At 30.0% G+C, this 57,671-nt stretch carries 40 protein-coding genes (2 of these 40 only partly in view); 11 read left to right on the top strand and 29 right to left on the bottom strand.

Annotated features, from left to right (window positions below):
- From QMG30_RS05710 to QMG30_RS05755, 10 genes are all read left to right on the top strand, one after another.
- Nucleotides 1-2,197, top strand: the 3' portion of a protein-coding gene (locus QMG30_RS05710) for a glycine rich domain-containing protein (RefSeq protein ID WP_281813161.1). The gene continues 5,480 nt to the left of window position 1, outside the view; 2,197 of the gene's 7,677 nt are visible here — the last part of the coding sequence; its start codon lies off the left edge, out of view; the stop codon is at nucleotides 2,195-2,197.
- 212 nt (nucleotides 2,198-2,409) lie between these two features.
- Nucleotides 2,410-3,939, top strand: a complete 1,530-nt coding sequence (locus QMG30_RS05715) for an S-layer homology domain-containing protein (protein ID WP_281813163.1) — start codon at nucleotides 2,410-2,412, stop codon at nucleotides 3,937-3,939.
- A 207-nt stretch (nucleotides 3,940-4,146) separates the two neighbouring features.
- Nucleotides 4,147-5,676: an S-layer homology domain-containing protein gene (locus QMG30_RS05720; RefSeq protein WP_281813165.1), complete on the top strand. Its 1,530-nt coding sequence runs from the start codon at nucleotides 4,147-4,149 to the stop codon at nucleotides 5,674-5,676.
- A gap of 89 nt (nucleotides 5,677-5,765) precedes the next feature.
- A complete protein-coding gene (locus tag QMG30_RS05725; RefSeq protein WP_281813168.1) occupies nucleotides 5,766-12,374 on the top strand; it encodes a glycine rich domain-containing protein in 6,609 nt (2,202 codons plus the stop codon).
- A 99-nt stretch (nucleotides 12,375-12,473) separates the two neighbouring features.
- Entirely contained in the window at nucleotides 12,474-13,424 is a 951-nt protein-coding gene (locus QMG30_RS05730) for a M23 family metallopeptidase (RefSeq protein ID WP_281813170.1), read from the top strand.
- Between the two features lie 28 nt (nucleotides 13,425-13,452).
- Nucleotides 13,453-14,091, top strand: a complete 639-nt coding sequence (locus QMG30_RS05735) for a hypothetical protein (RefSeq protein ID WP_281813172.1) — start codon at nucleotides 13,453-13,455, stop codon at nucleotides 14,089-14,091.
- Nucleotides 14,092-14,102: 11 nt separating this feature from the next.
- A complete protein-coding gene (locus tag QMG30_RS05740; protein WP_281813174.1) occupies nucleotides 14,103-14,387 on the top strand; it encodes a hypothetical protein in 285 nt (94 codons plus the stop codon).
- Nucleotides 14,388-14,389: 2 nt separating this feature from the next.
- Complete coding sequence (locus tag QMG30_RS05745) at nucleotides 14,390-14,743, top strand: hypothetical protein (protein WP_281813177.1); 354 nt, start codon at nucleotides 14,390-14,392, stop codon at nucleotides 14,741-14,743.
- A gap of 51 nt (nucleotides 14,744-14,794) precedes the next feature.
- Nucleotides 14,795-16,864, top strand: coding sequence for a hypothetical protein (locus tag QMG30_RS05750; protein WP_281813179.1), 2,070 nt, complete (start codon nucleotides 14,795-14,797; stop codon nucleotides 16,862-16,864).
- A gap of 91 nt (nucleotides 16,865-16,955) precedes the next feature.
- The gene (locus tag QMG30_RS05755) at nucleotides 16,956-17,465 is read left to right on the top strand and encodes a ferritin family protein (RefSeq protein ID WP_281813182.1); all 510 of its coding nucleotides are present in this window, start codon (nucleotides 16,956-16,958) and stop codon (nucleotides 17,463-17,465) included.
- 47 nt (nucleotides 17,466-17,512) lie between these two features.
- Here QMG30_RS05755 and QMG30_RS05760 read toward each other — a convergent pair whose 3' ends face one another.
- The 25 genes from QMG30_RS05760 to QMG30_RS05880 all read right to left on the bottom strand — a co-directional run bounded on the left by QMG30_RS05760 (nucleotide 17,513) and on the right by QMG30_RS05880 (nucleotide 43,599).
- On the bottom strand, nucleotides 17,513-17,692 hold the full coding sequence (locus QMG30_RS05760) for a PspC domain-containing protein (RefSeq protein ID WP_309298634.1): 180 nt from the start codon (nucleotides 17,690-17,692) through the stop codon (nucleotides 17,513-17,515).
- Between the two features lie 21 nt (nucleotides 17,693-17,713).
- The gene (locus tag QMG30_RS05765; protein WP_281813184.1) at nucleotides 17,714-18,421 is read right to left on the bottom strand and encodes an HAD family hydrolase; all 708 of its coding nucleotides are present in this window, start codon (nucleotides 18,419-18,421) and stop codon (nucleotides 17,714-17,716) included.
- A gap of 119 nt (nucleotides 18,422-18,540) precedes the next feature.
- A complete protein-coding gene (locus QMG30_RS05770) occupies nucleotides 18,541-19,749 on the bottom strand; it encodes an AI-2E family transporter (protein WP_281813186.1) in 1,209 nt (402 codons plus the stop codon).
- 127 nt (nucleotides 19,750-19,876) lie between these two features.
- The gene (locus tag QMG30_RS05775) at nucleotides 19,877-20,557 is read right to left on the bottom strand and encodes a response regulator transcription factor (protein WP_281813188.1); all 681 of its coding nucleotides are present in this window, start codon (nucleotides 20,555-20,557) and stop codon (nucleotides 19,877-19,879) included.
- Nucleotides 20,558-21,002: 445 nt separating this feature from the next.
- Nucleotides 21,003-21,965 (bottom strand): DUF4003 family protein, encoded by a 963-nt coding sequence (locus QMG30_RS05780; RefSeq protein ID WP_281813191.1) that lies wholly within the window; start codon nucleotides 21,963-21,965, stop codon nucleotides 21,003-21,005.
- A gap of 29 nt (nucleotides 21,966-21,994) precedes the next feature.
- Nucleotides 21,995-23,185 carry a class I SAM-dependent rRNA methyltransferase gene (locus tag QMG30_RS05785; protein ID WP_281813194.1) on the bottom strand — a complete coding sequence of 397 codons (1,191 nt, stop codon included), beginning with the start codon at nucleotides 23,183-23,185 and terminating at the stop codon, nucleotides 21,995-21,997.
- A gap of 219 nt (nucleotides 23,186-23,404) precedes the next feature.
- Nucleotides 23,405-24,439, bottom strand: coding sequence for a TRM11 family SAM-dependent methyltransferase (locus tag QMG30_RS05790; RefSeq protein WP_281813197.1), 1,035 nt, complete (start codon nucleotides 24,437-24,439; stop codon nucleotides 23,405-23,407).
- A gap of 162 nt (nucleotides 24,440-24,601) precedes the next feature.
- Nucleotides 24,602-25,327, bottom strand: coding sequence for a hypothetical protein (locus tag QMG30_RS05795; protein WP_281813200.1), 726 nt, complete (start codon nucleotides 25,325-25,327; stop codon nucleotides 24,602-24,604).
- The gene (locus tag QMG30_RS05800) at nucleotides 25,320-26,417 is read right to left on the bottom strand and encodes an AAA family ATPase (protein ID WP_281813203.1); all 1,098 of its coding nucleotides are present in this window, start codon (nucleotides 26,415-26,417) and stop codon (nucleotides 25,320-25,322) included. The genes QMG30_RS05795 and QMG30_RS05800 overlap by 8 nt, the downstream gene beginning before the upstream one ends.
- Nucleotides 26,418-26,568: 151 nt before the next feature.
- Nucleotides 26,569-28,071, bottom strand: coding sequence for a serine hydrolase domain-containing protein (locus QMG30_RS05805; RefSeq protein ID WP_281813206.1), 1,503 nt, complete (start codon nucleotides 28,069-28,071; stop codon nucleotides 26,569-26,571).
- A gap of 385 nt (nucleotides 28,072-28,456) precedes the next feature.
- Nucleotides 28,457-28,987, bottom strand: a complete 531-nt coding sequence (locus tag QMG30_RS05810; RefSeq protein WP_281813208.1) for an AAA family ATPase — start codon at nucleotides 28,985-28,987, stop codon at nucleotides 28,457-28,459.
- A gap of 130 nt (nucleotides 28,988-29,117) precedes the next feature.
- Nucleotides 29,118-29,669 (bottom strand): GNAT family N-acetyltransferase, encoded by a 552-nt coding sequence (locus QMG30_RS05815; protein ID WP_281813210.1) that lies wholly within the window; start codon nucleotides 29,667-29,669, stop codon nucleotides 29,118-29,120.
- A gap of 78 nt (nucleotides 29,670-29,747) precedes the next feature.
- Nucleotides 29,748-30,932 (bottom strand): helix-turn-helix domain-containing protein, encoded by a 1,185-nt coding sequence (locus tag QMG30_RS05820; RefSeq protein ID WP_281813212.1) that lies wholly within the window; start codon nucleotides 30,930-30,932, stop codon nucleotides 29,748-29,750.
- Between the two features lie 265 nt (nucleotides 30,933-31,197).
- On the bottom strand, nucleotides 31,198-31,410 hold the full coding sequence (locus QMG30_RS05825) for a hypothetical protein (protein WP_281813215.1): 213 nt from the start codon (nucleotides 31,408-31,410) through the stop codon (nucleotides 31,198-31,200).
- A gap of 130 nt (nucleotides 31,411-31,540) precedes the next feature.
- Nucleotides 31,541-32,107 (bottom strand): class I SAM-dependent methyltransferase, encoded by a 567-nt coding sequence (locus QMG30_RS05830; RefSeq protein ID WP_281813216.1) that lies wholly within the window; start codon nucleotides 32,105-32,107, stop codon nucleotides 31,541-31,543.
- Between the two features lie 189 nt (nucleotides 32,108-32,296).
- Nucleotides 32,297-32,902 (bottom strand): L-2-amino-thiazoline-4-carboxylic acid hydrolase, encoded by a 606-nt coding sequence (locus tag QMG30_RS05835; RefSeq protein WP_281813220.1) that lies wholly within the window; start codon nucleotides 32,900-32,902, stop codon nucleotides 32,297-32,299.
- Nucleotides 32,903-32,987: 85 nt separating this feature from the next.
- Nucleotides 32,988-33,722, bottom strand: a complete 735-nt coding sequence (locus QMG30_RS05840) for a helix-turn-helix transcriptional regulator (RefSeq protein WP_281813222.1) — start codon at nucleotides 33,720-33,722, stop codon at nucleotides 32,988-32,990.
- A 50-nt stretch (nucleotides 33,723-33,772) separates the two neighbouring features.
- On the bottom strand, nucleotides 33,773-34,252 hold the full coding sequence (gene rlmH, locus QMG30_RS05845; protein WP_281813224.1) for a 23S rRNA (pseudouridine(1915)-N(3))-methyltransferase RlmH: 480 nt from the start codon (nucleotides 34,250-34,252) through the stop codon (nucleotides 33,773-33,775).
- A gap of 88 nt (nucleotides 34,253-34,340) precedes the next feature.
- Nucleotides 34,341-35,630 (bottom strand): UDP-N-acetylglucosamine 1-carboxyvinyltransferase, encoded by a 1,290-nt coding sequence (murA, locus tag QMG30_RS05850; protein WP_281813226.1) that lies wholly within the window; start codon nucleotides 35,628-35,630, stop codon nucleotides 34,341-34,343.
- Between the two features lie 174 nt (nucleotides 35,631-35,804).
- Entirely contained in the window at nucleotides 35,805-36,707 is a 903-nt protein-coding gene (locus QMG30_RS05855) for a two-component system regulatory protein YycI (RefSeq protein ID WP_281813228.1), read from the bottom strand.
- 66 nt (nucleotides 36,708-36,773) lie between these two features.
- Nucleotides 36,774-38,159, bottom strand: coding sequence for a hypothetical protein (locus QMG30_RS05860; protein ID WP_281813230.1), 1,386 nt, complete (start codon nucleotides 38,157-38,159; stop codon nucleotides 36,774-36,776).
- A gap of 35 nt (nucleotides 38,160-38,194) precedes the next feature.
- The gene (locus QMG30_RS05865) at nucleotides 38,195-38,989 is read right to left on the bottom strand and encodes a hypothetical protein (protein ID WP_281813232.1); all 795 of its coding nucleotides are present in this window, start codon (nucleotides 38,987-38,989) and stop codon (nucleotides 38,195-38,197) included.
- A gap of 258 nt (nucleotides 38,990-39,247) precedes the next feature.
- Complete coding sequence (locus tag QMG30_RS05870) at nucleotides 39,248-40,999, bottom strand: ATP-binding protein (protein WP_281813235.1); 1,752 nt, start codon at nucleotides 40,997-40,999, stop codon at nucleotides 39,248-39,250.
- Nucleotides 41,000-41,024: 25 nt separating this feature from the next.
- The gene (locus QMG30_RS05875; RefSeq protein ID WP_281813237.1) at nucleotides 41,025-41,711 is read right to left on the bottom strand and encodes a response regulator; all 687 of its coding nucleotides are present in this window, start codon (nucleotides 41,709-41,711) and stop codon (nucleotides 41,025-41,027) included.
- Nucleotides 41,712-42,015: 304 nt separating this feature from the next.
- Nucleotides 42,016-43,599: a M23 family metallopeptidase gene (locus tag QMG30_RS05880; RefSeq protein WP_281813240.1), complete on the bottom strand. Its 1,584-nt coding sequence runs from the start codon at nucleotides 43,597-43,599 to the stop codon at nucleotides 42,016-42,018.
- A 570-nt stretch (nucleotides 43,600-44,169) separates the two neighbouring features.
- Between QMG30_RS05880 and QMG30_RS05885 the strand changes: the two genes are divergently transcribed.
- Complete coding sequence (locus QMG30_RS05885) at nucleotides 44,170-47,580, top strand: Ig-like domain-containing domain (protein ID WP_281813242.1); 3,411 nt, start codon at nucleotides 44,170-44,172, stop codon at nucleotides 47,578-47,580.
- 97 nt (nucleotides 47,581-47,677) lie between these two features.
- Here QMG30_RS05885 and QMG30_RS05890 read toward each other — a convergent pair whose 3' ends face one another.
- From QMG30_RS05890 to galT, 4 genes are all read right to left on the bottom strand, one after another.
- The gene (locus QMG30_RS05890) at nucleotides 47,678-49,957 is read right to left on the bottom strand and encodes an S-layer homology domain-containing protein (protein ID WP_281813244.1); all 2,280 of its coding nucleotides are present in this window, start codon (nucleotides 49,955-49,957) and stop codon (nucleotides 47,678-47,680) included.
- Between the two features lie 194 nt (nucleotides 49,958-50,151).
- Nucleotides 50,152-52,374, bottom strand: coding sequence for an S-layer homology domain-containing protein (locus QMG30_RS05895; RefSeq protein ID WP_281813247.1), 2,223 nt, complete (start codon nucleotides 52,372-52,374; stop codon nucleotides 50,152-50,154).
- 140 nt (nucleotides 52,375-52,514) lie between these two features.
- Nucleotides 52,515-57,263 carry a hypothetical protein gene (locus tag QMG30_RS05900; RefSeq protein ID WP_281813250.1) on the bottom strand — a complete coding sequence of 1,583 codons (4,749 nt, stop codon included), beginning with the start codon at nucleotides 57,261-57,263 and terminating at the stop codon, nucleotides 52,515-52,517.
- A gap of 377 nt (nucleotides 57,264-57,640) precedes the next feature.
- Nucleotides 57,641-57,671, bottom strand: the 3' portion of a protein-coding gene (gene galT, locus QMG30_RS05905) for a UDP-glucose--hexose-1-phosphate uridylyltransferase (RefSeq protein ID WP_281813252.1). 1,493 nt of this gene lie beyond the right edge of the window; the window shows 31 of its 1,524 coding nt (coding positions 1,494-1,524); its start codon lies beyond the right edge, outside the window; its stop codon occupies nucleotides 57,641-57,643.

Here is a 57,671-nt window from a genome sequence, read left to right on the forward strand (position 1 = left end):
ATCACACTCTAACATACTAGATTATGAAATTAATAATAAGAATGAATTGATTAATAAGCAAGTGATAAATCATGATGCAGGAGCAATAAGTACATATTCTAGAGGTGGATGGGATGGAAATAATAACATCTATTTCTTTAATAGAACTTCAAATAAATTATATGAGTATGACATATTGAATAAAAAACTAAAGTTCATTGTTACCTTAAAGAGTGGTAATTCTATAATGAATTCATCTTATACTGGCAGTGGTTTAGTAGTGGATAAAAAGAATAATGAAGTTTATGGTTGCTCAGGTGCAAATCAAAGTAATGGATTAATCGGTGTTTGGTCTTTATCTAATGGTGATTTCAAAGGAAAAATAACTGGAAATATGTTAGCGTCAAAAGGATTGCCAACAATAAAAGATAATACAGGTTCAATTCAATTAAATCCACTAAACAGAAATATAGCGTATTATTTTACTCGTAATCATAATAAAATTATCTCATTAGAAATAGTTTTAAAAAATAAAGCTGATTCATATATACCAGCACAAGGTATCCCTTGGATAAATGGACTCTCCCCCACTATTACATCCAGTGCTGTTATAGAAAACAACGTCTCTACTCCACCAAAAAATTGGTATGAACTCGTAGAGACCAAAAAACCGGCAAACCCCACCATTGAAATACCAGGATTAGGAGACAAAACTGCTGGAGATATGGTTGTATTAGGTAGAGATTTTGATGTTTATTTCCCTAACATAGGAAATTTCTATGATGATGGTAGTTTTGGTATTTCTCATACTACTACACATAGAGGTAAAGGTTTTGTTGATCATATGAATACTACCGAATGGACAAAGAAAAAACAAGTTAGTTTCAATTTTGATGTCATCTACAAAAATAAGATGTATACTGTAGGAGAATACATAGATTTAAATGTAAATCAAAATACTTATAATTTCAAAGTTCCTATTAGTAATTCAGAAGCCATCAGTGCTGAAGTTAATTTCAGAGTTCTTGCCAATAATGGTAGTATTATAGATAATAATAAGTCAGATACTAATAAAAAGAGAAGACCAAATTGTAGTGCATACCATTCAGCAATGAAACGATATAACATAGACGTTGTAGGAAGAATAGGAAATCTAGTTATGGAAGACACAACCGATTACCGATTCTCCAATTATTTCAAGAATCCTGTAACCCCTACAAAATGGTTCATTGACAATGTTGTTAAGAAAGTTGATATTGAATCACAAAACAATTATCTAGGAGCTAATGTTAATATCTTCGGAGATCCTATTGACTCAAGACATTACCTTAATACTTTTGGTTCTTTGGATTTCTTACAAAAGAGTCCAAAACAGTTCCCATTAAGTCCATCAGATAATAATATTCAAGCTCTTAAAAAACAACCAACAAGATTAGGTTATTATATGTTAATGGACATCGAGACTGTTGGTAACTATTATAATAATATGCAAATCATACCTTATTACTATAGTTTGAATCTAGATACAGGTAATATATCTCCTGTTGATGTTTATGCCAATGTACAAGGGTCATATCAACCAATAAATATATATAACAATGTAGTCCCTGATTGGAATACTGATTCGGTATATAAGAATTATATTTCACTAGATTGGTTAGATAATTCAGGAAGAAGAAATTATGGTGGCGAAGAGAAAACTATAACTGAATATATGAAATCAAGAATGAATAAAGTAACCGAAAATGGAGACGTAGTTCCTATTGATATTCCTAGAGACAATGATTATAAATATGGAATTACTCAGATATTACAATTAAAAGAAAGGAATAGAACATTTATAGGTACTACTACTGAGGATGGAGAAGATTTTAACCCAGGGAACAGGATACCTGAATATTATTATAACAAACAAGCACAAAGATGGCATTTTAGTGTAGGCGTTCCTTCATCAGCTGTATTTGTAGAAGCTGGAAAAGAGTTAACAAAAAATAATATGGATAAAGTCATGAACAATAAAACAGTCATATTAGCTGCACTAGATATAAAAGCCTCTGGAAATACTTATGTTTTAGAATATGAACACCCAGAAGGTAATAATACTATTGACATCGTAGGAAAGAAATACAATATATCTTCTATAAAACATAATGTCGTAGGTATATATTCTTCCGAAAAATCTTCTGCTGAAGATTTAGATACATCAGGTACTCATTAATAGATTATACCTATAACAAAAACATTTATTACTCCCCTACCCTTTTGGTAAGGGAGTATAATTTTCAAAAACATCCCAATGATAACTACTATAATTTATTTAATACTATATAATTGAATCAATATATATATTATGTTATATTATTTATATATCAAAATTATTAATAAAATGATATAAAATTACATTATTATTGATAAAGAGGCGAAAGTATTATGAAAAAATTAATATGTAGCATTATCATTATCACATTAATAGGACTATCAAACGGTTGTTCTCAATTGTCCGAAGACTATAATGATATTGGCATGGAATTATTAACTATGGAATTAAATGATGCCGATTTCTGGTGGTATCGCGACTTTGAACCTCCATGTGAATATTTCAAGTGGTACCAGACTTTGACAACTTATTTACCTAGTTTAGATCAATGGAGATTTACTGGAAATAAACAATACATATTTCCAATATCATATAATCAAATAGAATGTATAGATGAACAATTAGAATCACTGAAAGATATTGAAGGCTTAGTCAGTAGATCAGAAGAAGATATGTTCTACAAAAAAGGTAATACATTTTTGAAATACTTGAAAAATGACAATTTAATATCATCAGTTAATTCTGATCCTGATTCAAAATATGTAGCTACTCTCGATTTTGATATACCTCCTAAGTATGATGATATTATAGGAACTGATTTAGAGGCAAAATTATTTTTAGAGGAAGACGGTATTTCAAGTTATGAAGACTATGGTAGATATTCAGGTAATTATGTTAAATATGCTCTCGCTATAACCAAGAACAGAGATTACCTGGAAGAAAGAGATAGAAGTTGTTTTAAACCTTTAGCGAAACTATTATCAGATAAAGTTATATCTGATAAATATCCCGATACTATGTCTAGAACACTTAATAAAGATTCTATTGATAGAAATGAATATGTCGAAGCATTAACAACATATTTATATGAACAATACTCCACTTTCCTACCATCATCATGTGGTGAAGGATTAATAGTTGAAAAAGGTTTTCTAAGATTTAATAATGATTGGACCAATCCAATAATATATGTTTGCCTTAACAGAGAAGAGTTTAAATATGGTCATATTAATACTACTGACACTTTTAAAAATTTCATGGAAGACGCAGTTAAGGATGATGCTACATTCACATGTACACTAACTGATATAGATTCTAGCTGGGCTAAAGATGCTATTACAGAATTAGCTTCTCTAAATGCAATTAACGGTTTTACTGATCATACTTATAAACCTAACAATAATATGCATTTAGCAGAATTCATTACAATGTTCACAAAAGTATTTTATTCTGAGCTTTTGGAAACAGAAACTACTTCTGGTAAAATTTTACGAAGAATTTCTGAAGATAATATTATTGCTGGTATAGAAAAATGGTGGACAGAATGTTTTTTAATAGGGTCTAACTATTTAATAAAAGACTCAGACATACAATACTATTATTTAATGCATATGGATAAACAAATGGAAAGACAAGAAATGGCCTATATGGTTGCTAATCATTTGAAGCTAGACTTACAACAATTTACTACTACTGCAATTGACATCAATAAAGCTGATACTCAATACCGATCTCATATTAATGCTTGTATGTCGGCAGGAGTCATTGTCGGTACAGGTAATGGTAAATTCAATCCAACAGGCATAGTCACTAGAGCTGAAGCAGCACAAGTTATTTTAAATGTTATAAATTATAATAAATAAATTTTATTACTCTCCTACCCACTTAGTAATAGTAATAAACTAATAAAAAATATTATCTCTTTACCTGTAATATTATGTTTTAATATAATCTATTTCAATATTATATGTTTGAAATAAAATATTTAATATGCTATATTATTAATATATTAAATATTTTAACAATATCATATAATATTAAAATTTAATTAGTAAAGAGGCGATAATATTATGAAAAAATTAATATGTAGCATTATCATTATCATATTAATAGGATTATCAACAGGATGTTCCCAGTTGTCAGAAGAATATAGCGACGTTGGAATGGAATTATTGACTATGGATTTAAATGATGCCGATTTCTGGTGGTATCGTGAAATTAATCCCCCATATGAATATTTTAAGTGGTATCAGACTTTGACAACTTATTTACCCAGTTTAGATCAATGGAGATTTACTGGAAATAAACAATACATATTTCCAATATCATATAATCAAATAGAATGTATTGATAAACAACTGGAGTCACTGAAAGATATTGAAGGCTTAGTCAATAGGTCAGAAGAAGATATGTTCTACAAAAAAGGTAAAACATTTTTGAAATACTTGAAAAATGACAATTTAATATCATCAGTTAATTCTGACCCTGACTCAAAATATGTAGCTACTCTCGATTTTGATATACCATCTAAGTATGATGATATTATAGGAACTGATTTAAAGGCAAAATTATTTTTAGAGGAAGATGGTATTTCAAGTTATGAAGACTATGGTAGATATTCAGGTAATTACGTTAAATATGCTCTTGCTATAACAAAAAACAGAGACAAATTAGAAGAAAAAGATAGAGATTATTTTAAACCTTTAGCTGATCTATTAGCAGATAAAGTTATAGCAGAAAAATATCCTGATACTATATCTAGAAAACTTAATAAAGATTCTATCAGTAGAAATGATTATGTAGAAGCATTAACAACATACATACATACTCAATATACAGATTACCTACCCCACTCTTCTGGTGAAGGATTAATAGTTGAAAAAGGTTTTCTAAGATTTAATAATGATTGGACCAATCCAATAATATATGTTTGCCTTAACAGAGAAGAATTCAAATATAGTCATATTAATACTACTGATACTTATAAAAATTTCATGGAAGAAGCAATTAATGATAATGCTACATTTACATGTACACTAACTGATATAGAATCTAGCTGGGCTAAAGATGCTATTACAGAATTAGCTTCTTTAAATGCAATTAACGGTTTTACTGATCATACTTATAAACCTAACAATAATATGCATTTATCAGAATTCATTACAATGTTTACAAAAGTATTTTATTCTGATCTTTTGGAAACAGAAACTACTTCTGGTAAAATTTTACGAAGAATTTCTGAAGATAATATTATTGCTGGTATAGAAAAATGGTGGACAGAATGTTTTTTAATAGGGTCTAACTATTTAATAAAAGACTCAGACATTCAATACTATTATTTAATGCATATGGATAAACAAATGGAAAGACAAGAAATGGCCTATATGGTTGCTAATCATTTGAAACTAAATTTACAACAATTTACAACTACTGCAATAGACATCAATAAAGCTGATGATCAATACCAATCTCATATTAATGCTTGTATGTCAGCAGAAGTCATTGTCGGTACAGGTAATGGTAAATTCAATCCAACAGGCATAGTCACTAGAGCTGAAGCAGCACAAGTTATTCTAAATGTTATAAATTATACTAAATAAAAATATAATATTAACAAGTTAATATAAAATACTTAAAAGGCGTTAAGTTTAATACTTTAACGTCTTTTTTATACGATAGGGGAATAAATATGAAAAGATATAGATTATTAAGTATGATCTTGATACTGTGTTTAATATTAACTAATTATTATAACATAAATGCTTTTGTAAAAGGTGAATCTGGAAATGTAAGTCCGAGTGAAAGTGTAAATGCAAGGGGAGGAATAAATTGGCTAGTTTACAAAGTAAGTATAGTAGATATGGAAGGGAAAAATCAACTTACAGGTGAAAATATACTTGACCCAATGGATACCGAGATTGTATTGGGTCAAAAATATGAAAGACATTTTTCAAGAAAATTTCCAAGCATATGTGACTACACCTTATTTGTAGAAGATGATCTTACATATAAAAGCATATGGACTCCTAATGCAAATTTATCCGAATATAATCCTTCAAATAATACATTGCTACCTATTAATACAGATATAAAAGCCAAGAAATTACACAGGCTAATTAGAAGTACTAGTAGCCCTGGTAATGTTTTTTACACTAATTTAAGAAATGAAATCAAAACCATAGATAATTTAGAATTAAAATGTAAAACGGATAAAAATTGGTGGAAAAGAATATATACTAATACTGTCGATAAAGAATCCAAATCAACTCAACTATGGAATTACATATTAGGACAAGAATCTAATATAGAAACAAGAATTAATGAATATACTGGAACTCCTGATAAAACTAATTCCAATACAAACGATATCAAAAAAGAAGATCCTTTAGAAAAAGCACTAAAATATCTGGATTTACTTTTAACTCTATACACTCTAGATGAAACTCTTAGAGATGATTTAGATAAATTAATACCTAATTATATATATGGTACTAACATATCAAAAAAACCTTTACTATTAAGTATTGAATCTGCAATTAGAGTATCATCAAATGAATTGTGGAAAGATAGACATTACTCTTATATGAGTAGCACTGATTATCTTATGTACATGTATGGAGCAGTTCAAGGTAAAACAGTATATGATGATCCTTTAGACCCAAAGAGCGTTACTGCTAATAATACAAAAAGCATATTTGAAAATTCGTATATATCATCATATAAAACACTTCCGGGAATAACAAGACTTACAGAAATATTTCAAACGCAAACTAGAAATCCTTTTTCATGGGGTATGTCTGGAATAATTGGAGGATACTACTCCACAAAAAAAGGTGTACCCAATTGGAATTACTGGAATAACAAAACCGGTGTAATGCACGGCTTGAAATTCACACGTGATGAAATAGGATTTATTCTTATTGGTATCAGAAGCAATAAGAAAATTCCTAGCCCTAAACTTACTATTAAGATGAACGCCTCAGTAGGATCTGACGGTAAAAAGAAATATATAGTACCTGTTGAAAACGACATTATTGGTATAAACTCATATATAGATATTACATTGACTCAAGACAGTATAGAGGACTGGAACTTACTATTTAATAATCCTGATGTCAATTATGATTTTAAATTAACATTAACTACAACTCAAGGAGATATCTCTAAATTAAATCAACAAGCTCCTGATATAAATAGACAAATATTTAATATTAGTAAAGAAGATTTGTTATCTATACTAGACAGTAAACAAGCCTTCCGCTATCAACAAGATTTTACCACTACTCCTATAGCTGAAGAACAAAACATACATGTAGATTACACTGCCAAACTAGAAGTAGACTATGTTATAGATTCAAAAAAAATTCACAAGGAAACTGAAATTGTAAAAGATTCTATTGATTTTAGTAGAGGAAAGAAACCCATTCCAATAACAAGAGAGTTTAACTTTACAACTAAAGTTTTCTCAGAAATCAAACAAGGCAAGCCTGGTAACGAAACATTTGAAGCAATGGCAGGCGTTCCTACAACTAGAAACTTATACTTTTCATCTGGTGGTGCAGAATACCTTGTAGACATTGCAGTTGAGTTTCACTCTGGTCAACAATCAACTAGAAACTATACCTCTTTGTTTCATAGCGTTCCTTCGCAAAACAATATGCCTGTTATAAATAACCCTTGGAACAAAGATGAAGCATTACCCGAACCAAAAGCTAGATCAAAAACAGATCATATGGGTACTACAACAACAGAAGAAGTAGTTCAAGAAAAAAGGGATTACCTTAAATATCCACCAATTGATGCCAAAGAAGGATCATGGTCACGTTCCAGTGTAAGTGCTCCAACACCAAGAAAAAGTATTGCTTGGGATGGAACATTTGAAGAAGAAACAACTACTACAGAATCAAACACCGTAACAGACAAACCATATGTACCAGCCAAAAAAGATAAAGATGGTAATATCACCAGACCAGCACAAGAAGCTGTAACCCATGAAGAATATAGGCAAGTGTGGAATGGAATGGAAGGAATATATGGTGATGAATTCAGATGGGTACAAAAAGGGCATGATAAAACAGTCGGCGGCTATACTGAAACTTGGAGCCAGACTATTACTTATGATTATCTAGAAATAACTGATGTTGCAGTATATGAAATTTCTGAATCCATAGTTGACGGTATGAAACAGATAACTTCAACTGATAAAATCAAAGGCAAGATAGCTCAAGGCAAACCTTCTGTATTCTACAATATTGATGATACTAATACTGCTGAAGGAGGTCGATTGATATATTCGTTAGAAACTTCCCAAAGAGATAAGGTAAAATGGGATGAAGGCAACTCAGATAATGCAGAAGACAATAAAACAGAAAGTGGTAACGTTAACGAAGAAGCTATCTGGAAAAAACGAAAAGAAACCCTTAATTCTGTTACTGTCGTATCTGATTTTTTAATATTACAAACTACTCAAGGAGATAAATCAGTAATTTATTTTGATCAAACTTCAGAACCTAAGCAAACTCAGCAAGATATCATTTTGCCAAAGAGTTCTATTGAAGAACAATGGGATAATAATCCTAATTGCGGTGCTAACTGGGAACCAAAAGAATTACCAATATCCGGTTATACAGGTAACTATAAAAACGTTAAAACAGCTCACTCCAGTAGGAAAATCAATAATATACCAACAGCTCATGACCCCCATAATACTTCAGTAAATAGACCAGCTAGACCTTCTGCACCACTAAGGTTAACTAATAATTCTATAGATATTATAGATGATTTACCTAATTCAGAATATATTACAGGAGAATCAAAAGTTTTCTATGAAAAAGTAGACCCAGCCAAAGGAACTACTGTAATATATCCCTCAAATTATTGCTCTGATTTTGGCAAAACGGGATTAGAATTCAAATCAACATATTCAAGTAATCATGCCAAGATTAATGATATAGTTGTTCATAATCCAGTATCGGCTCAAGATGCTATGATAGTTTCTCTACCAGACGATAGAGATCAACGTACTCAAGCTTCTCTTCCAAATGATATGGAGATTGATACAAGTGTTACTGAATATGATAGAGTTTTAGTAGAAGTACCTATGGAACCTCAGTATGAAACTGTAAAAGTACCCAATCCTGATTTTAAAAAAACAAAGATAATAAAAAATGAAGGCTATGTTCCTGGAGAATACCATCCTCGAAAAGAAAATATATTCAATTATACTGGGAGTGTACAAACATATACAGCTCCTGTAGATGGGGAATATACTTTAGAGGTATGGGGTGCCCAAGGTAGTAATGGCTCAGGTGGATTAGGTGGTCATTCTTATGGAAAAGTCAATCTGACTAAAGGAGAAAAATTGTACATACATACAGGAGGCACTAGAGGATACAATGGCGGTGGTTCTGGTCATGGACATTCAAGCCAGTGTGGTGGCGGTGGTACTGATATTAGAAGAAATGGTGATTCATTAACTAATCGTATAATCGTAGCCGGCGGTGGCGGTGGACGAGGAGACAATAGTAGCGGAGACTCTGGTTCTGGAGGTTCTGGCGGTGGTACAATCGGAGGTACCGGTGGTAAAAGATGTGGCTCTCCAGGTAAAGGTGGTTCTCAATCAAGTGGTGGTTCTGGTGGAAGTAAAGGTGGTTCTAGTGGAAGTCTAGGTATTGGCGGTTCCAATAATTACGGTAGTGGATCCGGTGGCGGCGGCGGTGGTGGCGGCTACTATGGAGGTGGAGCTGGTGGTAATGATGAAACTAGATACCATGATAATGATGACTCTGGTGGTGGTGGTGGATCAGGTTATATAGGTGGAGTAAACAGTGGAACTACTACATCAGGCGTCAGATCAGGAAATGGTATGGCTAAAATAATTCAACCAGAAGGGAAAACAGGAAAAGGAAAACCCTACATAATAATACCTGGAAGTAAAGACGAAACAATACCAAATCCTAATTATCATGAAGATAAAACTTTTGAATATACAGGTTATAAGCAATCATATACTGTACCTGTAACCGGACTTTATACCCTAGAAGTATGGGGTGCTGAAGGTGGACAAGGCTACGATAAAGGTCCAGGCGGAAAAGGAGGTTACTCAAAAGGTAATATAGAGTTAAAGACAGATCAAGAACTATACATATATGTAGGAGGAAAACCATTAAACATTTCCGGTGAGAAAGGAAATGCAGGTGGTTGGAACGGAGGCGGAAAAGGTTCTTCGTATTACGGCTCTGGAGCTTGGGGCGGTGGTGGCGGTGGTGCCACTGATATAAGAGTTGATGGTAACAATAATTCTCATAGAGTAATCGTCGCAGGAGGCGGCGGTGGTGGTGGACATAAAGGTCAAAAAAGCACTTCTAAAGGCGGAGATGGTGGTGGCTCAGTTGGAGGCACTGCTGGAGGTAGAGGTGCAACACAAAATAGTGGATACGGATACGGCACAGGTCAAAATTCTCAATCTAGCGGACATGATTTAGGAGCTGGCGGTGGCGGATACTATGGTGGATATGCATCAACTAATAAAGACTCTGGAGGAGGTGGTGGTTCTGGATATATCGGAGGAGTTATAGATGGGGAAACTAAACAAGGAATAAGATATGGCAATGGTAAAGCTAAAATATCGAAAATTGGTGGCTCTACTGATGAAGATCCTTATATAACAGTAAAAGGAACTGGAGAACCAGAATTTATTGATAAAAAAGTATTAGTGAGTGGTGGTGCAACAACTAGATATGAATATAAATTAGTTCCTAGAAAAGTCGAGAATAAACCTGTATCAGATGGCTCAGGAAACACTTATAATCCGGGTAAATTCATTAATATAGACTATGGTTTCCAAGTATATTACCCTAATAGAGGAGATTTCTATGGTAATGGTGCCAGTGGAATAGATACAACAACTTTTGTAAGAGGTAAAGGATATACTAACAATATGGATACAACTGAATGGACCAAAAGTAAATCTGTAACCTTTGGATTCAATGTCATCTATAACAACGTTATATACCAACCTATGGAAGAAATACCATTAGAAGTAAATAAAACCACTTATGATTTTTATTTACCTTTATCAGTAAGAGAAGCTGTTTCTGCTAAAATAAAATTTAAAGCAATAGCCAATAATTGTGATTATTATGATGCCGATAGTTATACTAACAGAGTCCGAACTCGTGATAAAGAAGCTAAACATTCCGCATATAAACCTGCATATATCGATATAGTAGGAAGAATAGGTAATCTGGTTATTGAAGATACTGGTGACTGGAGATTTTCCAACATATTTAAAAAACCTATATATGGTAAATGGTATATTGAGAATGTTGTCCCCAAAGTTGACTTAAGCAAACAACAAAATATTATGTCTGATAAAATTGATATCAGAGGTGTTACAGTTAGTCCTAGAAACAATTACTTGAATACATATGGAACTGTTCCTAGTCATGACCTTAATCCAATAAGATTTCCATTAACACCGTCACTAAATAATATAGATGCTATCAAAAGGCAACCGCAGCGATTGGGTTACTTGACATATATGGATATTTCCACTCTAGGTAACTATAATACACTCCAAGTCATACCTTACTATTATAATCTATCTCTTACAGACGGTACATTAAAACCACTAGATATCTACATGAACACTGGAACAGGTTATAGACCAATAAATATGTTTGACATAGTTAAACCTGGCTGGGATAGTTCAAACATATATCCATTCAACTATTTTATAGACTGGAATGGCGAAAAAGAAAGAAGATGTGTTTCACCTTTGGAAGAGGAAACTACAGAAAATGTATTGCTAGATACTAAACAGACTAATTACAATGATGAGATAATAGTAAAAGATTCTCCTTATGGAAATATTTATTCTGGTACTGCACAAGTAATTCACCTATCTGAAAAGAATAGAACCTATATAGGCACCTCTCGCACCAACGGTACTAATAGGAATCCAGGTAATAGAATTCCAGAAATCATGTATTCCATGAATGGACAAAGATGGTTTTTTGAAGTAGGTCTACCTTCATCGGCTGTAACAGTACCACATAATGAAATATTAAGCGATACCAATATTATCGCCAATAAAAATTCAGTTATAGTACTGGCTCTTGATATAAAGATCTCTGGTGAAATATACAATTTACATTATAAGCATCCAAGTGGTAATGGAACTGTCAACATTAGTGGCAAAAATTATGACCTTAATTCTATACCTTACAATGTCATAACTGTATATTCGACTAATAAATCTTCTGCAGAAGATTTGGATACTGTAGGAACACATTAACCTTAATACTGAATTTAATTGAAAAACTATCCAGAAAGGGGAAACTTACACTCTCCCCTTTCTTTTTACGTCATCAATCATCTATAGGAGTGAACATGTATGAAAAAATTTATTAATACAGCGATCATATTAATATTATGCTGTCCAATAACAATTTACGCTGATAATGCTTCTTCTTTACTTAACTTGTATGGAATAGAAAAATCCGTTTCTGTAGAAATAGAAGAAAAACTTCTACAAGACATAACAAAAGAATATTATGACATCCATTCAGAAATAAATAAGGACAAGATGGTAGAAGAAGCAATTAATATATACTCTTCCAATTATGATTATATACTAGATACTTATGACAGAGAGATTGACGAATTAAACAAACAATTAGTTGATTTAACAAAAACTATCTATGAAAGTAGAGAAAAATCTGTTGAAACTCTATTGGAGCTAGATTCTAAATATCAATCTCTTGAACACAATCTACATAATCTGATTGAGGAAAAAGATATACAAGAAGCTCAGATTAAATTATTATCCTATGAAAATAATGATCTTATTCAGATGGAGAAAAAACAAAATCATTTGAAAAACAAGCTTAATTATCAGAAAAAAGCTTATGAAGCTGCTATTACCTATCCTGAACTAGGTGATATAACCAATCTTGACTATCCATTAGGAAAACCCAGTCATGTCACCTCTAATTTTGGTAAACGAATAGACCCTATAGGCAAAGTTAATGAACAGTTCCATAATGGAATTGATTTATCTGCTAGTCTAAAAACAGATGTAACAGCTCTATTTAACGGTACTGTTGAAACGACTGCTTTTAGTAATCAATTAGGTTATTACGTTATTATTGACCATGGTAAAGGAATAAGAACCTTATACGGTCATCTAACTAATTACACAGTCTATGAAGGGCAGCAAGTAAACCAATATGAAGTTATAGCCAAATCTGGTAACACAGGTAGTAGAAGCACAGGTCCACATCTACACCTTGGTGTATACATAAATGGAATACCTGTCAATCCAAGCAAAGTATTCAAAAACTAAATAACAATATAATAAGGAGGCTAACATTATGCTAGTTACATCAAAAAAACGTTACTTACCAACCACTATCAACACATTAGTATTAATTAAAAATGATTACTTTTTCTATATACACAGAGATGTATATGATAAAGCCATAATGCTAACTGATAGATATACACTAGATGAACTTGTAGAAAATATACAACCCCAAAATAATCTATCAGCCATAAATTACTATTATGAAAACTCACCTTCCCCTATTAACATATTGGCACCTTTCCTTGGTCTTGTAGATAAAGGATTACCCAATGATATAGAAACACTAACCGGTGCCATACATGTTATAACCGCTGCCATAGATGTTAAAGCTTATACTCTAATAGAATCAGACCTTCGCAAGACTCTAGAATTCTCACTATATATAAAGGAAGAATATGAAATGGCTTGGGAAAGATTTTTCATGACTAGTATTCCATACGATGAAAGAAACACAATAGCCAATACACAACAGCAAATGATTGATACACAAACCCTGGCAGCAGCTACTATTGAAAATGAGGATATGAATCCTCTACCTGACTCTACTATAGAAGAAGAATTCGTACCAATAGAGCTGGATGACTATGGTAAAGCAGCTGAAAAAGATAAATTAAGAAGTATATTACAAATAGATGAAAATATGTAAGGAGAGATTATATGCCTACCAAAAATGTTTCAACCAACAAAGAAGCCTATGATATTTTAGATGAGATAATTAGTCATATCCAAGATATAACTGATTATTCACAGGAATTCAGACAGAAAACAGAAAAAACCTATGACAAGATAGAACTTGCGTTTCTAAAGCGTCTTCTAGATACAATAACTGTTTTGGAAAATGATTCTATACTCTTAAAAGAAGAATTCCACGAAATCCAAAGTAAAGTATTAGTCGATCATACTGGTACTAATGAAAAGACTATAGAAAGAGAGGAAGAATAGATATGGGAGGAAAAGCTAAACTACTAGACCCTATAACTTTAGAAGCTCTATACATTGAAAGCATTAAATTCAGGTCTAATTCAGAAGAAACATCCAACAAACTAAGAGTACTTGTAAACAAATTAACTGATCCATTGTTCTTGCACAATATAAAGAATGAAGAATCTAATAGATTAATAGAAACTATTATGGCAAGCAAACAATCACTAGAGGATTTACTAGAATCTCTTAACGCTACTGGCAACTATGTTGACAGTACACTAGAAGGTACAATTCGTCACACAGAAGAATTTCATAACGAATCAGATAAAGTAGATAATCCTTCTTCGGATGAAAAGTTCAACTTAAAGAGATAATCAACTTACATTCTTCAATAAAAAACACATAAAATCTAGGAGGAAAATAAAATGATATATGTTTCATCACTTTCAGCTTTTGGCAAAAAAACTTTTGGAGATAAATCACTTCAAACAAACATGGACAAAATTATAGAACAACTACATCTAAGCCCTAAAATAACTGGTATGGATTCTGTTGTATTAGGTCCAAAAGACCTTTCAATCTCTCATACAAGAACTTCTCTATCAAATGCATTACTGCAAAAGCATGAAGATATTCTTATAATCTATCTATACACCAATGAAAAACAAGCAAAATTACTTGAAAGTAATAAAATACTTGCAAAAAAAATGGATAATAGAATCAATCTAGCAAATTTCCAAGCAGTTGTGCCTGAATTACTAGAAGATAAAGATACCATAAAAAAAGAAGATATAGTCCCAAGACAAAAAAAGAAGAAAATAGATAAACCTGTAAAAAAATCTGAATCAATGATTCAAAAAAAGAAAAAGAAAACAAAATCAGCTAATACCAAAAAAGAAAATAATATCATAGAAGAAGAATCTAATCCAACAGAAGAGCCTACAAAAGAAGAACTTCAATCACAAATACTAAAAAACCAATCAAATGAAGAAAAAGTACAAGTACCAATTGAGACTGTAACTGAAAACCCCATAGAAGATATAAAATTCACTAAAGTAAAAACTTGTGAAGAACGTATAAAAGAATGTCTTAGTTTTTCTGATTGGAATTTACTCAACAAACAACTTGATAAAGATTATATTGTGAAAGACCTGATGACAGAAAGCAATCAATTCGCTGAAGCAATGAGTATGTTAAAAAGTCTTGACAACGACATTGTTGACATTTTTAAAGATGAATTTAAATCTTCAGAACAAAAATTTGAAGAAATCAGAGAATTAGGAATGAAACGTTCAGGTGTAAAATCCAATTGGAATAACATGATTACTGAAAAAGTTATGTCCATACTTACAGCCATGAGTGTATCTGCTGAATCAATAATCAATTCTAGATTAAGAGAAATTACATCAGCTCTTGATAAATTCTCAACTGTTACTACAGTACATTATAAACAAGATAAAGAGCAATTAGATAAATTACTAAAAGAACGACTAGACCTACAATTTCAACTACATGAACTCTCAAAAAGTCTAATCACTGTTTATCAATCTATGGATACAACAATTAATGAAGTCATTGGAACTTTTGATGAAGGATTACCTTCAGAAAACGCATATATAAATGATGTGTATAAAACATCAAAAAACATCTTCACTCCAGTTAATGCGTCTGCCCTTGCGACTAAATTGATGAGCGATCTTCAGAAAAACAGAATATCCCTATCTGCTCTTGACAAAAATGTTCAAGAGATAATAGCAAAAGTCTTCAGGTTATGTGAACTGGATGAATCCATTATACTTCATCAAAACAAACTCATAAAACTTCTTGAAGCAAATAATGTGGAAGATGTAGTTATAGTTGATACGATATTAAAGAACTCTCTTAGACTTTTTGTCGGACCATATGACGTTGGTAAAAGAGCTACTACTATAACATGGGCAGGAATTCTATCTAGAAGACATAACACATTACTTATTGACCTTACTGGTAACAGTAAGTTCAGAGCATATGGAATCGAACCTGTCACTCTAGAGAATTTCCTCAACAACAGAATACAAGAACAGTTTTTATGTGTTGAAGGAGACATACTATCAATTGATTCCAAAACAGAAGATGTTATTGCTGAACTGAAAAAAAGACTTAATTATTATCCATTTATCAATATAATCTTGGATTCATCTCAAACCACACTAATAAAAACATTATCGGAACATGCTTTATCAATAACTTATATAACAGATTGTACCGCTCGTGGTAATTCACAGCTTGAGAATGCTATTGAAAATGTAACTATAGAAAATATAGCTAGAAAGATAGTACTTATTGATCCACCTACAGAAGAGATGTCCTTATTACATGATCTACACATTGATCCACTAACTACTAAATTAATAACTCTTCCCCATTTATCCAAGATGAAAGCATGTAGCCTAAAATGTATTGCTCCATTTACTGATAAAGATATAGTTACAATATTTGAAGAAGCTTTTAGATAGATTAAGAAAACAAACTATTACTGACATATAAGAATAATTAGTACTACTATTGAATAAGATTTAGAGAATACAATTAATAGTAGGTGATTATATGAGTTATACGACAGAAGGTCAACCTCAAGGAATTGCTAATATACTAACTAATCGTATAAGAGAGTCTCTTATATCAGAGATAGTAGCGATTAATCAATATAATTATCATATACATAATAGTGAATGTGCTTCCCTCGTTAATCTGTGGATTCATATTAGAGATGATGAGATACGTCATTTTTCAATGTTTTCTGAATTACTTAGAAAATACGATCCCATGCAACAGAAAATGTTTGAAGAAATTAAGGGACATGTAAATATTGATTTCACTAATTGTTTCTCATTAAAATCAGATAATAGAATCAATATTCCTAACTCCATTAGAAGTGATATAAAAGGTGAATTAGAAGCTGTTATCTTATATGAATATGTATTAAGTTCTAATAAATATAGAGATGTGTATGAAGTCTATAATGAAATAATAAATGATGAAAAGGAACATTTCGAGGAACTATCATATGCTATAAATAAATACGATTCAACTTTTGGTATAAAAACCCACCTGTAATAGTAAAAGGAGCTGTTAATATTCAGCTCCTTTTGCTTTTTTTATTATTATTCTTCCGGAATAACAAAAACACATATAATGTAAGCCCATAATCCTGCTCCACCAAATAATATTCCAATGGTAAATATTAATCTGATAATTGTTGGGTCTACATCCAAATACTCAGCGATACCTCCACAGACACCGTTAATCTTTTTATTTTTTCTAGATTTTACAAGTCGTTTCATTGATATTCACCTACCCATTTTTTAATTTATGACTTCAAATATTTTACGTATATCTCCATCTAGTATTTTATATTTAGATGTTACTTCTTCAGGTTGTTCATTAGATAAATTGGAGTGTATATATAATGAATCAATACCCATATCATTAGCACCTTTTAAATCAATTAAATCATTGCCAATAAATATTGTATCTTTTTTATCTAATTGTTCTTTTTCAAGAAAATATTCATAGAACTTAGTATCTGGTTTACGTATACCAACATCAGAAGATATACATATACCATCAAAATACTGTTTGATTCCTAAATACTTCATTTCAGAATTAGCAAATGCTTTTTGTGCATTCGATAATAAAAAGATTTTTTTGCCTTCTGCTGCAAGTCTTTCTAGCGTTTCGACAACGCCATCATATACTTTAATATAATCTGTAGATAGAAGTCTAAAAGTCTTAGCTGCTTGTTTCGCTTTTTTCTTAGGTTTTATTCCTTTATCCTTGTACAATTTGAAAAATACATCTTCAATTTCATAATCTGGACATTCGTATTTATTATTCATCTTCATAAGTTTCTTAACTATGGTATTGTACTTTTCCTTTAATTCCTCTTTTTCATAATGCGCACCATTATAACCATAATAAATAGCAAATTTTTCCCAAATCTCGTCTTTCTCTTCATTCGTCTTAATATCTATCAGAGTACCATATAAATTAAAAACATAATTGTTATACATCTTAAGACCTCCGTCTAATAATGAAAGCGATCTAATATCGCATTTAATAAGAAACACCTCTTACCAGAATTTTAATTTAACAAGTATATTTTACATTGATTTTTCATTAATTGCAAATATCATTTTTTCAAGTCAATTAGCGCAATACTTTTCTTATCTTGACGTCTTTTCACCCATCTATTGATAAATATCTTAACAATTCCACCCATAGGTATGGATAAGATAACACCTAATAAGCCGAAGAATTTACCAAAGACAAACATTGCCAGTAAAATAAACACTGGATGCATACCAATACTTTTACCTTGAATTTTGGGACTAACAAAAACATAATAAACCTGTTGTATAATAACAATATATGCACCGACAAAGAGAGCTGCTTGCCATCCGTCTTTTACTAACGCAATAATTACAGCAGGTATAATTCCAATCCAAGTACCTAGATACGGTATGATATTAGTATATCCAGCAAATGTACCTACGATAAATGCATAATCAGACTGTATAATTATAAGAGAAATTACTGTAACAAAACTTAGTAAAGTAAGGTCAATGATTTTACCTCTTATGAAACTTAAAAAAACAATGTTAATTTCATGTAGAATCTCTTTTAATCCATTCTTTTTCTTTTCACTCAAAACAAGCCTCATAGCATTTTCTAATAAATTCTGAAAATACTCTTTGTTCATAATGAAATTAAATGCGAAAACGAATCCAAAAGAGATATCAATGACATATCTTCCTATCGTTGTAACTCTAGTTGTAATCGATGTTGCAATATTTGTTATCTGAGCAACCAAACCTTCAGCTATTTGTCTTACAAATTGTGTAATATTAGCTGCTATTCCCATATTATTAAGAGTTTCATCTAATCCACTTAGTTCTTTTGAATAATTTTTAAACCTATCAGTTATCTCTTTCAATAAATCTGATATGTTAAATTCTCTAAAACTACCATTTATCATAACGAAAACACTATTAACAAGTAACGTTATTATAACGATTATTGATATAATAGTTAAGAAAAGGCTAATTCCCCTAATAATAGTTCTTCTTTGTTTTCTATGATTTCTATCCCATTTTTTATTTATCCTTATTTTACTTAAAATCTTTTCAAAATACCTCACTAAAGGATTCAAGAGGTAAGCAATAGCAAGTCCCCATAAAAATGGTGATAGTATCTTAACAATAAAAGAAAAAGCATCAGATACACCATTGATTACATCACCAATATTAGTCATAACTAGATAAATAATATAAATGATTACAAAACCTAAAGTTATGTATTTTATTTTCTTCATGTATCCATGGTCCAGTTTAATCTTCATTCAGTCAAATACAATCCTTTCATTTTATAATACTCAATAATAAGTTCTATTATTATTTTTTACAAATAAAACCTATTTAATCATACAATTAAAGTATCTCACATATTTGATTGTTATACAAGAATTTTTATATATTAGTATCAAATTTGTATCCGGCTCTTACAACAGTATGTATGAATTTTGCTTTAGTCTTTAATTTCTTTCTGATTTTTTTTATATGAGTATCTACAACTCTATAATCTCCAAAATAATCATAACCCCAAATAGTATCAAGTATCTTTTCTCTAGTAAGTACTCTACCTTCATTTTCAATTAGAAATAATAGAAGTTCATATTCTTTTGGTGCAAACTCTATTTTTTCATTATCCAACATTACAGAATATGCTGCCTTATCAATAGTAATACCTGATTTATTAATAATATTTTTCAACTTATTATCATTATTGGAAACTCTTTCAAGCAATCGTTGGCTTCTAGCCAACAGAACTTGAATATTAATAGGCTTGATAACATATTCGTCAACACCTAATTCAAAACCCAGAAGCTGGTCTTCATCATCATCTCTAGACGTAAGCATAATAATTACTACATCTGATTTCGACCTTATCCTTCTACATACTGACCACCCATCTAGTTTTGGCATAACAATATCCAAAAGCACTAAATCTATTGGATTTTCTTCAAAGATCTCTAGTGCTTCTTCTCCATCCGCAGCTTCTAGTACTTGAAACCCGTTATCTCTAAAAGCCACAGATATCAAATCTCTCATGATAACTTCATCTTCTATAATCAATACTGTTCTTTCCATAATTGCTCCTTCTCCAAATGAATAATATATTAGTCATTCATTAGGACTTTATCCCTATTTTTTGCTAATTATCAAATAAATTATGTCGTTTTCTACGTATATTAAATATATATTATACTATAAATAATTTCAACTTATAATAATTTGGTAATGTAATTATATTTTTCTCCATAAATAAGTAGCTATAATACAAACTTGTAATAAATTTATACTCAGCCACTTAATATATACTTTTAATACTACTAGAATATGAATTAAATTACATTATGAAATAGTATAATATCCAATTCTAAAGAATGTTATGTTGTTTTTAATAATTATTTCACAAAAATTGTACATTATATATAGTAAAAAATCAAGTGATATTTTTTATAGATTTTAATATTACAATAAAATAATCTATTAATTTCAATTATAATATCCTAATACGTAAAACTCTCTTTTTTTACTTAGAATCTGTAGAGATAATTTTAGAAAGTATTGCTACAATTAAAGAGTATTGAAGATTGGTCTTGAATTTATTATCCCCAATATAGTATAGAGTATGATTATCTTGGTCTTTTAAGTTAATTACTATCAAAATTGCTACTACTAAATTAAAGCTTTTATTTTTCTTGAAATACTTAGTATTATTTAATACATGTAATACTTCATTAATTTCTATTATAGCTAACTCGATATCTTCTGAAATAACCGCGCTCATAAGTCCGATAAGTGCATATATGATGCCTTTTATTTTAAATCCTTTCTGTTTCATGGATTTATATATCGCTATACAATTTTCTATAACAACATCTTTCTTGTCTTCTGTCACAACCAATGCCAAGACATGGGATAATAATTGAAGATTATTGCCTCGTCTATAGCAATCTTTAGCCAAATTCTTATAATAATAATCTATCTCTTCCATCAAAGTAGAATTATTCTTACCTGCTTCTGATAATAATACAGAGAAAGTATAATCTTCTTCACCAGTTATGAAAGAATGGTTATCCTGCATATCATAAAAAATGTTTCTAGAATCTTCTAATCTTTTTTTTACATCCTTTTCATCTAATAGAATAAAAGCAATGAATAGACTATACTTAGAGTATAAATCGAATTCGCCAACTAATTTAATATTATCCAATAGATAATTTATCTTAGTAAAAGGATACTCATACTTAATAATTAGAATTGTAGATATTATAAACCTTAGTTCACCACTTAAAGTAGAAAATCCTACTTTGCTTTTTATTCTTTCACTCATTTCATCAAATAATTCAAGTTGAAAAGGTTTGTTAGATATAGAATACAGTAAAGCTACTGTTTTAATAGTATCATTTGAAGTATCTTTATCTATTTCTGATTTTATTTCATTATAGATGCTAAGATAATTTTTGAGAATTTCTTCATTTTTTACATTCATAGCTATATCCTCCCTTTTAATTAATTTGACTATAATTTTTTTATAAATACGACTTTAAGATAATTACTCTCTTTATATTCAGGTTTAATCCTAAAATCACATGGTAAAGAAAATTCTTCGATTATATCATATTTATTGTAAGTTTCGCTAAATGCTTTATCTATGAATTGTTTAAATCTTTTCATATTAAAAGAACTACAATTAGTAGATGCTATTATTATACCACTTTTATTAGTTATTGAGATAGCTTCTTTCAATAAATTGGAATAATCTTTTGATGCACTAAAAGTGAATTTTTTTGATTTTGCGAAGCTCGGAGGATCTAGGATAACTAGATCGAATAATAAATGCTTCTTAACTGCATATTTAAAATATTTAAAAACATCTTCTACTATTATGTCCTGCTCATCAGTATTTATGTTATTAATCTGAAATTGCTCCATTGTCTTTTTTCGACTTCTATTAGCCAAGTCTACACTGGTAGTTTTCATAGCTCCACCTAATGCAGCAAAAACAGAAAATGCACCTGTATATGAAAAAGTATTAAGTACATTTTTATCTTTTGCATATTTTTCTTTTATTATGTTTCTTACGTCTCTTTGGTCCATGAAAAAACCTACCATGGCTCCTTCATTAAGGTATACCGCAAAATTAACTCCATTCTCTTTAACAACAATAGGGAAATTACCTCTTACTCCTATTACGAAGTCATCTTCTTCAACATATTTTCCACCGGCACTAAACCTCTTCTTCTGATATATAGCCTTATAATCAGTAAGGTCCTCAAGAGCTTTATAGATATGATTTCTGAACATATATATTCCTTCGCTATACCAATTAATGAGATAATAACCATCATAATAATCTATAGTCAGTCCACCTATGTTATCTCCTTCACCATTAAAAACACGAAAGGCTGTAGTTTCTTCATTCCTGAACATATGTTTACGTGAATTAATTGCTTCTTCTATCTTGTTCCTAAAGAATTCATAATCTATTATTTCATTTTTATCATATGATAATATCCAACCATTACCCTTATTCTGTCTTCCAAAATATCCTTTGGCAATAAATTTGTTGTTACTATCTATAAGGTTGATTATCATACCTTCCCTACGGAGTTTGCCAATATCTACTATTGAATCTTTTTCAATTAACGGATATCCTTTTTTGATTTTATCTATATATTTTTGTTTTATCCTTATGTTAGTTTCTTTCATATTTTCATCCCAACTTAGTATTTTGTATATATTGTTATATTAATATTTTCCTTACAATTGAACCATTCTATTATTATCCTATATATTTATATATTATATTCTTAACTTACCATACTCTATTTATGAGTGTAAGCTAATATATGCTTTGCAGAATAAAAATATAGTGTTTCTTCTATCTTTTTACTCTGCAAACCAGTTCTATAACCTTCATTTACAGCATTAATTTACTTTTACAGCTACTATCAGATTTCTATTTATTGATTGATTGACTCTATGGAGATAGTTGTTGTATGGTGATTCGTTGAGTACCTTAAACCCGTTTTCCAATAACACCGCTTCCACATCTCTATACTTCATCGTGAATTCATTATATGACAAGACCATACTTCCTTTTATCTTTAATGAATGATTCCAAGCTGGAATGGCACTCTTTAATAGCTCTAGTGGACTTCTAGAGATTTTGGATCCTTTGTGGTTTTTACTTCCGTGTTGAACTCCATAAGGCAGGTCAGATACTATAATATCACATGATTTTTTCTTTATAAGAAGATTAGCACATGTTGTATCAGAATTGTATATTTGAAAAGCCTGTACATTCTTATCATTATAATCTGCTTTTGTTGCTGCTGATGTTAAAGCGAACGTATCCGCTATTTTTTTCCCTTTGGAATCAGTTTGTTTGGATTTTACTACTTTGTGTTTGTATCTTCCCTCTTTTAGATATCTAACAATATATGTCTGAATCTCTTTAGTCCATTGTCCATCGATTTCTATACCTTTAACATCAAACCCTCTGATAAAACCTTCATATAATGTAGTTCCTTTACCACACATAGGGTCAAGCAATGTAATTTTCTTGCTGTTGGTACCACATACAGTAATTGCAAGATTCACCATAAGCCTTGTGAACTGTTCGTTTGTTTTACCATTGTATTTCAGAATCTGTACCATGCTCTCAGGGAATGTGTGAAAATCAGGAATATCTATAGGTCTAAGAAGAGAATCTTCTACTATTTCAAATAAAGCGTAATATATAGATGAAAATCCTAACACTCTAAAATCTTCATCTGTTAATTTTCTATTAGTGCTAAAAATTATTGAAGCGGGAAGTCCAATATCTCCTTCTTCAATATCATTAATTTCCATATCATAAGCTTTGGCTATTGCTTCTATCTCCGATATAGCTATTTTCAGGGCAGTATCAAAATAGATACGATTGTGTCCTGGATTGGCTAGTATTGCATATTTGTTCATCTACTTATATCCTTTCCATCGTTTATTACTAAACCAATAGTGATTTCATATTAATCATATTATTAGTAGTCTCAAAATATCTTAATATGTAAAATATGGCTATATCATTAATTTATAGCTATTATTGATATAACCATACTTATCGGTTCTATTTAATAATTTTTATTCTTTAATTAGCCTTGGATTGTATTCAATAATAAAAAATACACATGTACATAAAACATAAACTTCATTATCTTTTACCATTTTTTTTAGCTGTGCAACTAATATATCAGCATGATTCAAGACGTTATCTTCGTACTTTTTATTGAGAATTAAAAAAGCTTTAGTAATATTTTGTTTTATTACAATATTACATTCTTTACGTGTACATGCAAATTTCCTATAATCTCTATTGCGATTTTCTTCATTAACTCTTTTTTTATATGTACGTTCTTGTAACTCTGCCATCGTTGCACAATAATTATTAAATGCCTTATCAGGTATTTCTTTCATATGGTAAAAAGCTTCTACCATAGGATAATTAATATATAACTTCCCCATATCTGATGACTCTACAAAATAATTCATCATTCTGGTAATTTTCATATCTGAAAACTGACTATCATGTGGGTCAAGATCAAATATCAACAATATGTCAGTATACTTTTCATCAAATATTTTTTTCTTTTCTTGATTATTCTCTCGCTCTTTTAATATCTGAAGAATATCTATATCCTCAGGATTATTTTTTTCAAACATTTCTTTATACAATGTATATATATTAGTATTATAAGAGACTATTTCATGTTTTACATCAATCTTATAGATTTCCAATAGATGTTCCATCAATCGTACATCTGTCTTAGCACCTTCAACTAAAAGAAGTATTTTCTTTTTATTATTCATCGAATTCACCATTAATAAATAATTTTTCTAAATTATGTCCTTCTCTCAATTCTCTATCCGTTGCATTAGATAATGAAGTGATATTATTTTTAGTTAATATAAAATAACAATCAGGACGCATAATCCTATTAGAAAGTAAATTAGTATTATGTGATGTTAGAATAGTCTGGAATCTTCCACTTTCTTCTAAGAGCTGTACTATACTTTCTGATAGTTCATAGTGATAAAACGAATCAAATTCATCAATATATAACAAAGAAATATTCTGAGCTGTCTTGTACCAATAAAAGAAAGTATATAATGCTTTTGTACCACTCGATGCTACTTTGAAAAATGGTAATGGAGTCTTCGTATCAAAATATAATCTCTTCTTCCCATCATTATCTTCCTTAACAATTAGATTTTCTTTTATACCAGCACTATTAAGAAATTGTTTTAATTCATTAAGCGTCTCTGTATCATCAATAAAATTATAGTAATCATTACTTTTTGTTTTATAACCGATATACCTATTTTCATCTAAACTTCTAAACCATAGCATATCTGAAACAAATCTCATCATTTGATCAAGAGGATTCTTATTATCAATTGCAGAATTATTAATAAAATATTTTATAATTGATTCTCCATCCAAAAACCTCCAGTTTAATGTAGGTGCAATTCTTTGTAGCTCATTTATATTACCAGAATTATTCTTATAATCATATTCCATTAATTGTTTAGAGTTTACAGCCATCCATTCATATATAAGACTTTGGTCTCCATCTTTTATATATCTGTAATCAATTTCATCAGTTCCAAATTGAAATATATAATGAAACTCTACCTTATTATCTGTTTTATTTGAATTAATATAGTAATCGTACAACCCAGGTGATATATTTTTATTAGTTAGATGTGTAACTATATCAAATAATGCAAGTCCAAAATTAGATTTACCTATACCATTTTTCCCATAAATAATTATAGTATTCAATAAGTCATTTTTAATGCATTCTCTATTAAACTTATAATCCCGTACATTAGAGAAATCTAATGTAATTTTCTCTTCAAAATTCTTAAATCCTTTTACTTCAAATAATTTTAACACAGTTATCACCTCATTAATATTATAACCTATTTAACATGGTTTTACAATATTAACCGTAATTTTATTACGGATGCTTATTAATCTATTTATATTCATTATGGTTAGTAAACTTTTTCTTCAATAAATTAATTTCATTACTAATAATTTAACTCTAAGTTGAACTATCTACATTCATATCTCTTGTTCTTCCAAAAACAATCTGTGATATTCCTACTACAACTCTCATCAATAGAGCAATAAATATTACATTCTCAATATTAGGATCTGCAAAGCTAAGTATTGACGATATGTTGCTTTTAAATATATAAGTGAAGCACATTAAAAAGATACATATACAACATTTCAAGAAAAGAGTATACTTGTTTTTTAACAGAGTCATCTTTCGACTACCATTTCTGATTCCTTTCATCAATAAGTATAGAGATATAGCTGACCATAGTATGAGAAAAAATGAAATGGAGTAGGTACTAGCTAAAATTAAGTATCGTATTCTACTGATGTTGCTCTTTGCATTAAGTGAAACATCATACCATGTATCCAATACTTCATTAATCAAATAATTGCCATTATCCCCATTAGTCAATATTGCTATTCCTGTTTTTCCATTGGGATTAATAGTAAAATTAGCTCTCCATCCTCTATTGGAACCATTATTAGTAATTAACTCTATACCTGCTTTTGGCTCATCAATAAAATGTCCCAAAGCGACCTTTCCATTACCTAGTATACTAGGGATTTCCATTACTGGCGTATATACCTGCTTCATTATTTCCATATCCAACACATTCCCGACACCATTATCATTGAAACTATTTATTTCAGATATCAGGAATTGACTTATATCATCTATGGTTGTATATAATCCTGCTGCTGCTTCTTCAACATACAAATAGTTGGGTATCTGATTCAAATCTTTATCATATGCTTTCGCCGTTCTGGAATGCAGAGACTCTTCCCATTGAAAACTACTATCTGTCATATGTGCAGGTTTTAATACGTGTATTTTCATATATTCATTAAAATCAATACCTGTTACTTCTTCAATCAATAATTGTAATAATAGATATCCCCCACCTGAGTAGATATATTTCGTGCATGGTTCACAGATAAGTTCTACTGGTTTAGCTTTTCCTTCTATGCCATTAAGAGACTCTTCTATACTAGGAAGAGACTTATATGGAGAGTACCCCTGATATCCTCCTCCATTAGATAAACCGCTAGTATGGCTTAATAGCCTTCTAACAGTGACTTGCTTAATATCATATATTGATTCAGGTATCTTCCATCTTGTTACGTACTTGTCAATGGGTGCATCAAGTTCAATCTTCCCCTGCTCAACCAGTTTCATTATTCCAAGTGCTGTAACGGATTTGGAAATTGAAGCAACCTGAAACACAGTATCTCTATCTATTTTACTTTGGTCGACTATACGTTCATTTTCAAATGTTCCTATCCATTCTACTTGTGCATTCTCAATTATAGAAATGGATGCACCTGGAATTTTATACTTAGTTAGCAATTGTGGTACTTCCCTTTCTAAACATACAGCCAATTCTTTCATATCACTACATTTATTCAAATAACTGTAATTATAGAAGAAAGGTGTGATTAATACTATAAGTGATAACAATAAAATATAAATTTTTCTTTTCACTTCTACCTCCCTGTGATTTTCTTATTAATAATTTTATTCCCAGTGTGTAGAACTTATTGGTTCTCCTTAATCCTTATGTGTAAGAAAATTATATACTTTATGTTTTCTATTCACAATTCAATTACCTTACATATTGCCTTCATAACTAACATTTATGTAACATTTAAGATACTATATTGGTAAATTAACACAGAAACTCAATCACTTGTATCTAACTTTCCTTCCAATATCCAGTAATTAGGATATGAGAAATGTATTTGTTCAATCTTTGGTTTATCCAATTTATATGTTTACTTTGTCACGGCAATTACGTTTCAACCTATGTAGAGTGTTACTAAAGATAAGTTGTTCCTATCTCATTTAATTAAATCTTAAATATCTCTTATTAGCGACTTAATATCTTCAAATATTCTTCTTTAATCCATTTTGCATTTTCCCAAATATCTTTTGTCCCATCCACTTGAATTACAGGACAATTCAAAGTTTCTGACCAATGTTTAACACTTTCAATATCACGTGATTTAACAAATTCAAAGAATCTCTTCTCTGATTCATACATATCACCATTCTTTTTTATTCTATCTCCAAATTTATCTATTGATCTTTGCTCTACTCGCTTAACTCGTATATCATATGGCACTTCTATAAAAACTCCAAGCTTATATAGTGAAGATATTTCTTCACCAAAATTTCCTTTAACAGCAGATAAAACAAAATTATCATGTTTTCTTATATCTTTTAGCATTAAACTCAAGTATTCTTCTCTTGTGAGTTGCTTCATATATGGAATATCTGATTTTAAAAAAACATAGTCTTCAATATCCATATGTTTATAGCCCAATGCACTTGCTAACTCTTTTCCTAATGTAGATTTTCCACTACCATTTAAACCAAATACAATTATTCCCTTTGACATATTTACCCCATTCATAATTCTATTTTATAAAATTATATTATTAACCTATATTTCGTCTAACCATCATCACTTATGGTACGGTTCACCTACTGTATGCGACGGCAGTTTTGAAATTATTGGTATTAAACTGCTATCTATTCTTTGACAACCTTCCCATTACAACTGTATTATAATAATTACCATCTTTATGAATACGGTCATTCAATAATATTCCCTCTTCTACAAACCCAAATCTCTTATATAATTGGATTGCTTTCGTATTAGTCTGTACAACATTGAGTGAGATCTTTTCAATTCCAACAGTATCTGTCCACATTATAATATTTTCTAAGAGTACTTTACCAATACCATAACCCCAATACTTCTTCATTATACATATCCCAAATTCTGCTTTGTGTCGAAATCTACTTAGCTCATTTCCTACGCAACGAGAAAATCCAACAATTCTACCTTCTACTTCTGCAACTAAGAAAATATTTCGTTCTCTCATTAAATCATCATAAATAATTTTTTCAAATCCTTCTGGTGTCAATAAAGCTTCTCCAAGTTCCCTATCAAGATTCTCTGTTTCTCCATCAATTTGAACTCTTAGTTTAGACAATTCATAGGCGTCTTCTTTTGTTGGACAACGAAGTATCCATTTTATTTCTTTGCCTTCTATTTCTTTATTTTCAATAATCATATATTATTACCCCCTCATATAATTTATAAATAATCATTACTTATGATATATTCACTATACATCATCCAAATATAGTTTTTACATCTTTCTCGCCTTGATAACAAAAGTTACAGGAAGCATTTTTGCCTTTTGTGCAAAATCACTGTCATTGGATTTTAGAATTTCATCATCTGATTGTTCAATCATTTGTTCTATAACAAATCCTACTTTAGCTAGAGCATTCACATAAGTTGATAGTTTACGATCTGATAGAGATAATACACCTCCATCAATTGATACAGAATACCAAGATTCATCAAAGTAATTTTTTTTGAATTCAAGCATATCATTTTCAGATGTAACACATTTATGTATGGGATGAGACCAACTAAAAATAAACACACCATCTTTTTTTAGATAAGAGGCAATCCTGCAAAAAGTGCCCTCAAGGTCAGTTGTCCAGCCTATTCCATATACCGAATAGACAAAATCAAAATAATTCTGTGGTATTCCACATTCCTCTTCCATAGGGGAACAAATCAATTTTGCTGCAATATCGCATGATGCCAAATGCTGCTTCGCCTTTTCAATCTGTTCTATTGATATATCTATGCCCCATAATTCAGATGCTTTGCGTTCTCCTATATACTGCAAGGAACGACCTGTTCCACAACATATCTCTAGTACTTTTTTCCCTTTTACATCACCAAAGAGTTGGCACTTTTCTTCTGAAACAAATGCACCATATAACGGAAGCGCAGTTGTACCTATAACATTGTTCCCTTTGAAATTCCAGAAAAACTCGTTTGTCTTATGGACAATAGTCTTGTCCATCTTAACCGAAACAGCGTAGCCAACCTCACCACTGCCAATGATATTTGTCCTTACATTAGAATCTTTCTTCACAGCAACACCCTCCATTAAAACTAATTTGAAGTTTAGGCGTGGAAAAGGATTAAGCGTTACCCCCTTGTCCCGAGCCAAAGATGGTGCTATCCCATGCATATGGCTAAATGCTCTAGAAAAAGCTGCGTGGGACTTATATCCATAACGCAGTGCAATGTCAATAATCTTCTCTCCATTCTGGATATCCATAGCTGCCACAGTCAATCGCCTACGGCGAATGTATTCAGATAATGGAATCTGAACAAGAAAGGAAAACATTCTACGGAACTCCCATTCAGAGCAATTCATAAATTGAGCCGCTAAGTAATAATCAATCTTGTTGGAAAGATTGTTTTCTATGTATTCCATAGCTTGGTTCATGCGATTCTGCCAATCCATAACCTCACCTCCTGTAAGAATTATATCAAAGAATTTTAAGATATTCTTTGCAATTGGTGTATTGAAATGTATAGCATATTATTTTTAATTAATATTTTTAATAAATTATCCATAATCTAAGTAAGAATTACTGCTAAAAATAGAATTCTATATCTTGCCATATCTTAGTCCATATAATAGAATTATTAGATAACCATAAAGAATTAGAGGGTAAATTAATGAAAGAAATTTGAATTAAGAATTTAGTTCTAGGATTAGTAAGTGATTAATCGAATTCTCTCATCATGAATTTCATTTCATTAATCTTTGAAAGACATTCTATTAATTCTTTTTTAGGTACATCTATTGAAAGATTATCAAGGTATACATTGAGTTTTTCCTTGTCACCACTCTCATAAATATCAATAATCTCTTCCATCATAGAATCATCCAGGCTTGAGAAAAATAACTCTATGGCTTCATTATATTCTTCTTTCATTTTTACAAATCCTTTCTATACAATATTGCTAAGCAACATGTTTTTTAGTTTTCTCATTAACAACAAATATAGCCCAGAAATATACAAAACAACATTCATATATAGTACGTTATTATAATTACTGATCACATCATTTTTTACGAAATATATAAGTTGTGAAAAATCCTCTCTCATCTTCATTCTCAATATACTTGAGTAATTCAAATGATTCTTTTATACCTTCAAAATCCTCTGGTTGAATTAAATCACATTCTCTAATTTTATTATCAACCTTGTGTTTATACCCGAACCCACAAACAAATAAAACACCTTTATCTGATAAATTATTTTTAATATTATAAATCTGTTGCTTTGCTAATCTATAATGATTGATTACTATATTATCATATATACCCATATCATCTAATGAATCAGGTTTCATTAAGTCTGCCTGTTTTACCTCTATGAAATACTTATTTGTCTTAGCAAATCTTTTCAATCGTTCAAGGGCTTTATCACTAAAATCAACTCCCGTTACTTTAAAACCGTTCTGCAAAAGAAATAACGAATTTCTACCATCTCCACAAGCCACATCAAGAACCGAACCATTTTTAAGATACTTTATATTTTCCACTAGTGACTTTTCAGGGTTTAATGGTATATCATTTCTTTGTTCAAATTTATTATTCCAGTAATATCTATCACCCATATATTCCATTTTAATATTCTCCTTATCTAATCTGTTAAAAAATGCAATAATTTAGTAAAACCATTAATTTGATTTTGTAATTATGTTTCTGTTATACTTTGCTAAAGTAACGTAAAATATTTTTATTTATGATACACTTCACTGTATCAGTCGCAACTAGTATTTTTTTAAAGATTTAGTTTATTATGTTAGATTAATCTATTTTAAAATAATATCAAATTTACAATGACTCGCTCCATCAGCAATAGTGGCTCCAACCTCTCTTTTAAATACTATACGATTTGGCAAGTAAGTATTAAAAATAAGATTATCCACAGAGCACATAATAGTAGTTAATTCAGACATTTCAATTTCAGAAAAGAATTCAAAAAACATGCATTTTGTCACTTTAAAACAATACTTCTTATCGGTTAGCTCAGTTATCACCATCTTATTATTTTTCGTCATACCTTCAGCCTGAGTCTTTTGCTGATATTTTACTAAATTATCAAAATTCCTTTCAGCTTCTACGAACCTAAAATTAGCCTGCATCACAGCTGCCGCTGATGTCAAAAATGTAGCTCGTGTAACTTCATAAGCTATATTTTTATCCAGTTTACATTGTAGCCTTTTGTATAAATGAGCCATAAAAGCAGCCGTTTTCAAAAAGTCCAATGGATATCGGTGCTTGAATTTTTTCATGAATTTGGGATAGGAAAACAAAGTACCCACCATGAATAGGGTAGGTCTTTTTATGTACCCTTTCAGAACACCATATACAATGAATGGTATCATTGGTTTTGCAACTTTTTCAGTATCATACATATGAATCACTCCTTTATATATATGATACTATGGGTCATAATATCTGGCTTCTATAAATCTGCTATTATTTATGTTGTCCTTTTTATCAAAGTGAGAAATACTCTTTTGCATTACTCATTGACATCCCCATCATTTTTTTATTTACATCTGCAAGATGTGAACTGCTATAGAATCCAGCCAACTGAGCTGTATCTGTAATATTAAAACCTGAAGCCAAATAATAATAAGCCTTTCGTAGTTTAACAAGTAGCATATAACTTTTTAGGGGTACTCCTATTTCTTCCTTAAATAGATGAGAAAGGTAACTAGATGATAGCTGTATGCTTTTTGCTATTGCCTCCACTGATTCATTATTAATTTGTGATTCATCCAGTAATTGTATCACCTGCTTAATACGTTCATCGTACATATTATATTCCCAGTGTTGTATTAATAATTCATTAAAAAAACTAGTTTCATAGCGATTATAATTCAACTCATTTGGTTGCTCTAAAAACTTAACAATTTCTTCATCTAGATTATCAAGAGGTACCGAACATGCAGACTGCCCTCTTAAGTATTTTCTTTTTAACTCTTCTGCAATCAGTGATGTTTCATCAAAAAGCATAAATAAATCAACCTTAGAAAATGCCTTTAATTCATGGGTTCTGTTACTTGCCACCAGAATATATTTCCCTGTAATTGTCTCGTTCTCAATTTTCATATCAAGGGCATGATCCTTCTTTATAAAGAGCTGAAGCATATAATGTTTATGTGGATTTGCTTCTATATTCTTGGGAAAGACAGTTATATAGCCATTTTTCCAATAAACTCTTTTCACACTATCACCTCTTTTAGTTGGATAACTTAACTATTTACAGACAAGTCGTATTACTTATGATACGGTTCACCAGCATTTATCCGAAAGCTCCTATAAACCTGCTCTAATAATATAACCCTCATTAATTGGTGAGGAAAAGTTAACGAAGAAAAACTAAGTTGGTAGTTTGCTCTTTTCAAAACATTCTCACATAATCCTATTGAACCACCAATAATAAAAGTTACATTGCTTTTGCCCTCTAGACCTAAAGTGTGTATTTTTTTAGCTAGATTTTCAGATGTCAATGTCTCTCCTTTTATCTCTAATGCAATTACATAGGAATTATCTTTTATATATCTTAATATTTTTTGTCCTTCTTTTTTCTTTATTAATATTTCCTGGGTAATAGATATCTTATCTGGGGTTTTCTCATCTGTAACTTCTATTATATCCAATTTACAGTATCTACCTAATCTCTTACTGTATTCATCTACAGCCATTTTTAGATATTTTTCTTTTAATTTTCCCACACTAATTATTGTAATTTTCATCACATCATCCATTCTGCCATTTTATTATATTTTTAAAGCAAAAATGGACTTATAAGTAAGTCCATTTTTGTTACTGCAATACGTTCTATTAATTAACCACTTTCAACATTGACTTATCCGGTTTATCTGAGATGCGGAACATTTCAGCACCCAGATCAATGAATTTCTGTTCTATATGTTCATAACCTCTATCAATATATTCAATATTCGATAATACAGTTTCTCCTTTTGCACCTAATGCTGCTAATATAAGTCCTGCTCCTGCTCTAAGGTCTGGTGCTGCGACTTCTGCTCCTGTTAATTGTTTGACTCCTTCAATAACAGCAGTATTGCCTTCAACTTTTATATTAGCTCCCATCCTATTCAACTCATCTGTATAAGAGAATCTGCTTTCGAAAATACTCTCAGTCATTATACTTGTACCAGATGTTTTAGATAATAAGGCAGTCATTTGTGGTTGCATATCCGTAGGGAAACCTGGGTATGGCAATGTTTTTACATGTATATTTTTCAATTGTCCATTAGCTATAACACGAATTGACTCATCATATTCTTCTATAACAGCACCCATTTCACTAAGTTTGGCTGATATAGCTTCCATATGCTTTGGTATTATGTTATTAACTGTTACATCTCCACCAGTTATGGCACCGGCGATCATATATGTTCCAGCTTCAATTTGGTCTGGTATTATCATATATTCGGTTCCATGTAGTTTCTTTACTCCATTTATCTTAATTATATCAGTACCTGCACCTTTTATTTTAGCACCCATACTATTTAAAAAGTTAGCAACATCTACTATATGAGGTTCTTTAGCTGCATTTTCAATAACTGTTGTACCCTCAGCCAAAACAGCTGCAAGCATAATATTAATAGTTGCTCCTACACTAACAAGGTCTAAAAATACATTATTTCCGACTAATCTCTCTGCAGAAGCTTCAATCATTCCATGCTTAACTTCCACGGTTGCTCCTAATGCTTCAAAACCTTTTATATGCTGGTCAATAGGTCTACTACCAATGTTACAACCACCTGGTAATGCCACTTCTGCTTCTCTGTATTTACCAAGTAATGCTCCTAATAGATAATAGGATGCTCTTATTTTCTTAATATAATCATAATCAACCTTTACATTATGAATATTTCTAGTATCTACTTTAATCTTATGTTCATCTATATAATCTACACGTACACCTAGTTGTTCCATTGATTGCAATAAAATCTTAGTGTCTCTAACACATGGTACATTCTCAATAATACAAACATCATCTGCTAAAATTGCAGCGGATAAAATTGCAAGAGCTGCATTTTTTGCACCACTAATAAAAACTTGCCCCGTTAACCTTCTATTGCCTCTTATCACTAGTTGTTCCACTTTTACACCTCTCTTAAGTAAACTTGCCCAACAATGGGTTGTAAAATGTTTTTTTTAATAATTATAATTTTATTTCAGAAATTGTCTAATCTAGTTTAATTTGCGTAATTTGCTTTGACCAAAATAAATTATAGCACACTTTACTAATTTTGTAAAAGTAGTAATTGGATACCTTTAATTTTCATAATCTTCTTGACCAAATTCACTTTTTCTGTAAGATATGTTTTTATTAGTGTAGGCGTTTATATAATGAACCTCGTTATTACCAAGCCTTATCCTATAACATGGTTCGGCTTTAATGATATCTTCTTCACTGGTTATATCTTCTTCTGATACATAATAGCCAATGTCGATTCCCATAATTCTTATTAGTTCATTACTATCCTTTTCTCTGATACTATGCATAAATTGATACAAAACTTCATCGACAGGGTATATTTCTTTACTTTCACCTTTAAATCTAATAGGCTCATAATCATTTAGAACAATACCATTGATTTTACCATCCTCATAGAAAATTAAACTAGCTGAATTGTTAAATATAGTTTGCCCTTTAAAAGAATCATTATACTCTAATTGAAAATATTTATTATCATCATCTGGTTGGCTACAGGTCAATACTAAATTATTATCAGTGGTAAGTTTTTTTATAAGTTCGCTACCAATATCTTCTATATCTGATTTATTGAAATTTTCTTTTACCTGCTTATCATAATCATTAGTATAATATATAAAACCTTCTTTTGTTCCTTTACATATTGTAAGCGTTTCATTCTTATAGCTATATTGCTGTTTCAAACCTTTAAATGTAACTTTCACATCACCAAATATTTGTTTTCTGATTTTATTTTCATCTATATTCCTTAGTTTTACCTCCATTACTTCCATAGGTCTGAATTCAGGTAATAAACAGTACACGCACATGTTATTTTCCCCTAACACTTCTCTTAGTAGTACTTCTTTTTCAGAAGTCAGAGTATAATCCTCTTTGCTTTCATGTTCATAGAGACCATACAAAATTATGTTAGCCACTAAAAACAATATAATAAAAATATTAAGTATTCTACCAAAATTCATGTTTACACCTACTTTTTATAGATAATAACTACTATTATTATAAATTACCCATAATAACTATAAGTTCTATAAATCACTATTGAAAATAATATTATTATCAGTGATAATAGTCCATTCCAATTTCATATTCATTTCATTATACTCGATTTTATAACCTAGATACATATCTTCTATACTTTTCTCATCTGGATATTTGTTTAACATCTTATCTATCACACTAATATAATCAACATTAATCTGTTCTGGCGGTTTAATGTAATCGTCCAATTCCAATATCATTCTTTTATAATTAATAACTTGACCATCCATAACAGTTATCTCCATAGGATATTTCATATCTAAACTAATTAGATAACTCTTAGGTATATTGATATTTACATCATTATATTTATATGAAAAATAAAATGTTGTCATATTTTCATTCTTGTTTTCACTATAATCACTTAATGAGTATTCTTGCTTATTGATTATTTTATCTTTTTCATTAATAAATTTCTCAGCTACATAATAAGAATCTATAACAGAAAGGTCTTTTCTGTTTTGGATATCATTATTAATATATTCCACAATACCCTTAGTGTCATAATAAACGAAGACACTTTCATCTGTATACGTAATTTTACCTGTATCCTGTTTATTAGTTAATTTCCATTTTATGTTGTTTTTAAAGAAACCGTTGACGTAATCTTCCAACTGGGCACTATCCAAATTGTCATCAACAAAAAAAGGTGTTTTCAAATACACTTCATCCGTATATAACAAATCTTTCTCTGGTAAAAGAACATTATTATCGAACAATTTAATATGTAGATTTTTCGTTGATATGAAAGCTGGTAGTACCTGTTTACTTTCATTATCATTAATTAATGTAACTAAATTTTGATTGCTCTTTTCTATATCACGTCTTTTAATCTTCAATGCTCTTATATTATCATAATAATTGTCATTTATGAAATACGCATACACATATTTATCCATCATAGCTGGTGCTATAACGATTTCATTAAACTTATCAATCTCATTTTCAAAATCTAGATTCTTAATATTAAGATCTTTAGCTAATAGATCAGATTCTATCACGAATGGGTATTTCAACAATACATTGGTCTTATCCCAGATTGTCTCTTGAGAAATTTCTTTATCTACAATCTCTCCATTTGATATGATCGCTTTCAGAAAATCTATTGAGTTACTAAAAATATCTTGAAATTGGGTATTAGTTTTCTTTATTAGAACATATTCTTGTTGAGGAATATATGTAGCCATTATATCTGGCTTAATGAAATAATACCCCTCTTCCTCTTTTTCTTCTTCTTTATAACTATTATAGTTTATTATATCAGAAAAAAGGTTAAGGTCCGACAAATCATCAAACCATAACCTTGTTGTCTGATATAAACTAAGTACAATCAGTACTGTTAATATAATTGTTTTTAGTATATTATTTTTCATGGTAATCAACCCATTAATCTATGATTTATTATTCACTAACTTGGCTCAGCCAAATTTAATAGATTGAATGTATTTTCATCTATTATTTCTTCATCTATCTCTGTCTCTTCTTGTTGATTTGTGGAATCCTCACCATCAAATTTAATTTCTATGTTTTCAAGAATTTCTTTTGTTTCTTCTTTCTTTCTATTAACCATATATATGTTATATTCTACTTCACTATCTTTTTTGACAGCTATACATATATAATTGATACCAATAGTATTCAAATGAATCTTTTCATTATATATTCCAGAAGGTCCAATGGTCTGATAATCCGATTGGTAAGTAATATTAAGATTTCCTTCATCACCCCAACCATCATATACCATTATACCAACAAGAGTATCTTCTTCTCCGTTACCTTTAATATTATGTGTAGATTCAAATGTCGGCTTCGCATCAATGAATCTAGATTGTAATTTCAAACCTTCATCATTATTATCTTTTTCCTCAAAACCTTTACTAAGATAGAGATACGTAAAAGAATTGATATCTCTTTTTTTGATACTTGACTCATTTTCTGAACCAATATACATATCACTCATATCATTGATATCTGAGTTATTGTGAGGTTCATAATAAATAAAATACCTTTCGTCTATGGAAAATACCTCAAAAAAGCTTTTGACGATACCATCTTCAGTTTCTGTATTCTCTAAGTTTTCTACGCCATCTAGAGAATCAAGCCCATCAGCTTTAGGAGCCGCACATGCAATTATAGGCATACATACAATAATGAATGCACTGATTATCAATATTTTAATTGATCTTACTAATGATTTAAACATATGCTTAACCTCTTTCTAAACTTCTTCTTATATTAATTATATCTCAAATCAACTAATTTTATTAAAGTTTATCCTATATAATAAGTTAAAGGACATTAAAAAATAAACTTTCCTATAATACTATATATGCCAAATAATATTTATTGCAACTAACTATATAGGTACAACACAGTTATTTTCTAATACAATTATACTAGATAAATATTACATTATTATTACAACCAGTTAACTATTACATAACAATATACTAATTAAGTACTATGCTTCATACGGAAAGTATAGATAAAAACAAGTGCCCACACCTACTTCGCTGGTAACATTAATATGTCCCCCATGACAATCCATAATCTCTTTTGCTATAGCAAGTCCAAGTCCAGTACCTCCCATGGCTCTTGATCTGGCTTTATCTACACGATAAAATCTATCAAATATTCTAGTTAAATCTTCATTAGGTATACCCATTCCAGTATCTTCTATCATTACCACAACATAACTACTTTCTTCATATACATTGATAGTTATGGAATCTCCTTCATTACTATACTTTACGGCATTAGATATTATATTTTTAATTACCTGTTCAATTCTATTAGCATCACCTATTATTTTGTAATCATTATCAGTTTTGTTATATACCATTTCCTGCTGTTTTTTCTTAGCATGTATCTGAAACTTACTTATACTGCTTTCTACTATATGTGATAAATTAATACACTGCATAGAAAATTTGGTTTGTTTATTATCCAGTCTGGACAATTCTAGTAGGTCTTGGACTAATGCAGTCATCCTGTCACTTTCATAGTTAATGACATTAAGGAAATCCAAAGCAATCTGTCTATCATCGACAGCTCCATTAAGTAACGTCTCTGCATAACTTTTAATAGTTGTAAGAGGAGTCCTTAACTCATGAGAAACATTGGCAACGAACTCTTTTTGCATTTCTTCTAGCTTCTTATGTTTTGTTATATCTTGGATAACACATATACTACCCATAATATTCTTGTTTTGGTCCAAATAAGGCGCGAAACACAAGTTGACATACTTTTCCTTGATTCTTATGATATGTTGCCTTATTCCCCCCTTTATATTCATTAGAAGCCTCTCATAGGTTGTATCTAAATACTGTCCAAATATTTCTATAAAAGAATTTTTATCAGCTAGTCCAATTAATTTTCTTGTTGCAGGATTGCTATGTATCAACAATCCATTAGTATCAAATACCAATATACCATCAGTCATATGTGCGAAAACAGTCTCCAACTTATTTTTTTCACTGGAGATTTCAGTTAAATTATGATTAAGTTCTGTAGCCATGATATTAAAATTCTTAGTCAATTCTCCTATTTCATCCGTAGATAACACTTCAATGGGATTATCTAAATCTCCCTCTGACATATCCCTCGCTTTATTAGACAATGCTATTATTGGTTTTGTCAAAAAGTTGGAAAACATGAAACCAAAAACAATGGATAACACTATAGCAAATAAAATAGCTAAAAGAATAATTCTAACAGTACTGTATAGATTAATCTTAACTTGCTCTGAAGGAGCTAATATGTATATGACTGCAACAACTTCATTTTCAACTTTTATCGGACTTGCATAACCTATGTATTCTTTTTTATCATCTTTGTTTCTTCCATACACTTTATCAAATTTTTGTATACTTGTATCTTGGATAGCTGCCATAACCATAGGTGTAAGATATGCATCTTTATTTCCCTGTTTATCAGCAAAAATCACTTTTCCATCAGTATCAAGAAGATAAAGTTTCCTTTCACTGTCTCTGTATCCGCCTATAGCATCTTCCCATTTTCTAATGGCTTCTTCTTTGGTACTGTTTTCTCCTATTGCTTCCATACTGGTAGATATAGATTTCTTAAGACCCGTTTCTATCTCTTTATACGCATTATTACTGATACGCATGACAATCATGGTTCCACAAGCAATCATAACAATTAACACGAGAAGTACATATATAGTGACCATTCTCCATTTTAAGCTTTTCATTATCATCTCTCACCTAAATCTTGGACTACCCTTTAAAATAGTATCCAATTCCCCTTTTTGTCAATATAAACTTAGGTTTGCTTGGAACTTCTTCTATTTTTTCTCTAAGTCTTCTTATAGTTACATCTACTGTTCTTACATCACCATAATATTCATATCCCCATACTTTTTCAAGTAATTGCTCTCTTGTAAATATCTGTTCTTTTCTGGTTGCCAAGAACTTAAGAAGTTCATATTCTCTTACTGTAAGAGCTATAGGTTTATTATCTATCTTAACTTCATAACGATCTATGTTAATACTCATATTTTCAAAATCCATTATATGTATGTCTTTCGTATCTTTAGCATCTAATACAGTTCTTCTGAGATTAGCTTTTACCCTAGCCATCAATTCTCTAATGCTAAAAGGTTTTGTAACGAAATCATCTGCACCAAGTTCAAGCCCCAACACTTTATCAACTTCTTCTGCTCTAGCTGTAAGCATTATTATTGGTGTATCGTATTTATTCCTAATGATCTTACATACTTGAAGCCCATCAACTTTTGGCATCATAATATCAAGTAAAACCAGATCCGGTTTCTCTTTCTCGAATATCTGTAATCCTTCTTCCCCGTTAAAAGCTGTTATAACATTATAACCCTCTCTCTGAAGATTAAATTTCAAAATATCAACGATAGCTTTTTCATCATCTACAACAAGTATTTTCGACATGTATACTCTCCTCTCAATCATCCCTCTATAATTGAATATAATAATTAATTACTTAACTTTCCCTCTTCAATATCCTATATTTTTTGTTCTGTAAACCAAACCTATAACCCTTTATTTACCTACATTAAATTAAAGGTAGGGAAGTTAAGTCACTTATATATATTATTCTACCAAATAAAGGCTATTATGTAAATAAACCTTTTACCCTTTAGATAAGAAAAATGCTACTCCTCGTCTTTCCTTTTAGAATTAAAAAAACTCACCTTAAATAATACTTAATTTAAGGTGAGTCCATTTTAATTTTTTAGTCAAGATATTTTATTGGATTAGCAGCAACATTGTTGAATCTGATCTCGAAGTGTACATGTGGTCCACTACTATTACCAGTGCTTCCAAGTTTAGCTATCTCTTGATATTGAGAAACTTTCTGACCTTTCTTCACAACAACTCTACTGCAATGAGCATATCGTGTTAAAACACCGTTTCCATGGTCGATATCAACTGTATAACCATATGTTGAACTCTTCCATCCTGCAAACACAACTGTTCCACCATCCGAAGCTCTTATGCTTGCTCCTATAGGTAATCCACCAAGATCTAGACCATGATGGAATTTTCCACGTCTATAACCAAATGGTGATGTTACTATAGAACCGACAACAGGATATACGAAATTTCCTGTTGAACCTTTTGAAGGGAATGGCTTGATACCCACTTCTATAACTTTTGATTTAGGTTCTTTTATAACTTTTTCTTCTAAGATATTTCTTGATTTTTCATATCCATTAACTTTTGTTACTACAGCGGTTACTTGCATTTCACCATCTGTACCATATTCTAGGACAGTAGTAGTTCCTGTGTATTTATTCTTATTCTCAACTTTTTCAACTGTATATTGAATAGGCTTCGTATATACTATTTTCTCTTCACAAGCCACTGATAATTCTGGCTCTGGAACAGTAACAATAATTTCCTGACCTATTTTTATGAATTTCTGCTTTTCTATACCTGGGTTGATTTTCATCAAGTCAGTAAGCTTCATATCATTTTTTTGTGCTATTTCTGATAAAGTATCACCTTTAGCAACGGTATATACTTTTTCTTCTTCATTCTCTTTAGTAATAAGTTCAGTAGCAACAGTAACATCAGCTATATCTTCTTTATCTACAAACCCTTTGACTATCTGTATATCCTCTGCAAAAGATATACCAACTGTCTCAATAGGTGTTTCTGCATCTTTATTGTCATCTGAATCAAGATTATTATCTTCTGCAACATCAGCAACTGTTCTTAATGCTCTTTCTTCATCAAAGTTTTCATTTTTAACTATCACTGGCATTCTTACTGATGCTGTATAAGGTACTCTCACTAGATTGATATCATAACCTTCTACTTGAGCAACATACATACTCTGAGCATTTTTCAATACTTCCTTAACATCGTCTTCATCTTTTAATGCTACTTGAAAATCATCACCTATTTTAAGGAAATAGCCTTTTACCTGAAATGATTCTTTATCTTCAGCTAAAGCACTTCTTAGATTATCAAGTAATGTTTCTTTGGTAGTTATATCTTCTTTTTCAGCATATTCAAGATAATATTTGAGTTCCTTACCAACCTTCATATGCTCCCCATTTTCGTCTTTTATCTCTGCTTTCGCTACACGATATACTTCATCAGCAACAGATTTATCTATGACAATACCCATACTTTTCCCATCATATACTACGTTATATGAGTTAGCTGTGGCTATTGCATTAGTATCAATTTTATTAGAAATAAATACATTACCTATTGTAAAGAATATCAATAATGAGCAAAAAATCAATATTATTTCTTTTCTATACTTCAATAATATATGTTCTTTATATTTTGGCGCTCCATTCATAAATACTTCCTCCAAGTAATACTTTTTAAATCATCCTGTAATACTTCTGTAATAATTGTAACTTAATTGTACCAAACAAATTATAAATTGTAAAGTATTTTATTTAATTTTAGCAAATTTATTATAAAATAACATAACTAATTAACTTTATTTACTTAACACTTATATTAAATTTTTTGTAATATTATCACCATACCTTTCCATTTTTAGTAACTCATAACCTATATTTTTCCCATTAAATCATGGTTTTAATACATTTCAATTAAATCCATTATAGGCACTACTTATAAGTTTTGGTAAATTTTTCACGTTGATATTTTAATTTTTGTCTTATACAATTGTTAATGTAATGGTTAATTTACATAATCTACATACTAACCAATCCATGATTGCATATGTAAATATCTATGTAATCACAATATAAGTTGATACATATTGAAATGACACGGCACTGTCATTTTCTGCATTTTTTCACAACTTATAACAAACTAAAGACAGATGAACTACTCTATTGGTACTATAGAGATTGTTCAAGATACTAACGAATTAATTTAATAAGGAGGAAAAAAAATGAAAAAAGCAATGAGAAAAGTTATGGCATTTGCACTTGCTGCATTCATGCTATTTTCAACTGTTCCTAGTTTTGCCGCACCAACAGTTTCAGATCAAGCAAAACTAGACAAACTGGAAGAACTTAATGTTATTAAAGGTGAGGGTCATGGTATAGACGGTACTAAGACTATGACTAGATATCGTTCAGTCGTAATGTTACTTAGACTTATGGGTCTTGAAGATGATATGTTAGCATTCGATTATGAAGGTAAAGACACATTTACTGATGCAGAAGGTCAAAATGGTTACCAAGCAAGATTAATGGCTTACGTAAAAGCTCATCCAGAATTAAATATTGTTGGATATCCTGATGGAACTTTCAGACCTTACCAAGAAATCAACTCTCAAGAATATGCAAAAATCTTACTTATGGTTTTAAGTTACGACGACCCAGAAGATTACACTTGGGAAACTGTAGCAGAAAAATCTGAAGAAATCGGATTAGTTGATTCAGCAAGTGACATTAATTTAACTGATGAATTTAAAGTATTGAAACTTGGAGTTCTTACATATGATGCATTAACTCTTGTATCTAAAGGTGATAACATTACATTAGGCGAAAGACTTAATGTTCCTATCGTCATTACTAAATTAGATATCAACTCAGTATCATCATTAAATTCAACAACTCAAGAAGTATCTCTTAATAAAGCTATTTCATTAGTTCCATCTACTGATTCATTTGATATAGTTGATGAAGATGGTGAAAGTTTCGACGTGTTAAGTGCTTCATTAAGAACTAATGATACAATCGTTAGACTTGCAACTGAAGAATTAGAAGAAAATCACCTATATACTCTTACTTATAATGGTGAATCATACAAATTCGTTGCAAAAGCTGCTGATAGCGAAAAACCTGAATTATTATCAGCTGTTGCTTTAACTAACACTTCTGTACAATTGAACTTCAGTGAAGAAGTAGACGTTAACGCTATTGATGCATCAAATTATAGCATAAACGATTTAGACGTAGTAAGTGCTGCATACGATGTTGATGCAGATGATAACTCAATCAAAACTGTAGTTATATTAAAAACTTCATCTCAAAAACAAGGTACTATTTATGAAGTAGAAGTTTCTAACGTAACTGATTTATCAGGTAATAAAATAGATAGTGATAATGATAGTTTCCAATTTGGTGGTCTTCCAAAGGATGAAACTGCTCCTCAATTAGTTTCTGCTGTAGCATTATCTAATACAACAGTAAAATTATCATTCGACGAAGAAATGGATAAAGCTTCTGTTGAAAACATTGCTAACTATGAAATCGAAGGTCTTAATGTATTAAAAGCAGAAAGACAAACAGAGAAAAACCAAGTTTTATTAACAACTACATCACAATCTGTAGGAACTATCCACGAAGTTGTAGTTAAAAATGTTAAAGATGTTTCTGGTAACGTAATAGATTCTGATTATGATGAATTCTTATTTGCTGGTCTTCCAAAAGATGAAACAGATCCAAAATTAAATTATGCTTACAGCTTAACTAATACATCTGTTAAATTAATCTTTGATGAAGAAGTAGATAAAGTAACAGCTGAAAACATTGCTAACTATGAAATCGAAGGTTTAGACATATTAAAAGCAGAAAAGCAAACTTCAGGTGACGAAGTAGTATTAACTACATCTGTACATGAAGAAGGACATTTATATGAAGTTACTGTATCTAATATTACTGATCTAACTGGTAATAAAATTGACTCAGATTATGATTCTAGATCATTTGCAGGATTAGATGAAGATACTACTGAACCTCAAGTAGTTGGCGCTATTGCAGTTGATAATAAAACTGTTAAAGTAACTTTTGATAAGCCAATGGATGAAATAAGTGCTAGCATACCTTACAACTACTACTTTGGTGAAGATTTAGGTTACCCAACAAAAGTTGTAAAAGATACTGTAGAAACTGACGGTTCAGTATGGGTATTAACAACTGGTACTCAATCTTCAGAAATATATACTGTAGAAGTTAGAGACGTAAAAGATCTAAGTGGAAATGTTATAAATGAAGATTATGATGAAGCAGAATTCGCTGGTATTGGTACAGCTGATGGAACTGCTCCAAAATTAAGCTCAGCAGTTGCTATCAATAACAACACTGTAGTAGTTAAATTTAATGAAAAAATTGATGAAGATACTGTAGATCCTTCAGACTTCACATTTACTGTTGAAACAGGTGAAGAAGATGAGAATAATCCTAATCACATTGCAGACGCTGTTTATCCATTCGCAGCAGATGTTAATGATGACAAGAAAACTGTAACTCTTCAATTCAACGAAGCTACTATGTCATCTGGTGTTATCTATAGAGTAACAGCTTCTGAAATTAATGATACTACAGGTAATGAAATTGTAAAAGGTACTAACGACTCAGCATTATTTGCAGGAACAACAACAGAAAATGAAGCTCCAAGAGTAAAATCTGCTGTATTACTTAACAACCAAACCTTAAAAGTTTCATTCACTGAAGCAATCAGCGTAATTAGTGAACTTGATAAGACTGACTTTGATATTACTCCTTCTGATGATGACGAAGAATTTGATGGAAAAGTTAACAAAGTTATCGTAAGTGAAGATAAGAAATATGTAACTATATATTACACTGACGCTAATTTTGAATCAGGTAATCTATATACTGTAACAGTTGTAGCTGACAAAATCAAAGATGCTCTTGGTATTGATTCTCTAGATACAACTGATGAAAGAAATGAAGCTCTATTTGGTGGAATCAACAGTAGTGTAACTAGTCCTAAGATCTTAGGTGTAGTATCTGTTGATGAAAATACAATTGATATAAGATTCGATCAAGTTATTAACTCATTATTAGATTCTGCTAATGAAGATGATATCGTTATAAAACAAAACGGTAAAGTAGTAGACGCAGAAGATAAATTAGTAAGAGCTGAAGGAACAAACGGTAATACACTAAGAGTATTCTTTAATGAAACTCCATTCAACAGCAGACTTGTATATACTGTTGAAGTAGATGCAAGTAAAATAAGCAATAACAACGGATTAGTAATGGATTCAGATGATAACTCAGCTCAATTCGCTTCAATAACAAAAGAAAACAAAGATCCAGAATTAGCAAGTGCAGTAGCTATCTCTAACACTCAAACAAAAGTTACTTTTTCTGAAATTGTAACAGGCGTTAAGACTGGTAGAAAATCTAAAGTATTCGCTCTTACTGGAGTAGATGTTACTAACGTTAAAGCTCTAGAAGATGGTAAATCATTTATAATAACACATAAAAAAACTACTACAGGCAACATGGTAACAGTTTCAATCAAAGACGGTTCATCTATAAAAGATGAAGCTGGAGTTGGAACTGTAAATACTGATAAAACTGTAAAATTTGTTTCTAAATAAATTCTACAATAAATATTTATGGGCTATGTCATCTAGGTTATTTTTACCTAGATGATAAGCCCATTTTTTTGCTATTAATGATACTTATACTAGTATTTTACTCATTACCGTTCTTAACAGCACAGCTTTTATCTTCAGTATTTTCTGTTACATTATTACCGTAATCAATTAATTCCTTAAAAACAACTTTATATTCTTTTTCCATATCTAAAGTATCGAACTTCAATGTTATAGTAGTTGGATTTATATAGTTAGCACCTAGTGGTATTTTACTATACTCCATCCCATTTTCTGTGTATACTAATGTATAATTAGTAGTAAGTATATTATTAATGTCAAAAGCTACTTCCTTATTAAAACTTAATTTTATAGTATTATCACCTATATATGTTGCTTCTTTTATACTTAGTTTAATATCTTTTGATGCAGTATGTTTAAATTGTTTTGTTAAGTCATATGATTGAGTATTACCTAATGTATCTTTCAATGATATTATTGTAAAATCATATCTATGTGATTTTGTAAGCTTCTTATCATCTGGTAGGTATAACTTAAACATGTTAGCATTTTTCTTTTTATCATAATATACAGCTGTTGGTGTTGCCAAGTATGAATAGTCACTAACACCTTCTATAATATAATTATCTACTGACTCAGTATATTTTTGATCTAAAGGTTCACTTACATATACAGCTATAGTATTATTATCAAGCGATACTACCGCATCAATTTCAATATCATCTGAATTATAGTAGCCTCCGATAAAAGAAAATTCTTTTAATGTTATAGAAAACTGCATTGTTACATCAGACATATTGTTAATTAATAATTTATATTTTTCTTTATATATAATACTTGAATTAGTTGTTAATCTAACTGCTTTTCCTGCTCTACTTCCTTCATTTACAACTTCTGCTTTAGTTATTTTAATAGGATTATTATCTTCATCTGTTACATAATACATAAATACTTGGTTTGCAATTAATGGATTAACCTCTTTATTAAAGTTAACTTGTACTGTATGATTATTTATTGGGGTACAATTATCAACTGTAAATACTTCATTATTCTCAACTGAAGACTTAAATTTAATTTTATCTCCTTTTCCATCATTCAGTTTCACCCCATACAAACTAGATAATCTTCCGTCTACATCAAGTTGAATATATGATTCTGATTCAAATGTATAACTCTTTAGATAAATAGAAATGCCATTATTACATGTATTTAATTTGCTTATAAGCATGTTATTATTGGTACCTTCAATAATCTCATTACCATTTTGTGAAACGGAATAAAAAGCTGATTGTAACGCATTTTCATTAATAGGATGTGTAAAATATAAATATATAACATTATTACTTATAGCTTCAACTTTACTTATTCTAAAGAAATCTGATTTTACCTCGTCTTCTCTATGACCCATAAAAATCTCACTAAAAGAGTCTGAAGCATTACCTTTAGTATCTACAATTCTATCTAATAGAACAGTATATTCTTCATCCATTTTTTGATTATCAGATGTTTTTATAATATATGTATTAGTAGTCTCTTCATTACTTATATCCTCTATAGATAGCATATTTGCTGTATTATCAGTCTCATATATTAAAATATTTTCTTCTGTAAATGGAAGAATTTTTTCATTGAAGGTTAATTTTAGTATATTAGAACCTGTTGTTTCAACCTTAGTAATTTCTGTTTTTATCTCATCATTTATTAATTTAAGATCTTCTGCTTCATCTTTTTCAATATAATTGTTATCAATAAAATTCTGTATTATTTTTATTTTAGTCTTATTATTTTTTAACTCTAATGCTGTATATAATATACTAGCTACTTTTCCTCTAGTATAATTTGTATCTTCTTTATATTCATTACTATAATATTTGTTATCTTCTAATAATCCTATACCATATGCTTTTTTAAAAACTTCATCCCATGTAAAATCTTTATTATATTTATATCCTAATGCCCCTAAAACTAATTTAATAAAAGCTTTTTCTCCTAATTTTTCATCAGGTTTAAAAGTATGTGTATCATATCCGTCGATAATGTCATTTTCTGTACAATAACCAACATAAGGCGCATACCACATATCCTCCGGAACATCTGAAAATTTAGTTCTGCAATATCTAATTTTGTTATCTTTTACTTCTTCTTCTTCACATAATAATCTAACTATAAAAGCAGCAGCTTCACTTCTAGATAATTTGCTATCTAAGTCTAAACTAACACCATTACCCTTTAAAATATTTAACTGTGATAAAACTTGGATTTCGTTGCTATCCATTGTCTTGGCATTAATGCTATCAACATTAACCGTTATTATTACTAAAACTAATAAACTTAAAAATATATTTTTTATTGGCTTCATTTTCTTATCAATTCCCTTCATTAATTATTAATACCATATATAAATAAAAAAGATTTTTGGTATATATGATAAATATAAATACTCTACTATGTTAAATTATACCATTATGTCAGATAAGGTCAATAGAAAAATATCCTCATAAGAATAGCTTATAAGGATATTTATTATTGTTATATTTGTTCTAATTTTATTATTTACCTATTACGCTCTACTGTTCTTCTTAAATCAGAATTTGAAAACTGCTCGGAATAATCTTCTATATAGTCTATAACTAATTTATAGGATTTATTCTTACTAGTTGAACTAAAATCTACAACAACTTCATTGTCACTAATATATGTAACATTTGAAGCTTCTATTTCTTTATCACTATTTTTATCTATAAGTCTGAACTGTGATTCAAAATTAGAATTAGAACTAACATATTTATTAAATCTAACATATACTGTATCTTCACCAATAAATTTACATTCAGACATACTTATACTACCGAATTCCCTTGCTGATCCCTTAAAACTTTTTTCCAAAGTTTTGTCATATGGTTCTCCGAATTCATCACATATATTCATGATTCTAAGTGTATAACTAACATTATTCTGTAGTGGCATTTCTGAATCAACAAATAACACTACCTTATTAGATTCATCAGCAGAATATCTCTTCTCTACTACATCTATACCATCAATATAAAAATCAGCATTATATATATCTGTTGAGATATCTCCAGAAAAATACACATTAACTATATTACCATTTTCAGGTAATACATGTTGTACTTTAATATCAAATTCATTATCCTTTATTCTATATATAGGATATTTTTCTTCTTTTATTTTCATCTGTTTAAAACTATCTTTTACACCATCCACAGTTAAAATATATTCATTTTTCATTTCAATATTTACATATTTTAACTTTACTTTTCTTAATCTATCTTGACCACTACCTACTAAAACTGCACGTAATGCACTATCCATTGTATAATTACCATCTTTGTCTTTCAATTTATAATTATATTCGTCAGTTGCTGTTATTTCATCAATATCTTTATTGAAAGTAACTATGATACAGTCATTATTTACTGTCTCTACATTTGATATATGTAATTGTTGATTAGCACTTTCTGTGCCCATGAATGTCATTTTATCTCCTGAACCATCATTTAAGTTAACAGTATAATAACTTGTTAACTTACCACTAATAGCTAGAGTATATTCTAATCCTTCTTGTAAACTATCATCTTTTAGAAATATACTAATTCCATTATTAACATCAGTTAAACGAGAAACAGCCAAATCTTTAAAGTCCCCTTCAGTCAAAGTTTTTTTACCTTGTTTTAGGGAATAATAAATTGGAAGAGTTGCACTTTCTGTTATTGGTTGTGTAAAATAAACATTAATAACATTTTTACTTATTGCCTTAACTCTTGAAATTTTAAAATAATCAGATTTTACTACTTTTTCAACATAACCTTTAAAATCTGACTTAACACTCTCAGTTACAAAACCATTTAAGTCTTCCACATCTATTAATTCTAGCGTATATTGTGTGCCTGTTTGCTTTTCTGTAGTAATAGTTATTACGTTTTTATTAGTCTCAACAAATTTTACATTTAATTTTTCTGATTTGTCTTCTTCTTCTTCATATATTTTAATATTGTCTTTTGATAATTCATTTATTTCTTCTGATAATGTAACTTTAATAGTATTCGCATTTATACCTTTTGCTGATTCTATAGCTGTCTTTACCTCATCTACTAAAACACCAGCTTCAAGAGCTTGATATATAGTAATATATTCTCTATCAATTAACTTTTCAGTAATATTCTTATCTAAATTATTTATCTTTATATTTAATGATTGGTACATCAAATTTATTGTATCTTCTCTAAGGTAATTATTATTATCCTCTTTCTTGTATTTATATGTTTTATCTAATAAACCAATAGAATTAGCAAATTGATAAATATTATCCCATTCATAATCTATTCCTTGTCTATAATTTAAAGCACTCAAAACCATTTTAACAAATTCTTTTTCTGAAACGTAATCATCCGGTCTAAAAGTATTATCATCATATCCGTCTATAAGCTTTGCTGTATATGCATAACCAACGTAATATGAATACCACTGGTCTCCATCAACATCTGTAAAATTATCAATTATATATCTTTCTTTATCTTCTACAACTTTTTTTTCTACTCCTAGTAGTCTTATTAAAAATGCTGCTGCTTCTGAACGTTTTAACTGACCAGATAAATTATAATCTTTCCCATCACCTCTCAATATTTTGAGCGTATATAAAGCATCTCCAAAATCTTGATTAGTCTCATCATCTACTGCTAATGTTACATTAGGTATAACAAATATTATCATAAGTAAAATACTTATAGTCGTTTTATATATTTTCTTCCTCACCTTAATACCCCTTTCATAACAAATAATATAAATATATTTTAGTTCAATATTATATTTTAGTCAAGTTTGGTAGTTAAAGTAAAAGAGGCTACTTTTGTAGCCCCTTTACTAATAATATTTCGATTAATAAATTATTATTATTATTCAGATATTACTTCTGTATTATTAGGAGTAACTTCTACTGTTTTAGTCTCTCCCTCAAAAGTTACTTTTACTGTAGCAGTAGTTTGAATATTGAAATCAGCATATTTTACTGTTATATTTAGTCCATCAGTGTTTTCTGTAACAGCATCAGTAGCAGTTACTTTACCGTCAGTTTTATTTATTTCAAGCTTTGGACTACATTCTACAGTCAATTTTTCATCATTCAAATTCCAAACTTCTTCTTCAGCACCGAATTTTACTGTTATAACATCTTTTGAATCATCAGATACTTTAATAGTTAATAGATTTTCTCCACCATTAACCATATCTGCGATAATAGCTTCTGCATCTTTATATCCATTAATTGATGTTTTTGTAGCTTCATTTAATGAATCAAATTCTTCAGCACCTTTTAAAGCTTCTAATGTATTATTAATGTTTTCAAATGCAGTAACTGTTTTTGTAACAGCATTACTAACAGCATTATTATAAATTGTAATTTCTCCATCAGCTGCAATTAATGCATCTATAGCAGTAATATATCCACTAGCCTCTGTAACTGCATTAGAATCTTCCTCTACAACATCTTCTCCAAGTTTAGTAATAACATGTTTAGCTAGAGTTTCATCTGCTTTTGCAGCAGTTAAATTATCTGAATCAGATAAATCTTCTGCAACAGTAAGTTTTAAATCTTCTGAATAACTATGAAGATCAATTACAGCTTCTTTTTTAGTATTAAAGCTATTATTTAATTCTTCTTTAATACTACTAGTATCAGGTAAATTATTTAATGTAGTTTTTGTATTTTCATATTTAGTAAATAAAGCATCATACTCTGTTACATTTGTAGCCTTTACTTCGTTTTCAAAAATTTCTACGGCTTCTCTAGTAGTTTTTTCAGCTGCATTTAAATCTTTATAGATTGAAGGAGCAACACCAAATGGTACTTCTTTCGCATCTGAATTAGTCTTAGCAATTGCACCATCTCTAGCTTCAATTTTTACTTTTCCACTATCATTCTTAGTACTAACTTTACCTTGAGTATTTTCAGTTAAATCATCATTAAATGTTACTTTTAATGTATCTTCAGATATAACCTTAACACTCTTAATGTAATCATTGAAATTATCTGGTGAAGTATTATTACCAACTGTTACTACATTATCGTTAACAAAAGCAGCTTTGATTGTTAATGAGTCTAATACCATTTGCTTTAAGTCAGTACCAGAAGTTACTACACCATAATTAACTAAAACATCATTAGTTATTGAATTAATAAACTTGACGTCTTTATCAAATTTAATTTCAATTGATAATCTGTCATCGTTTGCTTTTACTTCATCAATAACTGGAGCATCTGGAGCATCTTTTTCTTTAGCTTGTGCAAATCTAAATATTATACCATTTATTCCATTAGTTGTTGAATGTTCATTTTTAATTTGATTATCTCTTAATTCATTATGAACGTTTTGACTAATAGCTAAATAGAAACTATTTACACCATTTATATTACTAATAGCATCATTAAGGAATAATTCAACTGTATTATCTGATGAGTTATAAATAGCATTATCTATACCAATGCTTATATGTGAATAATCAGATTTTACTATTTCATAATTACTTACAGCCTTTACATCTGTTTCATCCATAGCTTCAGGATAATGAACTAAAATTGTTCTGTTGTTAGGCATATTAGCCCAAACACTTGAAGATTTTATTTTTTCTATTTCTTTATATTTTGCACCAAATTCAACAGATTGATAGTCATTTGATGTTGAATCTTTTACTTGAACTGAACCTGACATATCAGTTGCAGCAGTATCTGGCATATAGAAATATGCTTTAGAACCATCATAGTAACTACTTTGCATATTACCTGATAATTTCATTCTGTAAACAACATTATCACTTGTAGTAGCACTATTAATCAATAATTTATGAACATTTGTAGCCTCTTCATTTGAAGGTTCACCTTTTACTGCAAATACTCTTAAAGCAGAATAGTCATCATTAAAATCAACTGCATCAGTGAAAGTAACTTGAATAACATTATTGCTTAAAGCCATAACATATTTTACTTTTGGATTTGCTACATCTTTATCACTATAGCTGAAGTTTCTAATGTTTTTGTCACCATCATGATATATATAATCAACATTTCCGATTAATTTATAGATATTACCATTATCTGTACAATAAGCAGAAGTAAAAGAATATCCTGAAGTGTTTACTTGTGCACTTGTTAATCTAATAATAAGTGCATTATCACGTTCTGGATCTTTATATGCATAAGCACCACCTAAAGAGAAATCTGGAGTTTTATTTCCATCTTTACTTACTTGTAGTACATCACCTATAATATGATCGTTTTTCCACACTTTTCCTTTTACAGTTTTATCTGTTACATCTCTGTCAAAAAATACTCTAAGAGTATATTTGTCAATAACACCTACACCACCAAATTTTGGTAATGTTGCTAAACTACCACTACCAGTAAATGTATTTGTGATTTCATCAGTTGATACTACACCATCACTATTTTTTATACCTTTTCTAACTGTTAATTCATATACATGACCAGTAGTTGTTTTTGGAATTGTTAAAATTACTTCTCTATTATATTCACTGCTATCACCAGTATTCTCATTAGCTTTTACAGCTTTAGATGGGATACCAATATCATCACTAATATTATATAATGCAACATCTGTAGCATTATCTCCAATATTTTGGTCAAATCTTACAATAATTTCATTATCATTATTATTTTTTCTATAGATAGTTTCAATTGCTGATATTTCATCTGCTACTTCTTCACCAACAAAAGAAACAGTATCATAATCGCTATCTATATCATTACCATGAATATCTTTTAAGTCAGAAACCTTAACTTCATAAAGAACAGCATCCATGGATTCAACCTTTAATGTTACTTTCTTACCATTTACTGTTGCTTCTTTTACTTTTAACTTTTCATCGTCATCATTTGCATCATATATATCATAATTAGCAATATCAGAAGCTAAATCTTCATTAACTTTTCTTTCGAATATTACTTCAACTTCTGTATTAGATACAAAATTAGCTCTAACTACTTGGAAATCTGTATCTGGTTTTGATTCACCAACAAAGCTTATTGTATCATAATCTTTATCAATATCGTTTCCACATTCTGAAACCATATCTTTTGCTTCAACTATAAATAATGTATTATCTTCTAGCTCTGTAACTGTTAAAATAACATATTGTTCTGGAACAGTACTGTCATTTAACTCAGATATTTGTTTCTCACCATAATAATCATCTTTTGTAGCTACATATGCATCTAAAACATCAACAACTTCATCTTCATCATTACTTTCATATACTTTGAACATTGATGCATCTACATCTGTTAAACTTTGATCAAATTTAACTGCTATTTCATTATATTCATTAGCATAAGCTTGAACGATTCTCATATCATCTGTTGGTCTTGGTTCACCTACAAATGAAGGTTTTTCATCTGGTTCTTCAATGTTATTACCAGCAAAGTCTTTTGCTGTTTTAACATCAACAACATATAATTCTTGATCTTGATCTTCAGTAGTTAATACAATTGTATCATTACCATCATATTCCATATCTAGAACTTCTAAATCTTTCTTAGAATCATATTCTTGACAGATATCTAATTCTAATGATGAAAGTTGAATTGGTTCACTAAATGTAATTACTACTTGATTATATTTTGTTGCATCAACTTTAGTTACTTCAGGAGCAGCTTCATCTTTATTTCTACCACCAAAGTTAACTGAATCATCTCCAGAAGTTAATTTATATAATTTACCACTCTTTAATTCTTCACCAAGAGTTACTAAAACAGTTTTTTTATCAGCATCCCATGGAGCAAATTCAGCTGATTCAACTTCTAAAATCTCATCATCTTTGTCAGTTACAACAAATTGAGCTGCATTAGTTTCTTCAACAGCTTCGTCTAATCCTACTTCAATTACTTTTGAATTAAGAGCCACAGCTGAATCAACAGCTACTGCATCAGGAGCTAATTTAACTAATTCATATTTAGCAGCTACTTCTTCATCGATAGTTCCTAATTCTACTAATTTCTCAGCAAGAACTTCACCATCTTTAGTTTCAGCTTTAAGAGCTGCAACTGTTACATCAGCGATAAGGCTGTTTGTTAATTTTTCAGCATCTCCAGCAACGGCAATACCTACTTCATCAGCTTTATCCATTACTTCTGCCCATTCGAAATCAGTTCCTTGAGCATATCCTAATACTTCAAGCATTACTTTGTAATACTCTTGAATAGTCATCATGCTTAATGGATCAAATAAATTATCTGTTCCACGTCCTAACCATCCTAATTCTGGATGAGTTTTTAAGTATCCAAGGAATGGACGTCCTGCAACCCAAATTATTTGTTCAGCATCAGCAAATGTATCTTCACCATCATAAGCCATTGCTTCTTCTTCTAATCCTCTTAATCTAACAGTCATAAGAGCAACGTTCCATCTTGGAGTTTCTTTTGCAAGATATTCCTCAGTTAATCCGTGACCTTCACCTTGTAATAATTCTAAGGCTTCACATATCTCTGCATTAGTTGTTTCTACAACAGCAGCTTCTGTAGTTTCAGTAGTTTCTTCTGTTGCATCATCAGCAGCAAATGCTGGTAAAGTAAATGTTGTAACCATCATTGCTAATGAAAGCATTAATGCAAGAAGTTTCTTTAAATTCTTCATATTAATATTTCTCCTCCTTTTAATTTGCTTTTAAAATTGGAAAGGTTATCCACCTTTCAAGCACATGGTAAATTATAGCACTACATTATTTTCCAGTCAATATAATATCTACATATGTAACAAATCTGTAATAGAGTTCTAATATGAAAAATATATATAATCTGGTTAATAATGCCACTTTAATAATTATATACCATATTTGCCCATTAATACAAGCATTTTCCTGCATTGTAATAATACCGTAATATAGACTTGTACTTTTTCCTTTAATATAAAAAAACAACTTGAAGTAACAACATAAAAAATCACTTCATTATTGAATAATCATAATAACAAAGTGATTTTCACTATTCCATTTCTTATATTAAACTATTATATTAAGCCTCTATAAATTTTGTCATGCCAGCG

It is taken from the genome of Vallitalea longa (genome assembly GCF_027923465.1).
GTDB classification, from domain to species: Bacteria; Bacillota; Clostridia; order Lachnospirales; family Vallitaleaceae; genus Vallitalea; species Vallitalea longa.

Excerpts from the sequence above, each read along its gene's own strand:
- QMG30_RS05790 (WP_281813197.1), bottom strand. The coding sequence starts at position 24,439 with ATGAACAAATATGCAATACTAGCCAATCCAGGACACAATCGTATCTAT.
- QMG30_RS05745 (WP_281813177.1), top strand. The coding sequence starts at position 14,390 with ATGGGAGGAAAAGCTAAACTACTAGACCCTATAACTTTAGAAGCTCTA.
- QMG30_RS05825 (WP_281813215.1), bottom strand. The coding sequence starts at position 31,410 with ATGAAAGAAGAATATAATGAAGCCATAGAGTTATTTTTCTCAAGCCTG.
- QMG30_RS05775 (WP_281813188.1), bottom strand. The coding sequence starts at position 20,557 with ATGGAAAGAACAGTATTGATTATAGAAGATGAAGTTATCATGAGAGAT.
- QMG30_RS05855 (WP_281813228.1), bottom strand. The coding sequence starts at position 36,707 with ATGAATTTTGGTAGAATACTTAATATTTTTATTATATTGTTTTTAGTG.
- QMG30_RS05810 (WP_281813208.1), bottom strand. The coding sequence starts at position 28,987 with ATGTCAAAGGGAATAATTGTATTTGGTTTAAATGGTAGTGGAAAATCT.
- QMG30_RS05760 (WP_309298634.1), bottom strand. The coding sequence starts at position 17,692 with ATGAAACGACTTGTAAAATCTAGAAAAAATAAAAAGATTAACGGTGTC.
- QMG30_RS05750 (WP_281813179.1), top strand. The coding sequence starts at position 14,795 with ATGATATATGTTTCATCACTTTCAGCTTTTGGCAAAAAAACTTTTGGA.
- QMG30_RS05865 (WP_281813232.1), bottom strand. The coding sequence starts at position 38,989 with ATGTTTAAATCATTAGTAAGATCAATTAAAATATTGATAATCAGTGCA.
- QMG30_RS05730 (WP_281813170.1), top strand. The coding sequence starts at position 12,474 with ATGAAAAAATTTATTAATACAGCGATCATATTAATATTATGCTGTCCA.
- QMG30_RS05785 (WP_281813194.1), bottom strand. The coding sequence starts at position 23,185 with ATGAAAGAAACTAACATAAGGATAAAACAAAAATATATAGATAAAATC.
- QMG30_RS05900 (WP_281813250.1), bottom strand. The coding sequence starts at position 57,263 with ATGAAGAATTTAAAGAAACTTCTTGCATTAATGCTTTCATTAGCAATG.
- QMG30_RS05770 (WP_281813186.1), bottom strand. The coding sequence starts at position 19,749 with ATGAAGATTAAACTGGACCATGGATACATGAAGAAAATAAAATACATA.
- QMG30_RS05780 (WP_281813191.1), bottom strand. The coding sequence starts at position 21,965 with ATGAATGTAAAAAATGAAGAAATTCTCAAAAATTATCTTAGCATCTAT.
- QMG30_RS05815 (WP_281813210.1), bottom strand. The coding sequence starts at position 29,669 with ATGATTATTGAAAATAAAGAAATAGAAGGCAAAGAAATAAAATGGATA.
- QMG30_RS05740 (WP_281813174.1), top strand. The coding sequence starts at position 14,103 with ATGCCTACCAAAAATGTTTCAACCAACAAAGAAGCCTATGATATTTTA.
- QMG30_RS05725 (WP_281813168.1), top strand. The coding sequence starts at position 5,766 with ATGAAAAGATATAGATTATTAAGTATGATCTTGATACTGTGTTTAATA.
- QMG30_RS05715 (WP_281813163.1), top strand. The coding sequence starts at position 2,410 with ATGAAAAAATTAATATGTAGCATTATCATTATCACATTAATAGGACTA.
- QMG30_RS05755 (WP_281813182.1), top strand. The coding sequence starts at position 16,956 with ATGAGTTATACGACAGAAGGTCAACCTCAAGGAATTGCTAATATACTA.
- QMG30_RS05835 (WP_281813220.1), bottom strand. The coding sequence starts at position 32,902 with ATGTATGATACTGAAAAAGTTGCAAAACCAATGATACCATTCATTGTA.
- QMG30_RS05830 (WP_281813216.1), bottom strand. The coding sequence starts at position 32,107 with ATGGAATATATGGGTGATAGATATTACTGGAATAATAAATTTGAACAA.
- QMG30_RS05890 (WP_281813244.1), bottom strand. The coding sequence starts at position 49,957 with ATGAAGCCAATAAAAAATATATTTTTAAGTTTATTAGTTTTAGTAATA.
- QMG30_RS05720 (WP_281813165.1), top strand. The coding sequence starts at position 4,147 with ATGAAAAAATTAATATGTAGCATTATCATTATCATATTAATAGGATTA.
- QMG30_RS05870 (WP_281813235.1), bottom strand. The coding sequence starts at position 40,999 with ATGAAAAGCTTAAAATGGAGAATGGTCACTATATATGTACTTCTCGTG.
- QMG30_RS05885 (WP_281813242.1), top strand. The coding sequence starts at position 44,170 with ATGAAAAAAGCAATGAGAAAAGTTATGGCATTTGCACTTGCTGCATTC.
- QMG30_RS05860 (WP_281813230.1), bottom strand. The coding sequence starts at position 38,159 with ATGAAAAATAATATACTAAAAACAATTATATTAACAGTACTGATTGTA.
- QMG30_RS05875 (WP_281813237.1), bottom strand. The coding sequence starts at position 41,711 with ATGTCGAAAATACTTGTTGTAGATGATGAAAAAGCTATCGTTGATATT.
- QMG30_RS05820 (WP_281813212.1), bottom strand. The coding sequence starts at position 30,932 with ATGGATTGGCAGAATCGCATGAACCAAGCTATGGAATACATAGAAAAC.
- rlmH (WP_281813224.1), bottom strand. The coding sequence starts at position 34,252 with ATGAAAATTACAATAATTAGTGTGGGAAAATTAAAAGAAAAATATCTA.
- QMG30_RS05795 (WP_281813200.1), bottom strand. The coding sequence starts at position 25,327 with ATGAATAATAAAAAGAAAATACTTCTTTTAGTTGAAGGTGCTAAGACA.
- QMG30_RS05765 (WP_281813184.1), bottom strand. The coding sequence starts at position 18,421 with ATGTATAACAATTATGTTTTTAATTTATATGGTACTCTGATAGATATT.
- QMG30_RS05735 (WP_281813172.1), top strand. The coding sequence starts at position 13,453 with ATGCTAGTTACATCAAAAAAACGTTACTTACCAACCACTATCAACACA.
- QMG30_RS05880 (WP_281813240.1), bottom strand. The coding sequence starts at position 43,599 with ATGAATGGAGCGCCAAAATATAAAGAACATATATTATTGAAGTATAGA.